Raw genomic sequence first — 57,671 nt, 5'->3', positions numbered from 1 at the left:
CCCGCCACCCCGGCCGCCGCCTGGGCGTGCCCGATGTTGGACTTCACCGACCCCAGCCACAACGGCCGTTCCGCAGGCCGGTCCTGGCCGTAGGTGGCGAGCAGCGCCTGCGCCTCGATCGGATCCCCCAGCCTGGTCCCCGTCCCGTGCGCCTCCACCGCGTCCACGTCCGCCGCACCCAGCCCGGCCGCCGCCAGCGCCGCCCGGATCACCCGCTCCTGCGAGGGCCCGTGCGGGGCGGTCAGGCCGTTCGAGGCCCCGTCCTGGTTGACGGCGGTGCCGCGCACCACCGCGAGCACCGGGTGGCCGTTCGCCCGGGCGTCGGAGAGCCGTTCGACCAGCAGCAGGCCGACGCCCTCGGAGAAGCCGGTGCCGTCGGCGGCGGCCGCGAAGGCGCGGCAGCGGCCGTCCGGCGACAGGCCGCGCTGGCGGCTGAACTCGATCAGGGTGTCCGGGGTGGACATCACGGTGGCGCCGCCGACCAGGGCGAGGCTGCACTCGCCGGAGCGCAGCGCCTGGCCCGCGAGGTGCAGGGCGACCAGGGAGGAGGAGCAGGCGGTGTCCACCGTGACCGCCGGCCCCTCGAAGCCGTAGGTGTACGCGATCCGGCCGGAGGCCACGCTGCCCGCGCTGCCGGTGCCGAGGTAGCCCTCCGCCTCGGGGGCGGAGCCGCGCACCCGGCCGCCGTACTCGGTGTAGATCAGGCCGGTGAAGACGCCGACCGGGGTCGCGCGCAGCGCGGCCGGGTCCAGGCCGGCGCTCTCCAGCGCCTCCCAGGAGGTCTCCAGCAGCAGCCGCTGCTGGGGGTCCATCGCGACGGCCTCGCGCGGGTTGATGCCGAAGAACGCGGGGTCGAAGTCGGCGGCGCCGGTCAGGAAGCCGCCGTGCCGGGTGTACGAGGTGCCGGTGCGCTCCGGGTCCGGGTCGTACAGCCCGTCCAGGTCCCACCCCCGGTCGGCCGGGAACTCCGAGATCGTCTCCCGGCCCTCGGCGACCAGCCGCCACAGCTCCTCCGGCGACCCGACCCCGCCCGGGTAGCGGCACGCCATCCCGATGATCGCGAGCGGTTCGTCGGCGGCGGCCCGGGTACGGGCGGGCGCGGTGGCCGGTGCGCTGTCGCTGCGGCGCAGCAGGTCGCCGAGGTGCTCGGCCAGGGCGCGCGGGCTGGGGTGGTTGAACACCAGGGTCGGCGGCAGCTTGAGGCCGGTGGCGGCGGCGATCCGGTCGCGCAGTTGGACGGCGGTGAGGGACTCGAAGCCTAGGTCGCGGAAGGCCCGGTCGGGGTCGAGCTCGGCCGGGGTGGCGTAGCCGAGGACGGCGGCGACCTCTCCGCGCACCAGCTCGCGCAGCTGCCGCTCCAGGTCGGGGCCGGTCAGCCGGCGGAGGCGCTCGACGGCACCGCCCTCCCCCGCCGTGCGCCCGGCGGCCCGGCGGGCCGGGGTCCGGGTGGGGCGGGCCGGGCCCCGGGGGGCGGGGGCGGTCAGCCGGTCGGCGGCCACCGGGCGCAGCACCAGGGTGTCGACGGTGAGGACGGGGGCGCCCTCGGGGTCGACGGCCAGGATCCTGAGGGTGTCCTGGTCCAGGCGGTCCAGCCGCACCCGCAGCGCGGTGGCGCCGACGGCGTGCAGGCCGAGGCCGTTCCAGGCGAACGGCAGCCGCAGTTCGGCGGGGCGGTCCGGGCCGTCGGCCGCCGCTTCGGCCTGGAGGGCGGCGTCCAGCAGGGCGGGGTGGATGCCGTAGCGGGCGGCGTCCGGGTGGGCGGGCTCGGGGAGTTCGACGGTCGCGTAGAGCACGTCGCCGTGCTGCCAGGCGGCGCGCAGGCCCTGGTAGGTCGGGCCGTAGCCGACCTCGGCGGCGGCGAACCTCGCTGCGGCATCAGCAAGTTCGAGGGGGACGGCCTCGGCCGGGGGCCAGTCGGCGGGGAACTCCTCGGTGGGGGTTGCCGGTTCGGCCGACTCGGCGGCCAGGGTGCCGGTCGCGTGGTGGGTCCAGTCGCCCGCGCCGCCGTGCTCGGGGCGGGAGTAGACGTCGAAGGTCCGGCGGCCGTCCTGGTCGGCGGCCGGGACGAGGACCTGGAGGTCGAGCACCGCCTCGCCGAGGGTCAGCGGCGCCAGCAGGACCAGCTCGTCCACGGCGGAGGACCCGGCGGACTCGGCGGCGGCCAGGGCGAGTTCGGCGAATCCCGTACCCGGGAACAGGACCGTCCCGGCGACGGTGTGCTCGGCCGACCAGGGGTGGCTGCGTGGGGAGAGCCGGCCGGTGAGGACCAGCCCTCCGTCGTCGGCGCGTTCGACGGTCGCGCCGAGCAGGGGGTGGGCGGACGCGTCCTGGCCGCCCGCGTGGGTGGGGGCGTCGAGCCAGTGGTGGCGGTGCTGGAAGGGGTAGGTGGGCAGGCCGGGTGGGGCGGTGGGGGTGGCGAGGGGCCAGCTGAGGCGGTGGCCGTGGAGTTCGACGGCGGCTAGGGCCTGGAGCAGGGGTTGGTCGTCCTCACGGTTGCGGCGCAGGGTGCCGGTGACCAGGGTGTCGGTGCCCCGGGTGTCCGGGTGTTCCGTCAGGGTCTCCTGGATGCCGACGGTCAGCACCGGGTGGGCGCTGGCCTCCACGAAGGTCGTGAAACCGTCCTCGGCCAGAACCCGGACGGTGTCCTCGAAACGGACCCGGCTGCGCAGGTTGCGGAACCAGTACCCGGCGTCCAGGGCGCTGGTGTCCAGCGCTCCTGCCGTGACGGTGGAGTAGAACGGGATGCCGGAAGGCTGGGGGTTGATGTGTGCCAGCAGGTCCAGGAGTTCGGCCTCAAGGGGCTCGACCTGGGCGGAGTGCGAGGCGTAGTCCACCGGGACCCGCCGGACCCGCACCTCCTGCCCCTCGCCCCAGACGACCAGTTCGCCGATCGCCGTCGCGGTGCCGGAAACCACCGTCGAGGACGGGCCGTTGACCGCCGCGACCTCCAACGCGCCGCCCCAACGGGCGATCAGCACCTCCACCTCGACCACCGGCAGCGGCACCGACGCCATCCCGCCGTCACCCGCCACCGCCCGAATCGCCCTACTGCGCAGGGCGACCACGGCCGCGGCGTCCTCCAGACTCAACGCCCCCGACACCGCCGCCGCCGCGATCTCGCCCTGCGAATGACCCACCACCGCGTCCACCGGCAACCCGTACGAGCGCCACAACCCCGCGAGTGAAACCATCACCGCCCACAGCACCGGCTGCACCACATCCACCCGCTCCAACAGGACCGGATCCCGCAACGCCTGATCCAACTCCCACTCCACATACGGCTCCAGCGCCCGACCCGCATCCGCCAACAGCGAGGCGAACACCGGAGACGACGCGGCCAGCGCCACCCCCATCCCCACCCACTGCGACCCCTGCCCCGGGAACACCAGCGCCACCCGACCCGGCGAGGACGCCACCCGACCCGACACCACCGCCGGGTGCGCCACCTGCCCGGCCAACGCCCGCAGTCCGCCGATCAGTTCGGACCGGTCCGGGGCGACCACGGCGGCACCGAGCCGGTGCCGGGCGCTGCGGGTGAGCGTCCAGGCCGAAACCTCCGCGAGCCCGACCTGCGCGCCCTCGCCGTTCTCCAGCCAGTCCGCGAGCCGCTCGGCCGCCGCACCCAACGCCGCCTCCGAGCGGGCCGAGAGCAGCACCGGGGCAGCTGCCGGGCCCTCGATCGGAGCCGCCTCCGCAGCGGCGGCCGGGGCCTCCTCCAGGATCACGTGCGCATTGGTGCCACTGATCCCGAAGGCGGAGACCCCCGCACGGCGCGGCCGCTCGCCCGGCGCCCACGCGACCGGTGCGCGCAGCAGCTCCACCCCGCCGGCGGACCAGTCCACCTCCCCGGTCGGCGCGTCGACGTGCAGGGTGGCCGGCAGCACACCGTGCCGCAGCGCCTGCACCATCTTGATCACACCCGCCACCCCGGCCGCCGCCTGGGCGTGCCCGATGTTGGACTTCACCGACCCCAGCCACAACGGCCGCTCGGCCGAACGGCCCTGGCCGTACGTGGCCAGCAGCGCCTGCGCCTCGATCGGATCCCCCAGCCTGGTCCCCGTCCCGTGCGCCTCCACCGCGTCCACGTCCGCCGCACCCAGCCCGGCCGCCGCCAGCGCCGCCCGGATCACCCGCTCCTGCGAGGGCCCGTGCGGGGCGGAGAGCTGGCTGCTGGTGCCGTCCTGGTTGACGGCCGAGCCGCGCACCACCGCGAGCACCGGATGCCCGTTCGCCCGGGCGTCGGAGAGCCGTTCCAGGAGCAGCAAGGCCACCCCCTCGCCCCAGCCGGTGCCGTCCGCGCCCGCCGAGAACGCCTTGCAGCGGCCGTCCGGCGACAGCCCGCGCTGGCGGCTGAACTCGACGAAGGTGTTGGGGGTGGCCATCACGGTCGCCCCGCCTGCGAGCGCCAGCGTGCACTCGCCCGAGCGCAGGGCCTGCGCGGCCAGGTGCAGGGCGACCAGGGAGGAGGAGCAGGCGGTGTCCACCGTGACCGCCGGCCCCTCGAAGCCGTAGGTGTACGCGATCCGCCCCGAGGCGACGCTGGGCGCGCTGCCGATGCCGACCTGCCCCTCGACGGCGGCCGGCAGCGGGTTGAGCCGCGAGCCGTAGTCGTTGTACATGATCCCGGTGAAGACGCCGACCGGGGTCGAGCGCAGCGCGGCCGGGTCCAGGCCGGCGCTCTCCAGCGCCTCCCAGGTGGTCTCCAGCAGCAGCCGCTGCTGGGGGTCGATGGTGCTGCTCTCCCGGGGGCTGATGCCGAAGAACTCCCCGTCGAAGCCGGCCGCCGCGGCCAGGAAGCCGCCGTGCCGGGTGTACGAGGTGCCGGTGCGCTCCGGGTCCGGGTCGTACAGCCCGTCCAGGTCCCACCCCCGGTCGGCCGGGAACTCCGAGATCGCGTCCCGGCCCTCGGCGACCAGCCGCCACAGCTCCTCCGGCGACCCGACCCCGCCCGGGTAGCGGCACGCCATCCCGACGATGGCGATCGGCTCCGTGTACCTGGCCTCGGCCTCCTGCAGCCGCAGGCGGCTGTCCTGGAGGCTGGCGCTGACCCGCTTGAGGTAGTCGCGGAGCTTCTCGTCGTTCGACATGCGTGCTCTGCCCTTCGATGGTTCGGGGTACGGCGGGGCCGGAGAGGTACGGCGGGGCCGGACGGGTGGGACGGGGCCGGCGGCGGTGGGGCGGGGCCCGGAGGCGGTGGGGCGGGGCCCGGAGGGGTCAGACGTGTTCCAGGGCGAACCCGGACTTGATCCACTTGCTGGACTCGACCGCGATCGCGGCGGCCCGGTCGCCCGGGGAGAGCTTCGGCAGAACCTGTTCGAGCTGGAAGAAGACCAGCGCGTTTCCGGTGTTGGCGGTCTCACCGACGCAGCTGATCTCCTCGGCGCCGGACAGCCCGAGGCGCTCGACGATCCGGGCGGTCATCCGGGTGGACAGCTGCGGCGGCAGTAGGTGCGTCACCTCGCCCTCCTGCCAGCCGGCCTCGCCGAGCAGCCGGTGCAGGATCTGCTCGGCGAACAGCGGGACGGTCTCCTCGATCGCCTTGTAGTCCTCCCGGGCCGTCGGCCGGCCGCTGTGCCGGTCGACCGGGCCGAACCACTCCAGCACCTGGCCCGGTTCCCGTCCCCGGCCGGCCAGTTGGACGAAGGAGGCCCGGACGGCGGTCGGGCCGGCGGCCGGGTCGGCGCTCAGCACGGCGGCCCCGGCGGCGTCGCCGAACAGCACGTAGTTGACCAGTTCGGCCGGCGGGACGGCGCGCAGGTCGGCCGTCAGGTCGTAGTGCTTGGCGATGACGTCGCCGCCCAGCACCAGGGCGGTGCGGTGCCGGCCGGTGGAGAGCAGCTGGCGGGCGACGTCGATCGCCTGGACGGCGCCGGAGCAGCCGGACTGCAGCTGGTAGGTGGCCACGCCGTCGATGCCGAGCCGGTCGGCGATCAGGTTGACGGTGGCGGGCATCAGGGTGTCCGGGGTGGCGGTGCCGAGCACCACGAGATCGACGTCGGCGGGGTCGGTGCCGGCCGCGGCGAGCGCGCGGCCGCCGGCGGTGGTGCCGAGGTCGGCGAGGGTGTCGCGCTGCTCACCGGTCTCCAGGTCGAGGGCGAGGTGCCGGGTGCGGGTGCCGATGAAGGCGTCCACCCACTGCTCCCAGAGCGCGTCCATGCCGAACCGGCGGCCCAGGGCGGCGTTGTCGATGGGCGGGCCCGGCAACGCGGTGCCGGCCGCCAGGAGGCGGATCTCTGCGGGGTCCATCTGCGGTCTGCTCCCAGCCGGGTCGGAGTGCGCGTCGGGTCGGAGTGCGCGTCGGGTCGGAGTGCGCATCGGTCGGAGTGCGCGTCGGGCCGAACGGCGGTCCGGCGCGGGGGTGTTCAGCGAGGGTGTTCAGCGGTAGAGGACGATCGCCGAGGCGTACGCCTTGTGGGTCTCGACCGGCCGGAACTGGCGGAACCCGATCGCCCCGCGCAGCGGGCCGGCCACCGCGACGGCCTTGATGGTCTGCTGCTCGCCGAGGGTCAGCCGGGCGTCGTCGACGATGCCGCCGGTCCGGATGACGTTGCCGTCGATCAGCCGGATCTCCTCCGAGAAGTAGCCCAGGAAGTTGCCCTCCGGGCCCTTGCGCAGCATCCGCCCGATCCCCTTGGTCGTCCCGACCAGCGCGCCCTGCTGGTCGCGCAGCTCGTAGCGGACGTGGGCGAGGTCGTCCAGCGTCGGGGTGGCCCCGCTGAAATCGGAGTTGGTGGACTCGTAGCTGATCAGGGTCTCGGCGAGGTCGGTCAGGTGGAGCAGGTTGTCGGGGTCGCCGACCGGCGGGTTCGGCCCGGTCGGGCCGAGCGGGGGCACCGCCAGCCAGGCCAGCAGCCGGCCCCGCAGGGCCGCCGCGACGGGGGCCAGCGGGCCGGGGAGGGGAATCGATGCCATGCCACAACTCCGTTCAGCACAGGGACGGGACGGCGCCGGTGGGACGGCGCACCGATCACGCTAGGCAACGGTGCTAAACCGGCCCGGCGCCTCCACTGAACCGCCCCCCGCCGCCCGGCGAATGCGCCGCTGAATCCGCGACAAACGCCCATTGAATTGCCGTTGATTCCCGACGGAACTGCCGTGGCCCGCGCCCGGGGCGCGGAACTAGCATGCGCCGGAGCAACCAGAATTCCCCCCGGAAAACCATTCCGGGAAATCCGACCGGGAGGCCGCGTTGTCCGCCAGTTCCGTCGAAGCACCGTCGTTCCCGGTGCGCCGCACCTGCCCCTACCAGCCACCGGACGTCTACCGGGAGATCAGCACCCGGGGCCCGATCAACCAGGTCACCCTGTGGGACGACCGCCGGGTGTGGCTGATCACCGGCTACGCGGAGGCCCGCCGGCTGCTCGCCGACGAGCGGCTGTCCTCCGACCGCAGCTACGACGCCTACCCCACCATGGCCCCGCACCTGGGCGCGCCGGCCGCCCGCAAGCTGGTGCTGGTGGGCGAGGACCCGCCGGTCCACCACCACCACCGCCGGCTGCTCAACCCGGAGTTCAGCCTCAAGCACGCCCGGGCGCTGCGCCCCGACATCGAGCGGATCGTCAACGGACTGATCGACCGGATCGAGGAACTCGGCTCCCCCGCCGACCTGGTGGAGCACTTCGCGGCGCCGATCCCGTCGCTCGTCATGTCGGCGCTGCTGGGCATCCCGTACGAGGACCACGCCTTCTTCCAGACCGCCACCGCCGGCGTCATGCAGGGCCGGGACCCGGAGCACACCGAGGCCTCCGCCGCCGAACTGGTCCGCTACCTGGACCGGTTGGTGACGGCCCAGGAGCGCAAGCCGGACGAGAACCTGGTGGGCCGGCTGGTGGCCCACGTGGAGAGCGGCGAGCTGACCCACGACGAGGTGGTGCAGCTGGCCATGGTGCTGCTGATCGCGGGCCTGGAGACCACCTCCTCGATGATCCCGATCAGCGTGCTGGCCCTGCTGGAGCACCCGGAGCAGCTGGCGGCGCTGCGCGACGGCGTGGTGCCCGCCGCCATCGCGATCGAGGAGCTGCTGCGGATCACCGCGGTGACGGACTTCGCCGGGGTGCGCTGGATCACCGACGACATCGAGATCGACGGCCTGGTGTTGAAGGCCGGGGACGGCCTGGTGGTCTCCTCCACCATGACCAACCGGGACGACCGGGTGCACGCCGAGCCGTACGAGGTCGACCTGGCCCGGGCCAGTCGGCAGCACCTGACCTTCGGTTACGGCATCCACCAGTGCCTGGGGCAGAACCTGGCCCGGCTGCAACTGGAGATCGCCTTCGAGACGCTGGTCCGCCGGCTGCCCGGACTGCGGCTGGCGGTGCCGGCCGAGGAGCTGGTGATGCGCCGCACCGGCACCATGCAGAGCGTCGAGCGCCTGCCGGTGGCCTGGTGAGCGGGGCCGGGGTGCGGATCTCCACCGACCGGGACCGCTGCATCGGCGCGGGCCTGTGCGTGCTGACCGCGCCGGACGTCTTCGAGCACGACGACGACGGGCTGGTGACCCTGCTGGAGCCGGAGCCCGCGGCCGAGCGGGAGCAGGACGTCCGGCTCGCCCACCAGCTCTGCCCGGCCCGGGCCCTGACCGTGGAGGCCGCCCGGCCGGACCCGACCTGAGGGGGCGGGCCCCAGGGCGTGTCTGACAATTCGCGTCGGATCAGCGTGCGGCGTTGGGGTGCGTGCATCGCAAGGCGGAGGAGGGAGTCCATGCGGAGCATCGGCGACTGACGACAACGCGGCGAGGTGCGTGCCCCGGCGTCGCGCGCCCGGCGGGAATTGTCAGACACGCCCTAAAGCCGTCGGGAACCCTTCCGGCTCCCGGCCGGCGGGGCGTATCCGCAGGTCACCGATGCCCGACCGGCGGCCGGGCGCCCCGCCGAAGGCCGTCGGCCCGCATTCCGGGTCGACGGCCTTAACGGTGTCTAAGGGCCGATGGCCGCCGACCCTGACTTGTTTATACGCTCTTTCAGCACGCCGGTTCTCAGAACGCCCGTTCTCCGGATACCGGTTCCGGGACACCGGTTCCCCTGATACCGGTTCCCCCGGTACCACGGCGGCCTCCCGGGCCGGGTGATCCCTCGCCGCTCCGCCGGAAATCCGCCCGCCGCATTCCGCGGCCACGGGGCGCCACGCGATGCGCGGCCGCCCTCCTCCGTTTTCTTCTCCCCTGCTATCGCTAAGGACTGAAATGACGCAATCGGCCGAGAATCGGCTGGACGGTCCGCTGGTCAAGCTGATCGTCGTCATGGCGCTCGCATCGGTCACCGCGACGCTGAACGCGACCATCGTCGGCGTCGGGCTGAGCCCGCTGGCCGACAACTTCCACACCACGCTCACCACGGCCGAATGGGTCATCACCGGCTACCTGCTGGCGGTGGCCGCGACCATCCCGGTGACCGGCTGGGCGGTGGACCACTTCGGCGGCAAGAAGGTCTGGCTGTTCGGCCTGGTGCTCTACACCGTGACGGCCGTCGCCTCGGCGCTGTCCTGGAACATCGGCTCCCTGGTCACCTTCCGCATCCTCCAGGGCGTGGCGGCCGGCATCATCGAGCCGGTCATGATGACGCTCACCGCCCGCGCGGCCGGCCCGGCCCGGCTGGGCCGGGTGATGGGCCTGCTGGCGCTGCCGATGACTCTCGGCCCGGTGATCGGCCCGATCCTCGGCGGGGTCATCGCGGACAACCTGCACTGGAGTTGGCTGTTCCTGGTGAACGTGCCGATCGTGCTGGCGGCGCTGGTGTTCTCGTTCAAGGTGGTGCCCGCCGACGTCCCCGCCGAGGGCGAGCGCGCGACCTTCGACGTGCTCGGCACCGTCCTGCTGAGCCCCGGCTTCGCCGTCCTGGTGTACGGGCTGTCGCAGACCGCCCACGAGGGCTTCGGCTCCCCCACCGTGATCGTGTCGCTGCTCGTCGGGGTGGCGCTGGTGGCCGGCTTCGTGGTGCACGCGCTCACCACCCGCCGCACCCCGCTGATCGACGTGCGCCTGCTCGCCAACAAGGGCTTCACGGCCGCGGTGGTCGCGATGGCGCTCACCGGCGCCGCGGTGTTCTCGCTGTACGTGCTGCTGCCGCTCTACCAGCAGCAGGTGCACGGGCAGAGCCTGATGGCCAGCGGGCTGCTGCTGGCGCCCTTCGGGGTCGGCACCTTCCTCGGGATGCCGCTGGCGGGGCGGCTCAGCGACAAGCTCGGCGCCAACCTGCTGGTGCCGGTCGGCGCCGCGCTGGTGGTGCTCGGCACCCTGGGCAACGCGCTCTCCTCCGGCGCCACCAGCCAGCTGGTGCTCGGCCTCTACGCGTTGGTCTCCGGCCTCGGCCTCGGCTGCGTCGGTGCGCCCACGCTCGCCTCGCTGTACCGGACCGTGCCGCTGGAGAAGACCTCGGGGGCGACCAGCACCATGCTGTCGCTGAACCAGGTCGGCGGCTCCTTCGGCGTGGCCCTGGTCGCGCTGCTGGTCCAGCGCGGGGTCGCGAACGGCGACTCGGTCCGGGACGCGTACTCCACCGCCTTCTGGTGGGAGCTGGCGATGACCGCGGTCATCGTGGCCGTCGGCCTGCTCCTGCCGGGCCGGCCCAAGGCCTTCGCGGCCGACCCGGTGCTGGAGGAGGTCAGCCCGCAGGACAGCGGTGAGCCGGTGGCCTCCTGACCGGCGGACAGCAGCGCGCACCGGACGGGCCCGAAGGTCCGTCCGGTGCGCGCGGTGCAGGCCGTACCTGCGGTGCGTGCGGCCGGCCGCCGGTCAGCGGTCGACGAACTGCCGGCTGAACTCGGTGAGCCGGTCACCGGCGACCTGCTCGGCGGGCACCGCGGCCTCGATCGCCGCCAGCTCCTCGGCACCGAGGGCCAGCGTCGCGGCGGCGAGGTTCTCCTCCAGGTGGTCGATCCGTCGGGTGCCCGGGATCGGGACCACGTCCTCGCCCCGGTGGTGCACCCAGGCCAGCGCCAACTGGCCGACGGAGACGCCGAGTTCGATGGAGAGCGGCTCCAGTCGGTCGACCAGCGCGAGATTGCCCGGGAAGTTCTCCGGGGTGAACCTCGGCTGGGCGACGGTCCGGAAGTCGGTCGGCCCGAACACCTCGGCGGCCCGGTAGCGCCCGGTGAGCAGGCCCCGGCCGAGCGGCGCGTTCGGCACGATACCGATGCCCAACTCGCGTGCCAGCGGGACGATTTCGCTCTCCAGCTCGCGGGAGAACAGCGACCACTCGGTCTGCACCGCGGCCAGCGGGTGCACGGCGTGCGCCCGGCGGATGGTCTCCGGGGCGGCCTCGGAGAGCCCGATGTACCGGACCTTCCCGGCCCGGACGAGTTCGGCCAGCGCGCCGACCGTCTCCTCGATCGGCACCGAGGGGTCGACCCGGGCCGGGTAGAGGAGGTCGATGTGGTCCAGCCCGAGCCGCGCCAGCGAGGCGTCGGCGGCCTGCCGCACGTAGGCGGCGTCGCCGCGCACCGCCTGCCCGATCCCGTCGCCGGTGCGCAGCACCCCGAACTTGGTGGCCACCACCGCCTCGTCGCGCCGGCCGGCCACCGCCCGGCCGACCAACTCCTCGCTCAGGCCGTGCCCGTAGACGTCGGCGGTGTCGATCAGGGTGACCCCCAGGTCGAGCGCCCGACGAATGGTGGCGACGGCCTGCTCGGGGTCGGTCGGGCCGTAGAACTCGCTCAGGCCGAGGGCGCCGAGCCCCTGGGCGCCGACTTCCAGACCGCCCAGGCGGCGGGTGGGGACATCGTTCACTCGAATCGCTCCGTCATCGCTCGGGGTTCCGGTACTGCCTCCCCCAGCGTGCCGAAGGGGGCTAAACCGCACCCAAACGGCGGCGCGAGGTCGGTGCCGGGCGCGAGCGGAGTGGCGGGCGCGAGGTCGGTGCCGGGCGCGAGCGGAGTGGCGGGCGCGAGGTCGGCGGCGCAGCGGCGTCAGGCCCGGACGGCCGCGGGCGTCCGCCGGGCGGGGCCCTCGCCGCGCACCTCCAGGATGGTGCGCTGCAGGTTGCGCAGCCAGCAGCCCGGCTCCAGCCCGAGTTCCCGGTTGAGCGTGTCGCGCGCGGAGTGGTAGACGCCCAGGGCCTCGGCCTGCCGGCCGGAGCGCCACAGGGCCAGCATCAGCTGGGCGTAGAAGCTCTCCTGCAACGGGTGCTCGCGGATCAGGCAGCGCAGCTGCGAGACCACCTCGCGGTCCCGGGAGAGCATCAGCTTGGACTCCACCAGCAGCTCGCTGCACTCCAGTTGGAGCTCCTGGAGCCAGGCCGCGAAGGTGTTGACCACCGGGCCGGCCTGCAGTCCGGCCAGCACCGGGCCGCGCCACAGCGCGACGATCTCCTCCAACAGGTCGCAGGCCTCCTCGTACCGCCGCTCGCGCATCATCGCCCGGGCGGTCGGCAGTTGCTCCTGGAGGGCCTGGAAGTCGACGGCCCGCGGCGGCGTCCACAGGACGTAGCCGGGCGCCCGGGTGATGACCGGATCGGGCTCGCCGGGGCGGGTGAGCAGCTTGCGCAGCTGCGAGACGTACACGTAGACGGCGTCCCGGGCGCGCTGCGGCGGATCGGCGGGCCACAGCTCGCGCACCAGGTCGTCCACCGAGACCACCTGGCCCATCCGGGCGAGCAGGACGGCCAGCACCGTCTCGGTCTTCCGGGACGTGATCACGACCTGGCCGTCCGGGTCGCTGACCCTGAGCGGGCCGAGTACCTCGTACCTCACCGGTGCTCCTCCTCCGCGCTCACCCTGCCGCCCTCCCCGCCGCGCACACCTCCGTGCACACATCCGCGCACACCTCCGTGCACACATCCGTGCACACATCCGTGCACACCGGCGCAGCCGCGGTCGGCGGCCGTCCAGCGCCTCAACAGCCCCCGGCGGACGGGTATTCCCGCCGCGCGGCCGTTCCTCGGGCTCGGCCCGGCACGGTTGCGGGCCCGTCCAGGATGCCCGGCCCGGCATCCTGGACGGGCCTCCCGGTCACGACGCCCGGCGGTGCTCCTCGACCACCAGGCGGACCAGCGCCGCACGGGAGCCGATGCCCAACTTCCGGTAGGTGCGGGCGATGTGCACCTCGACCGTACGGGCGCTCAGCCCGAGCCGGTCGGCGATCTCCCGGCTGCGCAGGCCGGTGCCGGCGAGTTCGGCGATCTCCCGTTCCCGCCCGGTGAGCAGGTCCAGGGTCGGACCGGCGTACGGTCCGCCGGACGGACCGGCCCCGGTCGGCCCGCCGGGCGCGGGCGGCGCGGCGACGGCCGGCGCGCGGGTGGTCCGGGCGCGGGCACCGTCACCCCGGCTCCGCGGCCCCGCCCCCGGCGGACGGCCGGACCCGGCCCGCTCGGGGCGGAAGTCCTCGACGCCCAGCCGGACGGTGGCCTCGGTGAGCAGGGCGCGCGATCCGGTGCGGGCCGCCACCTCGTCCGCCGCGGCCAGCAGTTGACGGGCCACCCGGTCGTCCGCCGGGCCGCCCCGGCCGAGCGCGGTGAGGGCGGCGCCGAGCCAGTGCCCGGCCAGCTCGGTGTCGCCGGTGCGCAGCGCCGTCCGGGCGGCCGCGGTGAGCACGGCCGCGTCCTGCGGGTCCAGCCCGGGGGTGGCCCGTTCGATGTGCGGGGCGAGCCGGTCGGCGGGGGCGCCCCGGGCCGCGAGGACCTCGATGGCCCGGCGGTGGGCGTCGGCGCGCCAGCAGCTGTCGGCGCCGTCGTAGACCAGCCACCGCACCAGCGGGTGCCGGAAGCCGCTGTGCGGGCTGCCGGCGAGCGGTCGCAGCAGGTCGAGCCGACGCAGTTCGTCGAGGATCCGGCAGGCCTCGTCCTGGGTCGTGCCGGCGACCGCGGCGACCCCGTGCGGGTCCAGCTCGGTGCCGAGCACCGAGGCGGCCGCGAGGACGAGCCGCTGGCGCGGGCCGAGGACGGCGAGTTCGGTCACCAGGTGGCGGGCCAGCCGGTCGGGCAGGGCGGCGTCCGGCGGCAGGCCCCGCAGGTCCGCGAGCGAGCCCTCGGGACGGCCGGCGAGCCGACCGGGGCAGACCCTGGCGAGGGCCAGCAGGTAGAGCGGGTTCCCGTGGGCGTCCCGGTGCAGGGCGCGCGTCCGGGGGTCGGTGGCGGGCAGGTCGAGCAGTTCGGCGGCCCGGGCCAGGTCGAGCCGGCAGAGCTCGATCCGCCGGGTGGTGCCGAGCTGGCTGCCGCGGGCCAGGGCGGCGAGCAGCCCTTGCGGGGCCTGCCGGGGCCGGTGGGCGACCACCAGCGCCAGCGGGGCGCGCACCGGCCAGCGGAGCAGCCGGTCGAGCAGCGCGAGCGAGCCGGGGTCGGCCGCGTGGACGTCGTCCAGCACGATCAACAGGCCTCGGCAGGTGTGCTGTTCGAGCAGCGCGCAGAGGCGCTCCGGGACCGGGCAGCCGCTCGCCGGATCACCCACGGACCCGGCGATCCGGCGGATCACCGCGAGCAGTTCGTCGCGCAGCCCGGCCCGGTCGGCGAGGCTGATCCAGGCGCGCAGGACCTGCACGAACAGGCTGCCGGCCAGGCCCTGTTCGGCCGGGTCGGCGAGCGCGCGCAGCACGGTGAAGCCGCGTGCGGCGGCCTCCTCGGCGAGCGCGGTGAGCAGGCGGGACTTGCCGCTGCCCGGGTCTCCGGCGAGCTCCACCACCTGCTGGCGGCCGTTGGTCACTTCGTCGAGGACGGACTGGAGTTGGCTCAGTTCGGCGCGTCTGACGGTGTCCGTGCGGGCACGGTCCCGGGTCACGACGCGGGCTTCTCGGGTGTCTCGGACGTCTCGGGTGTCCCTGGCGTCCTGGGCTTCTCGGGTTTCCCTGGCGTCCCTGGCGTCCCTGGCGTCTCGGATGTCTCGGGTCTGCTGGACTGCGATCACGGTTGCTGCCCCTTCCCCCTCCCCCGTGGCGGGCGGAACTGGCGGATCCCCCCAACCTCGGTCGATCGTAGCTTCGAACACCGATCAACTGGCCGGACGAAACAAGGATTTCACGATTCCGGTGACCGCTCCGGAGCTCGCGTTTCAGAACCTGTTTGGCCCCGTGCGCCAGGCTCGGCCCCTCCACCGGTCCGGCCCGTGACCACCGACCGACCGGACCGATCCGACCCAAGGGGCCCGTCATGACCAGTCCGACCGGAGCCGATCCGCGGCTCGCACCGCCGCCGCGCGAACGGCGGCACACCCTGTACTTCCTGGAGGCGATCCGGGACTTCTCCCCGGTCTTCCTGGACACCGAGGTGGACGCCACCCGGCTGCTCGCCGACCGGGCGGCGGCCCGCGCGGCCGGGCAGCGCCGCTCGGTGGTCGGCTACCTGCTGGTGGCGGCGGGCGGGGTGCTGGCCCGCCACCCGGAGGCCAACTCCGCCTACCGGGGCGGCCCGCGCCCCCGGGTGGCCACTTTCCCGACGGTGTCCGGGAAGGTCACCCTGGACCGCACCCTGGGCGGCACCCGGGTGGTGCTGTCCACCGTCGTCCCCGAGCCGCACACCGCCGGCCTCGCCGAGGTGCAGCGCCGACTGGACCGGGTGCTGGACGGCGACCCGGCCGAACTGCCCGAGTTCGCCGGCATCCGCGCCCTGCACCGGCTGCCCTGGCTGCGCGGCCGACTGCGGTTCGCCCGCGCCGCCCGCGACCTGCGGCTGCGCCCGCTGATCACCGGCACCTTCGCGGTCACCTCGCTCGGCCACCGGCCGGTCGACGGCTTCCACTCGGTGGGCGGCACCACCATCACCCTGGGCGTCGGCCGGATCGTCGAGCGGCCGGTGGTCCGGGACGGCGCGATCGTCGCCGCACCGGTGTTCCGGCTCAGTCTGGCTTTCGACCACCGGGTCATCGACGGCGCGGAGGCGGCGGACGTACTGACCGAGATCCGGGCCGCGCTGGAGGAGTGGCCCGGGGACGGCGGACCGGCGACCGGCGAAGCGGCAGCCGGGGCGACGGCCGGCGCGCCCGCCCCCGTCCGTTCGGAGGCGACGGCATGACCGGCCGCGCCCCGGCGAACGACCTCGCCGAGCTCAAGCAGTTCGTGGTCGCCCAGGCCACCTCCCAGGGCATCACCCCCGCCCAGTACGGAGCCGTGCTGGACGGTGTCGTGGACGACGGCGACGGCGGCCCCGGCTCCTGGGTGCGCCGCTGGACCGAGGCGGGCGACCGGCTGGAACGCGAGGGCCGGCTGCTGGAGGCCGGCCGCTACTACACGATGGCCCGTTTCCCCTACCCGTCCGGCTCGGCCCGGCGGGAGGCCGAGGAACGCGCCCGGGACGTGTTCGCCCGCTGGGCCGGCGACTTCCCCGGAATCGAACGGATCGAGGTGCCCACCGCGGCCGGCCCGGTCGCCGCCTGGGCGGGCGGGCTGTCGGCGGAACAGCCGAGGCCGCTGCTCCTGATGTCCGGCGGGATCATCAGCCTCAAGGAGCAGTGGGCGCCGGTCCTGCTCCAGCTCGCCGAGTTCGGCCTGGCCGGGGTGGTCACCGAGATGCCCGGCGTCGGCGAGAACCCGCTGCCGTACGACCTGACGGCGCCCGCACTGCTGCCCGCCGTCCTGGACGCCGTCGCCGACCGCGCCGACACCGCGCGGACGTACGCGCTGGCGCTCAGTTTCAGCGGCAACCTGGCACTGCACGCCGCGCTCGACGACCCGCGCATCCGCGGCGTGGTCGGCGCCGGCCTGCCCGTGCACGACTTCTTCACCGACCGGGCGTGGCACGCCACCGTTCCCCGGGTCACCGTGGACACCCTCGCCCACCTCGCCCGCACCGACGCCGGCTCGGTGTTCGACGCGCTCGCCCCGCTCGCCCTGGACCCGGCCCGGCTGAGCGCCGTCGACGTCCCGGTCGCCCTGGTCGCCAGCGCCCGGGACGAGATCATCCCGCCCTCCGACACCGACCGGCTGCGGCGCTCGCTGCGCAGCCTGCGCCTGCGGGTGCACGACGACGTGCACGGCTCGCCCCGGTTCTTCCCGCAGACCCGGCTGTGGACGCTGCTCACGGTGCTGCGGATGAGCGGCGGCCCGCTGGACCGCCGGCTCGCCCTCGGCGCCGAACTGCGCGCGCTGGACCGGCGGTAGCGGGGGCGAGGCACGGCACCGGGGCCGTCCGTACGTAGTTCCGCTGATGCGCGGACGGCCCCGGTGGGACACCCTGAGCCGGACGACACGCCCTCAGGAGGCCCACTGTGAGATACCAGTTGCTCGGAAGCCTGCACGTCACCACGGAGCACGGCACCTCGGCCGTCAAGGCCCGGAACATGGAGGTGCTGCTGGCGACCCTGCTGGTCCGCGCCAACGAGGTGGTGCCCGTCCCGCAACTCGGCTTCGAGATCTGGGGCGACGCCCCGCCACGGCGCCATCTGGCGGCGATCCACGTCTACATCTCGCGGCTGCGCAAGCTGCTCGCCGACGGCCGGCCGGAGAGCGTCATCGTCACCCAGTCCCCCGGGTACGTGCTGCGCCTCGGCCCGGACGACCGGCTGGACTCCGACGAGTTCCAGCAGCTGATGCAGACCGGACGGGCCGCCGCCCGGGACGGCCGCACCGAGCAGGCCGCCGCCGCCTTCGAGGAGGCCCTCGCCCTGTGGCGCGGCCCCGCGCTCGGCGACCTGCGCTCCGGGCCCGTCCTGGAGGGCTTCACCACCTGGGCCGAGGAGGCCCGGCTGGAGTGCGTCGGCATGCACGTCGAGACCGGCCTGGCCACCGGGCGCCACCGCGAACTCATCGGCAGGCTCTACTCGCTGGTCGCCGAACACCCGCTGCACGAGGCATTCCACCGGCAGCTGATGATCGCCCTCTACCGCTCCGAGCGGCAGGCCGACGCCCTGCGGGTGTACCGCGCGGCGCACCGCACCATCACCGCCGAACTCGGCATCGAGCCCGGACGGGCGCTGCGCGAGGTGCAGCGGGCGATCCTGCTGTCGGACCGGCGGCTCGACCTGCTCCGCCCGCAGTGGGGCGAGCGCTCCGGGCCCGCCGAGCCGGCCGACCGCTCGGAGCGCTCGGAGCGTTCGGACCGGCCCGAGCGTTCGGACCGGCCCGAGCGTTCGGACCGGATCGAGCGGCAGGCGGCGGCATGAGCGGCGCGGGCGCCGCCGCCGTCGACAGCTCGCTGTGGGTACGCCGGTTCGGTGCCCCCGGGACGCCTCGCAACCCCGACCCGGCCCGCTCGGCCGACCCGCCGTTGCGCCTGCTCTGCCTGCCGCACGCCGGCGGCTCGGCCTCCGTCTTCCGGCCCTGGGCCGCCGCGGCCGGACCGGACGTCGACGTGCTGGCCCTGCAGTACCCGGGCCGTCAGGACCGCTACCGGGAGCCCGCCGTCGCTGACCTCACCCGGCTCGCCGAGCTGGCCGCGCCCGCCGTCCGGGCCGCCGTGGGCGACGGCCGCTACGCCCTGTTCGGCCACAGCATGGGCGCCCTGCTCGCCTTCGAACTCACCCGCCGGCTGGAACGCGACGGCCGCGCACCGGAGTTGCTCACCGTCTCCGGCCGGCGCGCCCCCTCCACCCGGCGCGACGGCGAGTACGCCCACCTCACCGACGACCGTTCCCTCACCGCCCACCTGCGGGACCTCAGCGGCACCGACCCGCGACTGCTCGCGGACGAGGAGGCCCTCCGGATGATCCTGCCGGCCGTCCGCGCCGATCTGGCCGCCGTGGGCGGCTACTTCGCCGGGCCCGAGGTCACCGTGGGAACGCCGGTCCTCGCCCTGATCGGTGACGCCGACCCGTGGGTCACCCCCGCCGAGGCCGCCGCCTGGCAGCGCCACACCACAGCCGGCTTCGAGCTCGGCATCCACCGGGGCGGCCACTTCTACCTCGACGGACGCCAGCAGGAGTTGCTCGCCCTGCTCGACGCCCGCCTCACCGCAGCCCGCCACTGACCACTCCGCGACACCCGCCCAGGACGCACCGCCGGAGCGGGAAGTCGACCCTGCCGACTTCCCGCTCCGGCTCCCGTCGTGCCCCCAGGGGTGTGCCGGCGCAGCCGGAACGCGGCGGACTCGTGGTCGCGCGATCGTTCCTCTGATCCCGCCCCCCACCCTCTGCCCCCACCCTCTGCCCCTACCGTCTGCCCTACCGTCTGCGCGGCACGAGTCCGGTTTCGAAGGCGATGATCGCCAGGTGGACGCGGTCCCGAGCTTCGAGCTTGGCGAACAGCCGCGCGACATGGGTCTTCGCGGTCGCCGCGCTGATCACCAGCCGCTCGGCTATCGCCGTGTTCGACAGTCCCTGTCCGACCAGTGCCAGCACCTCGCGCTCCCGGTCGGTGATCCCCGCGATGGGACTCGGGTCCACGGCCGGCCCGGGGTCCGGTTCGGGGACCGCGGGGCCGGACGTCCCGACGAAGTCCGCGATCAGCCGTCGGGTCACGCTCGGCGCGATCAGCGCGTCGCCCGCGGCCACCACGCGGATCGCCTCCAGGATCGCGTCCAGGGCCATGCTCTTGAGCAGGAATCCGCTGGCCCCGGCGCGCAGTGCGCCGTAGACGTACTCGTCGTCGTCGAAGGTCGTCAGCACCAGGACCTTGGGCGGGTCCGGCTCGGCGGTCGCCTGCCGGGTCGCCTCGATCCCGTCCACGCCCGGCATCCGGATGTCCATCACCACGACGTCCGGCCGCAGTTCACGCACCAGGCGCACCGCCTCGCGGCCGTCGCCGGCCTGGCCGACCACCTCCAGGTCGTCGGTGTCGCCGATCAGGATCCCGAGCCCGACCAGCATCAACGGCTGGTCGTCGACCAGCAGCACCCGCACGCTCATGCCGGGAGCCTCGCCGTCACCCGGAATCCGCCCTCCGGACGCCGGCCGGCGCTGAACTGGCCGGACAGCAAGGTCACCCGCTCGCGCATGCCGAGCAGGCCGAAGCCGCTCGCGCCGGCCGCGGCGAGCCTCGGCCGGCCGGGCCCGCCGCGACCGTCGTCCCCGTCGTCCACCACCTCGATCGTCACTCCTTCCGGCTCGTAGCCGACCGCGACCCGGCACGTCCGTGCCCTGGAATGCCGCACCACGTTCGTCACCGACTCCTGGATGATCCGGAACGCCGACAGTTCGATCTCCGGCGGCAGTGGACGCCGCTCGCCCCGCCAGGTCACCTGAACCCGCACCCCGGCGCCCGCCGTGCGTTCCGCGAGCTGCGGGACGTCGGCCAGACTGCCGGCCGGCGCCAGTGGCGCGGTCTGCGGCATGGCGTCGTCCGGGTTGGCGCGGCGGAGCGCCCCGAGCATGCGCTGCAGCTCCAGCAGCGTCTCCCGGCCGGTGGTCTCGATGCCGGCCAGCGCCTGCCGCGTCTGCTCGGGCTTGGTGTCCACGACCCGGGCCGCCGCTCCCGACAGCACCGTGATGATCCCGATGCTGTGCGCGACGCTGTCGTGCAGCTCGCGGGCGATCCGCAGCCGCTCGGCCATGACGACACGGGCCGCGGTCTGCTCCTGCAGGGCTCCAAGGTATTCACGGCGTTTGCGGTACACCCCCCCGAAGACCCACGCGACCGCGAACCACAACGCGAACTGCCCGGCCCACTGGGACGCGTCGCCGACGGTCTGCTCGCGGCCGTGGAGACAGTTGAGGAACGCGGCCGCGACGGCCGCGACGGAGCCGACGGCGGCAACCTTCGGCCGCCGGACGGCGAGGTACCCGCCCAAGCCGACGAGCAGGACGAACACGATCACGGGCCGCGCGCCGAAGGCGTCGCCGAGGACCGCTTCGCCCAGGACCGCCGCGAAGACCGCCGCCGGCAGACGGCGCACCAGCAGAACCGGCAGGGCGAGCAGGACGCAGAGACCGAGCATCTGGAAGGGCGCGATGGCGGGGAACCGGAACAGGCCGTCGTAGTGCGCCCAATCGGTGGGCAGCATCGTCAAGGCGAGGATCAGCGCGTACAAGCAGGCGGTGGCCAGCACCGCTGCCTGTGACATCAGCCAGGTCACGCGCTTCGATGTCGAGAGACGCTGGAGAAGCTGTTCCATACGGAGATCGTATGCAGTGGCGTCGGCGCTGCGCGTCGCCCCGGGGATGTACGCCGGATACGCCCCCGGGCCGACCGCCTGGGAAGAGGTGAGGCGGGAGTCGGGGAAGGGCCCGGGGGTGCCGGGCCCTTCCCCTCGTGGTCACAGGCCGAGTTGGCGGTCGATCAGGTCGAACAGGTCGTCACCGTCGGCCTCCTCCAGCTGGTCGGCGAAGCCGGCGTCCGGCTCCGCGGCGCGCGCGGTGCGGACCTGGTCCAGGGCTGCCTGGAGGCGGGCCGCCAGTCGGTCCAGCTCGGCCGGACCGGCTGCCCCGGCCGTCAGTCCGGCCAGTGCTGCCTCGACCTGGGCGAGGTCGGCCGGGCCGGGGTGGTCCTCCGCCGGGGTCACCAGGCCGGTGAGGTGTCGGGCCAGGGCCGCGGCGGTGGGGTGGTCGAACAGCAGTGTGCTGGGCAGCCGCAGCCCGAGCAGGGTGCCGAGGCGGCCGCGCAGTTCGACCGCCGTCAGCGAGTCCAGGCCCAGGTCCAGCAGCCCTCGTTCCACCGGCACGGCGGCCGGGTCGGCGTGGCCGAGGACCTCGCCGACCGAACGGCATACCAGGTCCAGGACGGCCCGGCCGCGTTCCTGCGGGTCGAGCCCGGCGAGCGCGTCCCGCTGCTCCGGCACGGCGGGGGCCGCCGGGGCGGTGCCCGCGGGCCGGGAGCCGAGCAGTTCGCGCAGGGCGGCCGCCGGTCCGGTGCCGGGCCCGCCGGTCCCGGGTGCCGCCAGCCGGGCCGCGACCGCCACCGGCCGACCGGCCGCCAGGGCCTCGTCGAGCAGTGCGAGGGCGCTCCCGGCGGGCAGCGGGGCGATCCCGGTCCGGGCGATCCGGGCCCGGTCGGCCGCGCCCAGGTCCTCTCCCATGCCCTCGCCCTCCCAGAGTCCCCACGGGAGGGACAGCGCGGGCAGACCGAGGGCGTGGCGGTGCCCGGCGAGGGCGTCGAGGAAGGAGTTCGCGGCCGCGTACGAGCCCTGGCCCGCCGTCCCGAGCACCCCGGCGACCGAGGAGAAGAGTACGAAGGCGCGCAGCGGCAGTTCCGCGGTCGCCTCGTGCAGGGCCCAGGCGCCGTCGACCTTCGGCCGCAGCACGGCGGCGACCCGCTCGGGCGTCAGGCCCTCGACCAGGCCGTCGTCCAGGACGCCGGCGGCGTGCACCACCCCGGTGACCGGCAGGCCGTCCGGCGCCTGTGCCAACGCGGCCCGTACGGCGCGCGGATCGGCCACGTCGCCCGCGACCGGCACCGTCACGGCCCCCAGGGCCGCGAGTTCCTCCGCCAGTCCGGGCGCCACCCGCCCGCTCCGGCTCATCAGCACCAGCCCGCGCACCCCGTGCGCCTCCACCAGGTGCCGCACCAGGACCGCCGCCAGTGCCCCGGACGCGCCGGTCACCAGGACGCTCCCGGGGCCGAACGCCCCGGTCGCACCGCCGCCTGCGGCGACGGCCGCCGTCAGGCGCGGGGCGAGCACCCGCCCGGCCCGCACCAGGAGGTGCGGTTCGTCGTCCGGCCAGGCCACGGCGGGAAGCTCCGGCAGGCGGTCGGCCGTGAGGTCGGTGTCCAACAGCAGGACGCGGCCGGGGTGTTCGGCCGCGGCGGAGCGGACCAGCCCGCCGGCCGCCGCCGCGGCGAGCGCGGCCGGGCCGCCCTCGGCCGCGGCGGGCAGGGCGACGACGAGACGGGAGGCCTCGTACCGGCGCCCGGTCAGCCAGGTCCGCAGGACGGTCAGGGCCCAGCCGGTGGCGTGGGCCACCTGCTCGGGCACGGGACGGTCCGCCGGGATCGGCGGCAGGGGCAGCAGGACGGCCGGCGGCACCGGAGCCGTCAGCTCGGCCAGGCTCGCCACCAGGGCCGCCGGGCGGGGGGCGGCCGGAAGGGCCAGCGGGCGGGTGCCGGGGACGAGCAGCGGGTCGGCGGGGCGGGCCGCGCTGAACCGCCCGGCCGGCACCTCGGCGAGTTCGAGGGCGGCCGCGTGCAGCAGCGGGGCGCCGTCGGCGCCGTAGAGGGTCACGGCGGCGCGGTGCTCCCCGTCCGGCGCGATCCGGGCCCGCAGCGGTCCGGCGGGGACCGCCCCGTACGCACGGACCTCGCGCCAGGCGGCGGGCAGTCGCAGGGTGGTGCGGCCGTCGGACGGCAGTCCTGCGTGGGCCCAGGGGTGGAGGGCGGCGTCCAGGGCGGCGGGCGGCACGGCGAAGCGCCGGTCGCCGTCCCGGGCCCCTTCGGCGGGGCCGGCGAGTTCGGCCCACAGGGTGCCGTCGGGCTGCTGCCAGGCGGCGGTGACGGTGCGGAAGGCGCCGCCGTACCCGAGGCCGTGGGCGTCGAGGGCGGCGTACAGCTCCTCGGCGCCGACCGGCCGGGCGCCGGACGGCGGCCAGGTGCCCGGCAGCGGCGCGGTGTCCGGCAGCGGTGCCGTGCCCGACGGCTGCCGGTCGCCTGCCGGCGGGGCCGCCACCGTCGAGGTGGGCGCGAGCACGCCGGTGGCGTACCTGGTCCAGGGCTCCTCGGCGGCGCCGTCGGGCCGGGCATGGATCCGCACGGTCCGTTCGCCGGCGGTGTCGGCCCGGTCCAGCGCGACCTGGAGCCGCAGCGCTCCGTCGGCCGGGATCAGCAGCGGGGCCTCCAGGTCGAGGGCGGCGACCACGGGCAGCCCGGCGGTGCGGCCCGCGTGCAGGGCGAGGTCGAGCAGGGCGGTCGCGGGCAGCACGGTCGCGCCGGCCACGGTGTGCCCGGCGAGCCAGGGGTGCTCGCGCCGGTCCAGGCGGCCGGTGAGGACCGTCCCGGCGCCGTCGGCGAGGTCGACGGCGGCACCGAGGAAGGGGTGGCCGGCGGTGCTGAGCCCGGCGGCCCGCACGTCGCCCGCGGGGGCCGGGGCGTCGAGCCAGTGCCGGGTGCGCTGGAAGGGGTAGGTCGGCAGGCCGGGGTGCGGGGCCCCGGCCGCGCCCAGCACGGCGGGCCAGTCGACGCTGCCGCCCGCGGTGTGCACGGCGGCGACGGCCCGCAGCAGGGTGGCCGCCTCACCGCGTTCGCGCCGCAGCACCGCCGCCGTGACGGCGGGCGGGTCCTGCGGGCCCTGGCCCTGGGCGACCCGCGGGTCCTGACCCTGGGCGACCTGCGGGTCCTGCGGCCCTTCGGCCAGCACGTCCTCGACCAGGGCGGTCAGCAGGGTGTCCGGCCCGATCTCCAGGTAGCGCACGGTGCCGAGCTCGCGCAGGGCCCGGACGCCGTCGGCGAAGCGGACGGTCCCGCGCACGTGGCGGGCCCAGTAGTCGGGCGAGGCGGTCTCCTCCGGTCCGGCCGGGCGGCCGGTCAGGTCGGAGACGAACGGGAGGGTCGGACGGCCGAAGGCGAGACCGCCGAGGGCGGCGCGGAAGTCGTCCAGCATCGGGTCCATCAGCGGCGAGTGGAAGGCGTGGCTGACGGTCAGCCGGCGCGCCTTGGCGCCCGTGGCGGCGAGCCGGGCGGCGACGGCGAGCACGGCGTCCTCCTCGCCGGAGACCACGGTGGCCCGCGGACCGTTGACGGCGGCCACCGAGGCCCGGTCGGTGTGCCCCTCCAGGGCGGCGAGGACCTCCGGCTCGGACGCCCGGAAGGAGAGCATGACGCCCTCGGCGGGCAGCGCGTCCATCAGTCGGCTGCGCGCGGCGACCAGGGCGACGGCGTCCGCCAGGGTGAGCACCCCCGCGGTGTGGGCCGCGGCGACGGCGCCGATCGAGTGCCCGAGCACGGCGTCCGGCCGCACGCCCCAGTGGGCGAGCAGTCGCACCAGGGCGAACTCCACCGCGAACAGGGCGGGTTGGGTGTAGGCGGTGCGGTCCAGCAGGCCGGTGTCCTCGAACAGGACCTCCCGCAGCGGCCGTTCCAGGTGCGGGGCGAAGGCCGCGCACACCTCGTCGAGGGCGGCCGCGAACTCCGGGTGGGTCTCGGACAGTTCCCTGGCCATGCCGACGCGCTGACTGCCCTGGCCGGTGAAGACGAAGGCCGTCCGGCCGGCCCGGGCGGCGCCGCGCAGCAGGTGCGGGGAGTCCGTTCCGGCGGCCAGCGCCCGCAGCCCGTCGAGCAGTTCGGCGCGGGAGCCGCCGAGGGCCGCCGCGCGCTGCTCGAAGGCCGTCCGGGTGGTGGCCAGGGCGGCGCCCGCAGCGGCGAGTCGCTCCTCGGGCAGGTCGGCGGCGAAGGCGAGCAGCCGCTGCGCCTGCTCCCGCAGCGCCGCTTCGGTGCGCGCCGACACCGGCCAGACCACCGGCGCGGCGGGCCCGGTCGCGGCGGGCGCCGGGGCGGCGGGCGCGGCGGGCTCGGACACGGTGGCGTCCGGCGCCTGCTCCAGGATCACGTGCGCATTGGTGCCGCTGATCCCGAAGGAGGACACACCCGCCCGGCGCGGCCGGTCCAGCTCCGGCCACTCCCGGGCCTCGGCGAGCAGTTCCACCGCGCCGGCCGTCCAGTCCACGTGCGGCGAGGGCGCGTCCAGGTGCAGGGTCGCGGGCAGCCGGCCGCGCCGGAGGGCCTCGACCATCTTGATCACGCCCGCCACGCCCGCCGCCGCCTGGCTGTGGCCGATGTTCGACTTGATCGAGCCCAGCCACAGCGGACGTCCGGCCGGGCGGTCCTGCCCGTACGTCGCCAGCAGGGCCTGGGCCTCGATCGGGTCGCCGAGGCGGGTGCCCGTCCCGTGCGCCTCGACCGCGTCCACGCCGTCCGCCGTCAGCCGGGCGGCGGCCAGCGCGGCCCGGATCACCCGCTGTTGGGCGGGCCCGTTCGGCGCCGTCAGGCCGTTCGACGCGCCATCCTGGTTGACGGCCGTGCCGCGCACCAGGGCCAGCACCGGATGCCCGTTGCGCCGGGCGTCGGAGAGCCGCTCCAGGACCAGCACGCCCGCGCCCTCGGCCCAGCCGGTGCCGTCGGCGCCGGCCGCAAAGGGCTTGCAGCGCCCGTCCGGGGCCAGCCCGCGCTGCCGGCTGAACTCGACGAAGGTGGCGGGGGTGGCCATCACGGTGACGCCACCGGCCAGGGCAAGGGTGGCCTCGCCGCTGCGCAGCGCCTGGGCGGCCAGGTGCAGCGCGACCAGCGAGGAGGAGCAGGCGGTGTCCACGGTGACGGCCGGCCCCTCCAGTCCGAGCGCGTAGGAGACCCGGCCGGAGGCGACGCTGCCGGCGCTGCCGCTGACCAGGTAGCCCTCGTAGCCCTCCGGTGCCTCGGGCGCCTGGCTGAGCCGGGAGCCGTAGTCGTCGTACATCACGCCGACGAAGACGCCGGTGCGGCTGCCGCGCAGCGCCCCCGGGTCGATGCCGGCCCGCTCGACGGCCTCCCAGACCGTCTCCAGCAGGATCCGCTGCTGCGGGTCGGTGGCCAGCGCCTCGCGCGGGCTCATGCCGAAGAAGGCGGGGTCGAAGTCGGCGGCGTCGTAGAGGAACCCGCCCTCGCGGGCGGCGGACGTGCCGGGCCGCTCCGGGTCCGGGTGGAAGAGCCGGTCCAGGCGCCAGCCCCGGTCCTCGGGGAACGGGCCGACCGCGTCGACCCGGTCGGCGACCAGCTGCCACAGCTCCTCGGCGGAGCGCACCCCGCCGGGGTAGCGGCAGCCGATGCCGACGATGGCGATCGGATCGTCGGCGGCCTCGACCGGCGGCTCCGCCGGCCGGTCCGCCCGCTGGTCCTCCGGCCGGGCCCCGCCGCCGCCCGGGGCCGACGGCAGCAGCGCGTCGCCCAGGTGGGCGGCCAGCGCCGCCGGACTCGGGTGGTCGAAGACCAGGGTGCTGGAGAGCGCCAGGCCGGTGGTCGCGTTCAGTCGGTTGCGCAGGTCGACGGCGGCCAGCGAGTCGAAGCCCTGCTCGGTGAAGGAGCGGTCCTGCTCGACGGCCTGCGGTCCGCCGTGCCCGAGTACGGCAGCGGTGGCGGTGCGGACCAACTCGACCAGCAGCAGGGCGCGTTCGGACTCGGGCAGGGCCGCGAGCCGGTCCGCGAGCGGGGTCGTGCCGGGCCCCGCCGCCGCTGGGGTGTGCGCCGCGCGGCGCGGGGCCGGGCGGGCCAGGCCGCGCAGCGGCGCGGGCAGGGCGGTGCCGCTCGCCGTGGCCGTGGCGAGGTCCAGCCGGACCGGCGCGAGCAGCGGGTGCGGCGAGCCGAGCGAGTCGTCCAGCAGGGCGAGCGCCTCGGCCGGGGGCAGCGGGGCGATCCCGGTACGGGCCAGCCGTGCCAGGTCGGCGGCGGACAGCCTGCTCCCCATGCCGTCGCCGTCCCACAGCCCCCAGGCCAACGAGAGCCCGGGCAGGCCGAGTTCGCGCCGGTGGGCGGCGAGCGCGTCGAGGAAGGAGTTGGCGGCCGCGTACGGGCCCTGGCCTGCGGTGCCGAGCAGTCCGGCGACCGAGGAGAAGAGCACGAAGGCGTGCAGCGGCAGCTCCCTGGTCGCCTCGTGCAGGGCCCAGGCACCGTCGGCCTTGGGCCGCAGCACGGCGGCGACCCGCTCGGCCGTGAGGCCCTCGGTCACTCCGTCGTCGACCACGCCGGCCGCGTGCAGCACGGCGGTGACCGGAAGCCCGGCGGGCGCCCGGTCCAGCGCGGCCCGTACGGCCCGGGGGTCGGCGACGTCGGCGGCGACGGTCGCCACGGCGGCCCCGGCCGCCGCCAACTCCTCGACCAGGCCCGGCTCCACGCTGCCGCGGCGGCTGAGCAGGAGCAGGCCCCGGACGCCGTGGACGCGCACCAGATGGCGGGCCACCGACGCGCCGAGCGCCCCGGAGGCCCCGGTGAGCAGGACGGTCCCCGCCCCGAGGTCCGGCCGCCGATCGGCGTCCTCGGCCCGGTCGGCCCGGTCGGCCTGCTCGGCCCGGGTCAGCCTGGGGCGGAGCAGTCGTCCTTGACGGATCGTCAGCTCTGGTTCCTGGTCGAACCGGAGCAGGTCCGGCGTCACCGGCTCGCCCTCCCCGGCGTCCCACAGGGCCACCCGGCCCGGGTGTTCGGCGGCCGCCGAGCGGAACAGGCCCCGCACGGCGGCGGCGGCGAGGTCGCGCACCGGGTCGTCGGCGCCGGTCGTGACGGCGCCCCGAGTGAGCAGGACCAGCCGGGAGCCGGCGGTGCGCGGCTCGGCCAGCCACTCCTGGAGCACCGGCAGCAGGAGCCGGACGGCGGCCTGGGCGGCCTCCGCCGGGTCCCCGGCGTCGGCCGGGGTGGCGTACGGGAGCAGGACGGTCGACGGCACCGGCTCCGGGAGTTCGGCGAGCACGGCCACCGGGGTCCCGGCGGGCAGCAGGTCGAGGTCCGGCCGCTGCCCGGCCGGGAGGAGGACGGCGACCGCAGCGGCGGCGGGGTCCGTGGCCGGCGCGGACGGTACGGACGGTGACGCGGGCACGGACGCGGGCACGGGCACGGACACGGACACGGGCTCCCAGGAGAGCGCGTACAGCGAGCGGTCGGCGACGGTCCGCAGACTGCGGGCCAGTGCCTCCCGGGTGACCGGGCGCAGGTCGAGCCGGGCGACCTCGGCCAGCGGACCGCCCTGGGCGTCGGCGAGGACCAGCCGGTAGCCGCCGTCGGTCGGCCGCAGCGCGACCCGGGCCGCGGTGGCGCCCGTGGCGTGCAGGGAGACACCGTGCCAGGCGAAGGGCAGCAGCAGTGCGGACTCCGCGCCCGCGGCGCGGCCGTACCGGGCGAGCAGGTGGAGGGCGGCGTCCAGCAGCGCCGGGTGCAGCCCGTACGCGCCGGCCTCGGCCGCCGGGCCCTCGGGCAGCTCGACCTCCGCGTAGAGCGTGCCGTCCGGGGCCCGCCAGGCGGAGCGCAGGCCCTGGAAGGCGGGGCCGTAGCGGTAGCCGTCGGCTGCGAGTTCCGGGTACAGCGCGTCGGTCTCCAGCGGCGCGGCACCGACCGGGGGCCACACCCGCACTGCGGCGAAGTCGGCGGAGTCCACAGCCTCGACGGCATCCTGGGCTTTCGGGGCGAGGGCGCCGGTGGCGTGCCGGGTCCAGGGGGCGTCCCCGTCCCCGGCCGGCCGGGTGTGCACGGCCAGGGTACGCAGGCCGTTCGGGTCGGACGGGTCGGGCGGACCGACCGCGAGCTGGAGTTGCAGGGCGCCCTCGGCGGGCAGCGGCAGCGGGGACTCCAGGGTCAGCTCGACCAGGTGCGGGGCGCCGACGCGCTGCCCCGCCCGGAGCGCGAGCTCGACCAGGGCGGCTCCGGGCAGCAGCGGAGTGCCGAGGATCTCGTGGTCCGCGAGCCAGGGCAGTGCGGCCGGGGACAACCGGCCGGTCAGCACCAGGCCGCCGCTGTCGGGGAGTTGCAGTTCCGCGCCGAGCAACGGGTGGTCGGCCTGGTCGAGGCCCACCTCACGCGGGTCCGCCGGGGTGGCGTCGGCGTCGAGCCAGTAGCGCCGGTGCTCGAACGGATAGCCGGGCAGTTCCGGCGCGTCGGCGATGCGGCCGGTCACTCCGGTCAGGGTCGGCCAGTCGACGGCGGTCCCGGTGACGGCCAGCCGGGCCAGGGCGGTCGCCACGGCCTGCGCTTCGGGGCGGCCCCGGCGCAGGGTGGCCGCAGCGGCCACGGGCGCGTCCGCGCCGAGCGCCGCCTCGACCAGCGGGGTGAGGACGGCGTCGGGGCCGAGCTCCAGGTAGCGGGTGACACCCTGCTCGTGCAGGGTGCGCACGACGTCGTGGAAGCGCACCGCCGAACGGATGTGCCGCGCCCAGTACCCCGGTTCGGCGAGCTCCTCCGCCGTGGCGAGGCCACCGGTCAGGTCGGAGACCACCGGCAGCAACGGCTCCGCGAACTCCACCCCGCCCGCCACCCGCGTGAACTCCTCCAGCACACCGTCCATGTGCGGCGAATGGAACGCATGACTGACCGTCAACCGCTTGACCCTGCGCCCGCGTTCACGCCAACGCCCGGCCAGCTCCAGCACCGCGTCCTCGTCCCCGGAGAGCACCACCGAACGCGGCCCGTTCACCGCCGCCAACGATACCGCCCCTTCCAGGCCCACCAGTTCGGCCAACACCTCCTCCTCGACGGCCTCCACCGCCACCATCGCCCCACCCGAGCGCGCCGACCCCATCAACCGACCCCGGGCCGCCACCAGCACCGCCGCATCCGCCAGCGAGAACGCGCCCGCCACGAACGCCGCCACCACCCCACCGATCGAATGCCCGGCCACCACGTCCGCCGTCACACCCGCCGACACCACCAACCGGTACAGCGCCACCTCCACCGCGAACAACGCCGGCTGAGTGAACTCCGTACGATCCAGCAGCTCCCCGCCCTCGAACACCACCTCACGCAACGACCGACCCACCAACGGATCGAACACCGCGCACACCTCGTCGAACGCCGCCGCGAACACCGGGAACGCCCCGTACAACCCACGCCCCATGCCCAACCACTGACTACCCTGCCCCGTGAACACGAACGCCGTACGACCACCGGGCGCGACCCGGCCGTGCAGCACGGCCGCACTCTCCTCGCCCGAGGCGAACTTCGTCAGTGCGTCGAGGAGTTCGGCGCGGTCCGCGCCGAGCAGGACGGCCCGGCGCTCCAGTGCACCACGCGTCCGGGCGAGCGCGAGGCCGAGGCGGGCCGGGTGCAGTTCCGGGCGGTCCTGGGCGAAGGTCAGCAGGCGTGCGGCCTGGGCGCGCAGCGCCGTGTCGGTGCGCGCGGACAGCGGCCAGGCCACCACCTCCGGCTCCACCACGTCCTCCGACGGCAGCGCGACCTCCGGCGCCTGCTCCAGGATCACGTGCGCGTTCGTGCCGCTGATCCCGAACGAGGACACCCCCGCCCGACGCGGCCGACCCACCTCCGGCCACTCCCGCGCCTCGGCCAGCAACTCCACCCCACCCGAAGCCCAATCCACCAACGGCGACGGCTCCCCCGCGTACAACGACCCCGGCAACACCCCCTCCGCCAGAGCCCGCACCATCTTGATCACACCACCCACACCCGCAGCCGCCTGCGCATGCCCGATGTTCGACTTCAACGACCCCAACCACAAAGGCTGTTCAACAGAACGCCCCCGACCGTAGGTCGCCAGCAACGCCTGCGCCTCGATCGGATCCCCCAACCGCGTCCCCGTCCCGTGCGCCTCCACCACATCCACCTCACCCGCACCCAACCCGGCCGCCGCCAACGCCGCCCGAATCACCCGCTCCTGCGAAGGCCCGTTCGGCGCCGTCAAACCATTCGACGCACCGTCCTGATTCACCGCCGAACCCCGCACCACCGCCAACACCCGATGCCCACGACGAAGCGCGTCCGACAACCGCTCCACCACCAGCACCCCCACCCCCTCACTCCACCCCGTCCCGTCCGCACCCGCCGCGAACGACCGGCACCGACCGTCCACCGACAACCCCCGCTGCCGACTGAACTCCACGAAGGTGTCCGGCCGGGCCATCACGGTGACGCCGCCGGCCAGCGCGAGGTCCGTCTCACCGCTGCGCAGCGCCTGCGCGGCCAGGTGGAGCGCGACCAGGGAGGAGGAGCACGCCGTGTCCACCGTCACCGCCGGCCCTTCCAGCCCGAAGGTGTAGGCGACCCGGCCGGAGATCACGCTGGAGGTGTTGCCGGTCAGCAGGTACCCCTCGTAGCCCTCGGGGGCGCGCTGGAGCCGGGAGCCGTAGTCGTTGTACATCACCCCGGCGAAGACGCCGGTCCGGCTGCCGCGCAGTGCGGCCGGGTCGATCCCGGCCGACTCCAGCGCCTCCCAGGACGACTCCAGCAGCAGCCGCTGCTGCGGATCCATCGCCGCCGCCTCACGCGGCGAGATCCCGAAGAACTCCGCGTCGAAGTCGGCGGCGTGGTGCAGGAACCCGCCCTCGCGGGAGTAGGAGGTGCCGTGATGGTCGGGGTCGGGGTGGTAGAGCGCGTCGAGGTCCCAGCCCCGGTCCGAGGGGAACGGCGAGATCGCGTCCCGACCCTCCACCACCAACCGCCACAACTCCTCCGGCGAACCCACCCCACCCGGATACCGGCACGCCATCCCCACGATCGCCACCGGCTCGTCCACCACCACCGCCCGCACCACCGACGCCTCCCGGCCCACCGCCCGGGTGCCGTCCAGCTCGGCGAGCAGGCGCCGGGCCAGCGCGGCCGGGGACGGCTGGTCGAAGACGACGGTGGCGGGCAGTCGCAGGCCGGTCGCGCTGTTGAGGCGGTTGCGCAGTTCCACGGCGGTCAGCGAGTCCAGGCCGAGGTTCTTGAAGGCGCGGTCCGGGTCGACGGTGTCCGCGTCGCTGTGACCGAGCACGGCGGCCACCGCGCCGCGCACCAACTCCTCGGCCGTCCGCGCGCGTTCGGCCTCGGGCAGGGCGGCGGTGCGCTCGGCCCAGCCGGTGCCGCCGGCTGTTCCGTCGACGCGCGCGGCGGCACTGCGGCGCAGCGGGGTGCGGACCAGGCCGCGCAGCGGGGCCGGCAGCGGCCCCTCGGCGGCGCGGGCGCGCAGCGCGGCCCGGTCGATCCTGGCCGGTACCAGCAATGGGTCGGATCCGGCGAGCCCGGTGGATCCGGCGAGCGGGACGGATCCGGCGAGCGCCGAGTCGAACAGCTCCAGTCCGGCCGTGGTCTCCAGCGGCGGCAGACCGCTGCGGCTCCAGCGGCGGAGGGCCTCGGCGTCCAGGGCGCCGGCCATGCCGTCCTGGTCGGCCCAGAGCGACCAGGCCAGCGAGAGGGCGGGCAGGCCGAGCGCCCGGCGGTGCTGGGCGAGCGCGTCCAGGAAGCTGTTGGCGGCCGCGTAACCGCCCTGGCCGGCGGTGCCGGTGATGCCGGAGACGGAGGAGAACAGGACGAAGGCGGACAGGTCGAGGTCGGCGGTGAGCTCGTGCAGGTGCCAGGCGGCGTCCGCCTTGGGCCGCAGCACCCGGGCGATCCGGTCGGCGTCGAGCCCGGTGAGGGTGGCGTCGTCCACGATTCCGGCGAGGTGGAGGACCGCGCGCAGCGGGCGGTCGGCCGGCACGTCGGCGAGGAGGGCGGCCAGCGCGGACCGGTCTCCGGTGTCGGCGGCGGCGAGGACCACCTCGGCGCCCCGGGCGGTCAGTTCGGCGGCGGTCTCGGCCGCTCCGGGAGCCGCCGCGCCACGGCGGCTGACCAGCAGCAGCCGTCGGACGCCGTGCCGCTCCACCAGGTGGCGGGCGAGCAGGCCGCCCAGGCCGCCGGTGCCGCCGGTGATCAGGACGGTGCCCCCGGTCAGGTCCGGCGCGGGGCCGTCGGCCGGGTCGGACGCGGGGCCGTCGGTCCGGTCCGGCGCGGGGCCGTCGGCCGGTCGGGCCGGGGCCGTCGGCGGCACGGGCTGGAGTACGGGCTGGAACACCGTTCCCGCGCGCAGGGCGAGTTGGGGCAGGCCGGTGGCCAGGGCCGCCGGGAGCGCCGCAGCCGAGGCCGGGTCCTCGTCCAGATCGACGAGCCGGAAGCGGTCCGGCTGCTCGCTCTGGGCGCTGCGCAGCAGCCCCCAGACGGCGGCCGTGGCCGGGTCGGGCGCGGGGCCGTCGGGTGTGACGGCGACCGCATGCCGGGTGAGGACGGCGAGGACGGTGTCCGCCAGCCGCTCGTCGGCCAGCCACTCCTGGGCGAGCCGCAGCGCCTCGCGGGTGAGCTCGCGCGCCGCGGCGGGCCGGTCGGCGCCGGCCTCCGGCAGGACGGCGAGGACGGTCCCGGGGGCGGGCTGCCCCGCGTCGAGCGCGGCGCGCAGCGCGGCCCGGTCCGGGAGGGCGGGCAGCGCGGACAGGCCCTGCGGTGCGGGCCCGAGCAGCAGGGTCCGTCCGGGGGTGGGCCGGGTGTCGACCGGCACCGGGCGCCAGGCGAGGCGGTGCAGGGCCCCGCGCTCGGCGGCCCGGTCGGCGGCGTCGGCGGGTGTCGCGGTGCGCAGGGCGAGCGAGCCGACGGAGAGCACGGGCCGGCCCTCGACGTCGTAGGCCGCAAGGGCGGCTCCTGCGGCGCCCGGTGTCCAGCGGACCCGCAGCAGGGCCGCTCCCTGGGCGTGCAGCCGGACGGCGCCGAAGGAGAACGGCAGTGGCAGGCCGCCCCCGGCGTCCCGGTCGGCGGTCTCGGCGTCCACCAGCGGGTGCAGGGCGGCGTCCAGCAGGGCCGGATGGATGCCGAACGCCTCGGCGGAGGGCGCCTGTTCCTCCCCCAGCGCGAGTTCGGCGAACAGCTCCGGGCCGAGCCGCCAGGCCGCGCGCACGCCCTGGAAGGCGGGGCCGTACGCGTACCCCCGGGCGAGCAGCCGGGCGTACAGGGCGTCCGGGTCCAGCGGTTCGGCTCCGACCGGGGGCCAGGCGGCGAGCTGCGGCGGGGCCGCCCGGCCGGCTACCGGTAGGTCCTCGGTGAGCAGGCCCTCGGCGTGCCTGGTCCAGTCCTCGGTGTCCTCCTGGCCGGGGCGCTGGGGGCGGGCGTGGACGGCCAGGGTCCGGCGCCCGTTCCCGTCCGACGGGCCGACCGCGAGCTGGAGTTGGACGGCGCCGCCGGCGGGCAGCGGCAGCGGTGCGTGCAGGGTCAGCTCCTCGACGCCGTCGGCACCGATCCGGGCGGCGGCGGCCAACGCCAGTTCCAGGAAGGCGGTGCCGGGCAGCAGCGGGGTGCCGAGGATCTCGTGGTCCGCGAGCCAGGACTGTCCGGCCGACGAGATCCGGCCGGTGAGCAGCAGCCCGCCGTCCTCGGCGGTTCCGACGGCGGCGGCCAGCAGGGGGTGGCCGGCCTCGGCCAGCCCGAGGGCGGCGGCATCGGTGGCCGGGCGGGGCGCCGACCAGTAGTGGGTGTGCTGGAACGGGTAGGTGGGCAGGTCCAGCGGGACCGCCGGGCCGGGCAGCAGCGGCCGCAGCACCTCGGCCGGGGCGCCGGCGGTGTGCAGCCGGGCGAGCGCGTCCGCCAGGACGCGGACCTCCGGGCGGCCGCGGCGGGCGAGCGGGAGGACGACGGGGTCGGCGTCCTGGTCCAGTGCCTCCCGGACGAGCGGGGTGAGGACGGCGTCGGGGCCGAGCTCCAGGTAGCGGGTGACACCCTGGTCGTGCAGGGTGCGCACGACGTCGTGGAAGCGCACCGCCGAGCGGATGTGCCGCGCCCAGTACCCCGGTTCGGCGAGCTCCTCCGCCGTGGCGAGGCCACCGGTCAGGTCGGAGACCACCGGCAGCAACGGCTCCGCGAACTCCACCCCGCCCGCCACCCGCGTGAACTCCTCCAACACACCGTCCATGTGCGGCGAGTGGAAGGCATGACTGACCGTCAATCGCTTGACCCTGCGCCCGCGTTCACGCCAAAGCCCGGCCAGCTCCAGCACCGCGTCCTCGTCCCCGGAGAGCACCACCGAACGCGGCCCGTTCACCGCCGCCAACGACACCGACCCCTCCAGGCCCACCAGTTCGGCCAACACCTCCTCCTCGACGGCCTCCACCGCCACCATCGCCCCACCCGAGCGCGCCGACCCCATCAACCGACCCCGGGCCGCCACCAGTACCGCCGCATCCGCCAGCGAGAACGCGCCCGCCACGAACGCCGCCACCACCCCACCGATCGAATGCCCGGCCACCACGTCCGCCGTCACACCCGCCGACACCACCAACCGGTACAGCGCCACCTCCACCGCGAACAACGCCGGCTGAGTGAACTCCGTACGATCCAGCAGCTCCCCGCCCTCGAACACCACCTCACGCAACGACCGACCCACCAACGGATCGAACGCCGCGCACACCTCGTCGAACGCCGCCGCGAACACCGGGAACGCCCCGTACAACCCCCGCCCCATGCCCAACCACTGACTACCCTGGCCCGTGAACACGAACGCCGTACGACCACCGTCGCGGGCGGAGCCGGTGACCGGCCCGGCGGAACCGGCGGCATCCGGGCCGGACGCCAACGCCCTGAGGCCGTCCAACAGTTCGGAGCGCTCCGAGCCCAGCACCACCGCCCGCCGCTCGAAGGCGGACCGGGTGGCGACCAGGGCCCGGCCCAGCGCGCCCGGGTCCACCTCCGGGTGCTGCTCGGTGTAGGCCAGCAGGCGTGCGGCCTGGGCGCGCAGCGCCGTGTCGGTGCGCGCGGACAGCGGCCAGGCCACCACCTCGGGCTCCACCACGTCCTCCGACGGCAGCGCGACCTCCGGCGCCTGCTCCAGGATCACGTGCGCGTTCGTGCCGCTGATCCCGAACGAGGACACCCCCGCCCGACGCGGCCGACCCACCTCCGGCCACTCCCGCGCCTCGGCCAGCAACTCCACCCCACCCGAAGCCCAATCCACCAACGGCGACGGCTCCCCCGCGTACAACGACCCCGGCAACACCCCCTCCGCCAGGGCCCGCACCATCTTGATCACACCACCCACACCCGCAGCCGCCTGCGCATGCCCGATGTTCGACTTCAACGACCCCAACCACAAAGGCTGTTCAACAGAACGCCCCCGACCGTAGGTCGCCAGCAACGCCTGCGCCTCGATCGGATCCCCCAACCGCGTCCCCGTCCCGTGCGCCTCCACCACATCCACCTCACCCGCACCCAACCCGGCCGCCGCCAACGCCGCCCGAATCACCCGCTCCTGCGAAGGCCCGTTCGGCGCCGTCAAACCGTTCGACGCACCGTCCTGATTGACCGCCGAACCCCGCACCACCGCCAACACCCGGTGCCCACGACGAAGCGCGTCCGACAGACGCTCCACCACCAGCACCCCCACCCCCTCACTCCACCCCGTCCCGTCCGCACCCGCCGCGAACGACCGGCACCGACCGTCCACCGACAACCCCCGCTGCCGACTGAACTCCACGAACATGCCGGGGCTCGACATCACCGTCACCCCGCCGGCCAGGGCCAGGTCGCAGTCCCCGGTGCGCAGCGCGGCGACGGCCTGGTGCAGCGCGACCAGGGAGGAGGAGCAGGCCGTGTCCACCGTCACCGCCGGGCCCTCCAGCCCGAGGGTGTAGGCGACCCGGCCGGAGATCACGCTGGTCGTGCTGCCGGTGAGCACGAAGCCGTCCGCGCCGTCGGAGCCCTCGGAGAGCCGTGGCCCGTACTCCATCGCGGTCGCGCCGACGTAGACGCCGGTCCGGCTGCCGCGCAGTGCGGCCGGGTCGATCCCGGCCGACTCCAGCGCCTCCCAGGACGACTCCAGGACCAGCCGCTGCTGCGGATCCATCGCCGCCGCCTCACGCGGCGAGATCCCGAAGAACTCCGCGTCGAACCCGCCCGCACCGGACAGGAATCCGCCGTGCCGGGCGTAGCTGGTGCCCGGGCGGTCGGGGTCGGGGTGGTAGAGCGCGTCCAGGTCCCAGCCCCGGTCCGAGGGGAACGGCGAGATCGCGTCCCGACCCTCCACCACCAACCGCCACAACTCCTCAGGTGACCCCACCCCACCCGGATACCGGCACGCCATCCCCACGATCGCCACCGGCTCGTCCACCACCACCGCCCGCACCACCGACGCCTCCCGGTCGTCACCTCGCAGGTGCCGGGCCAGGGCCTCCGGGGTCGGGTGGTCGTAGACGACGGACGCGGACAGGCCGAGCCCGGTGGCGGCGGCCAGGCGGTCGGCCAGTTCGGCGGCGCCCAGCGAGTCCAGGCCGAGGTCCTTGAAGGTCCGCCGGCCGTCCAGGGTGTGCGGGGTGGGGTGGCCCAGCACCACGGCGGCCTGGGCGCGGACGAGGTCCAGCAGCGCGCCGTCCGGCCGCCGCACCGGCGCCGCCGGAACGGGCTCGGGCTTGGCGGCGGGTACGGGTTCGCGCTCGGCGGCCGGGGCCGGTCCGCCCGGGAGGGCGTCCGCCCCCGCCAGCCAGTACCGCTCCCGCTGGAACGCGTACGTCGGCAGCGCGACCGTCCGGGCCGCCGCCGGCGCGCCCGCGCCCGGCCCGAAGTACCGGGCCCAGTCGACCTCGCCGCCCCGGGCGTGCAGCAGCCCGACCGCGCCGAGCACGCTCGCCGGCTCCGGCCGCCCCCGCCGCAGCAGCGCGGCCCCCGCGACCTCGGCGCCCAGCCCGTCGGCCGCCGCCGTGTCCCGGGCGAGGGCGGTGAGCACCGCGTCCGGACCGAGTTCGAGGTGGGTGCGGACGCCGAGGCCGTGCAGGGCGCGCACGCCGTCGGCGAAGCGGACGGCCGCACGGGCGTGCCGGACCCAGTGCTCGGGGTCGGCCAGGGTGTCCGCCGCGACCGGCCGCCCGGTGAGGGTGGAGACCAACGGCAACCGGGGCGGCGCGTACGACAACCCGGCGGCGACCGCGCGGAAGCGCTCCAGGGCCGGGTCCATCAGCGGGGAGTGGAAGGCGTGGCCGACCCGCAGTCGGCGGGTGCGCCGCCCGAGCGCGGCGAGTTCGGCGGCCACCGCGAGGACGGCCGGTTCGGCTCCGGACAGCACGACGGCGCGCGGACCGTTGACGGCCGCGATGCCCACCTCGCCCTCCCGCCCGGCCAGCCGGCCCCGCACCTCCTCCTCGGCGGCCTCCACCGCCACCATCGCCCCGCCCGCGGGCAGTTCGGCCATCAGCCGGCCCCGGGCGGTGATCAGGACGGCGGCGTCGGCCAGGGTGAGCACCCCGGCGGCGTGGGCGGCGGCGATCTCGCCGATGGAGTGCCCGGCCACGGCGTCCGGGGTCACGCCCCAGGAGCGCAGCAGGGCGTGCAGCGCGCTGCCGAGCGCGAACAGGGCGGGCTGGGTGTACTCGGTGCGGTCCAGCAACTCGCCCTCGGGGCTTCCGGGTTCGGCGAACAGCAGGCTGCCGAGCGGCCGGTCCAGGTGCGGGTCGAGGGCGGCCAGGGCCTCGTCCAGGGCGGCGGCGAACGCCGGGAAGCGCTCGTACAGTCCGCGGCCGGCGCCGGGGCGCTGGCTGCCCTGGCCGGGGAACAGGAAGGCGGTGCCGCCGACGGTGCCGGCCGTGCCGGTGACCGTCCCAGCGGCCTCCTGGCCGGCGGCCAGCGCGTCGAGCGCGGTGAGCAGCCCGGCCCGGTCCCCGGCCACCAGGACGGCGCGGTCCTCGAAGGCGGTCCGGGCGACGGCGAGCGGGCCGGCGAGTTCGGCCGGGCCGAGCGCGGGGTGCGCGGCCAGGTGCGCGCGCAGGGCGGCGGCCTGTCCGCGCAGCGCCGGGCGGCCGCGGCCGGAGAGCAGCACGGGCGCGGGCAGGGCTGCCGGGGCGGGGGCGGGCGCGGGCACCGGCGGGGCGCCGGTCAGCACGACGTGGACGTCCGTACCGCCCATGCCGAAGGAGCTGACCCCGGCCAGCCGGGCCGCCGTCGCGGCGCCGGGCCAGGGGGTGCGCTCGGTGGCGACCCGCAGCCGCAGCGCCGTCAGGTCGACGGCCGGGTTGGGGGTGCGGTGGTGCAGGGTCGGCGGCAGCTCGCCGTGGTGCAGCGCGAGCACCGTCTTCACCAGGCCGACCAGGCCGGCCGCCCCTTCCAGGTGGCCGACGTTGCTCTTGGCCGAACCGACCAGCAGCGGGGCGTCCTCGGCCCGGCCGGCCCCCAGCACCCGGCCGAGCGCGGTGGCCTCCACCGGGTCGCCGACGGCCGTACCGGTGCCGTGCAGCTCGACGTACTGGACGGTGGCCGGGTCCACCCCGGCCCGGCGGTAGGCGGCCGCCAGCACCTCGGCCTGGCCGTCGGCGCCGGGCACGGTCAGGCCGTCGGTGGCGCCGTCGTTGCCGATGGCGCTGCCCAGCAGCACGCCGTACACCGGGTCGCCGTCCGCCAGTGCCGCGGCCAGCGGCCTGAGCAGCACCGCGACGCCGCCCTCGCCGCGCGCGTAGCCGTCGGCGGCCGCGTCGAGCGGACGGCTGCGCCCGTGCGGGGACAGGCCGCCGAAGCGGGCCGCGCCGAGCGTGCTGTCCGGCGCGGCGATCAGGTTCACCCCGAGGGCCAGCGCGAGGTCGGACTCGCCGCGGCGCAGGCTCTCGGCGGCCAGGTGGACGGCGGCCAGGGAGGAGGACTGGGCGGTGTCCACGGTCAGGCTCGGACCGCGCAGGCCCAGCTGGTAGGAGAGCCGGTTGGCGATCATGCCCCGGTTGAGGCCGGTCAGCACGTGCCGGTCCACCGCGTCCGGGCCCTGCCGGTGCACCAGTGCCGCGTAGTCGTCCAGGAAGGCGCCGACGAACACCCCGGTACGGCTGTCGCGCAGCCGGGCGGGCAGCCGGCCGCCGTCCTCCAGCACCTCCCAGCCGAGTTCCAGCACCAGCCGCTGCTGCGGGTCCATGGTGGTGGCCTCGCGCGGCGAGATCCCGAAGAAGGCGGCGTCGAAGGTGTCGATCCGCTCCAGGAAGGCGCCCGCGCGCGGCACACCGGGGGTGTCCGCCGGCCAGCGGTCGACGGGGGGCTCGCCGACGGCGTCCCGGCCCTCGCGCAGCAGCTCCCAGAACGCCGCCGGGTCGGGCGCACCGGGGAGCCGGCAGGCCAGGCCGACCACAGCGACGGCGCCGGGCGGCACCTCGACGGCGGGGACCGCGGGGACGGCGGGGACGGCGGTGCGGGCGGCAACGGCGGCAGGGGTCTCGGGCTTGGCGGTCATCGCGGGGTGTGTGCTCCTCGTCGAGGCGGTGCGGGGCGTCAGGGCGTCAGGCGTCGGGCGTCGGGCGTCGGGCGTCAGGCGTCGGGCGTCGGGCCGGTGTGGCGTGGTGACGGAGTGCTGGCGGGGCGGCGGCCCGGGGCCGGGCGGGGGCGCCGGCCGGGTGTCGCGGCGGCAGCGCCATGGCTGCCGGGGTGCGCCGGCACCGGCCGGCCCCGGCGGTCATGCTCGGCGGGGCGGCTGAACCACCCCTGAACGTCGCCCGCTCAGCCCGGCCGGGTCAGGCCCGCCCACAGCTCCCGCTCGACGGGCGTGGGCGGCACCCCGACCAGCAGCCGCTCGGGGTGCCCGGCCGGCGGGCCGACCGGCGACGACGGAAACAACGGCGACGACGGCGACGACGACGAAGAAGAACGGGGCCGCGGCGGCGGGCCGGCCCACTCCGAGCCGTCGCAGCCCGGCAGCGGCGCCCAGCCGACGGCGAACCACCTCATCGGCAGCAGGATCCGGCGCAGGGCCCAGGCGGCAGCCCGGTGCCGGCGCGCCGACCGGGGATGCAGGACGTCCAACCCGGTACCTCCCGGGGTCTCGGGGTCGAGGGAGCCACCCACTCTCCGGGGTGCCGCGAAAACGGCCCTGAACCGGCCCTGAACCGCCCTCGCCCGGCCGGGATTCAGGCCCGGTTCAGTCCGCCCGGCCACGATGGCCCGGCACCGCTCCCCGGCCCCACGCCCCGGAGCAGACCGATCGGAGAGCCCCGATGGAAACGACCGCCGACCCGGCCCACGCCCTGCTCGCGCTCCGCCGTCAGGGCCGCCTCGCCGCCGAGTACCCCGGCGTCCGCGCCCTGCTCGCGGAGGCCGACCCGGCCCGGACGGCGCACGCGGGCCGGATCCTGGCCGGGCTGGACCCGACGGAGGTGCTGGCCGCCCACCCGGGCACCCCCGCGCTCACCGTCGCCGTCCTCGGGCACGGCACCGTCGGCCCGCTGATCGCTCCGCTGACCGGCGAACTCGCCCGGCACGGACTGCTGTTGCGCCCGTACCGGGGCGACTTCGACAGCTGGGTGTTCGAGCTGTCCGACCCCGACAGCGCGCTCTACGCCGCCGATCCGGACCTGACGCTCTGCCTGCTCGACCCGGCCGTGGTCTTCGACGAGGTCCCGCTGCCCTGGCGGCCGGAGGACGCGGCCCGGGTGCTGGACGGCAAGGTCGAGCTGATCACCGCACTGGCGGCCCGCTTCGCGGCCTCGGCCCGCGGCGTCCTGGTCCTCAACACCGTTCCACTGCCGAGGCGTTGGACCCACCAGCTGGTCGACCACCAGTCCCGGGCCCGGCTCGGCGCGCTCTGGCGGGAGGCCAACGCCCGGCTGCTGCGGCTGGGCGAGGAGAACCCCTCGGTGGTGGTCCTCGACCTCGACCCGCTGCTCGCCGAGGGCGTCCCGGTCACCGACGCCCGGCTCGACGTCTACGCGAAGGCCCACCTCTCCGAGCCGCTGCTCGCCGCCTACGCCCGCGAGGCCGGGCACCTGGCCCGCCACCTGGCCGGGCTGACCCGCAAGGTGCTCGTCCTGGACCTGGACCAGACGGTGTGGGGCGGCATCCTCGGCGACGACGGCCCGGAGGGCGTCGAGGCGGGCGGGACGCCGCGCGGCGAGGCGTTCCGCGGGTTCCAGCGGGTGGTCAAACAGCTCGGCTCCCAGGGCGTGCTGCTCGCCGCTGTCAGCAAGAACGACCGCGAGCCGGTCCTGACGGTCCTGCGGGAGCACCCCGAGATGACGCTGCGCGAGGCGGACTTCGTCCGGGTGACGGCCGACTGGCGCCCCAAGCCGGCCGGGATCACGGACCTCGCCGAGGCGCTCAACCTGGGCACCTCCGGCTTCGTCTTCGTCGACGACTCGCCCTACGAACGCGGCCTGGTCGGAAGGGAGTTGCCGGAGGTCGCGGTGGTGGCGGTGGACGAGGAACCGGCGCTGCACGTCGAACGGCTGCTGTCCGACGGCTGGTTCGACGTCCGCCGGCTGACCGGCGAGGACCGCCGGCGCGCCGAGCTCTACCGGGGCGAGGTCGCCCGCAGCGACTTCCTCCAGGGCTTCGACTCGCTCACCGACTACCTGAACGAGCTGGGCGTCGAGGTCCGACTGCGCCCGCTGGCCGCCGAGGAACTCCCCCGGATCTCCCAACTCACCCTGCGGACCAACCAGTTCAACCTGACCACCCGCCGCCTCCAGCCCGCCGAGGTGGCCGCCTTCGCGGCCGCCGAGGGCTCCGGGGTGCTCACCGTGCGCTCCGCCGACCGCTTCGGCGACAACGGCCTGGTCGGCGCGGTCTTCCTGGCCCGGGAGGGCGAGGCGCTGCGGATCGACAACTTCCTGCTGAGCTGCCGGGTGTTCTCCCGCGGCATCGAGCAGGCGGTGCTGTCCGCCGTCCTCGGCCTGGCCGCCGACACCGGCCTGCGCGCGGTCACCGGCCACTTCCGGCCCGGCCCCCGCAACGGCACGGTCAAGGACCTGCTCCCCCGGTACGGCTTCGTCCCCGCCGACGGCTCGCCGGCGGCGGACGGCGGACTCGCCTTCCGCCACGACCTCGACACCGAACTGCCCCCGCCCGGCCACCTGCGGCTCGACGCCGAGCTGGCCGGCCTCCTGGAAGGACACCCCGCATGACCGCCCCCGACGGCCTCGCCGAACTGATCACCGTGGCCGCCACCGAACTGGGCCTGCCGCTCGGCCCCGAGGACGCCGAGGTCGACTTCGACGACCTCCCCGGCTGGGACTCGCTCCACCTGCTGAGCCTGCTCACCGCCCTGGAACGCCTCAGCGGCCGCCGGCTGTCGCTGCCCGACCTGCTGGACGCCCGCACCCTCGCCGAGATCCACCGGATCGCCACCGTCTGACACCGGCCCGCAGGCCGTACGACGCCCCACCCGCACGCCGCCTCGCGACGGCCCACCCGCGCACCGTACGGCGACCCACCCGCCCACCGCACCACCCGATCGAGGTTCCCATGGCCCGCATCCTGACCCTCTCCGGCAGCCCGTCCCCCGTCTCCCGCACCACCCGCCTGCTCGGGGCGGCCGCCCAGCGCCTCGAAGCCCGCGGCCACCACGTCACCCCGCTGGAGGTGCGCCGCCTGCCGGCGGAGGTGCTCACCGGCGCGGACGTCTCCCACCCCGCCGTCGTCGAGGTCGCCGAGCTGCTGCGGCAGTCCGACGGCGTCGTGGTGGGCACGCCCGTCTACAAGGCCGCCTACTCGGGCCTGCTCAAGTGCCTGCTGGACCTGCTGCCGCAGTACGCCCTCGCCGGCCGGACCGTGCTGCCGCTGGCCACCGGCGGCTCGCCGGCCCACGTCCTGGCGGTGGACTACGCCCTGCGGCCGGTGCTCACCAGCATGGGGGCCGCGCACGTCACCCAGGGCTGGTTCGTCCTCGACCGCGACATCCTGACCGCGCCGGACGGCAGCACCGAACTCTCCCCCGCCGCCGCCACCGCCCTGGACGAGGTGGTCGGCCGGTTCGCCGACGCCCTGCCGACCCCCGTGGGCTGAGCCGCCACCGCCCCGCACCGCCTCTCCGGTGAGCAGCACCGGTCAGCGGCACCGGTCAGCGGCATCAGCCATCAGCAGCGGTCAGCAGGCCGCCTCCCGGGGCGCCGGACCACCCTCAGAACGCGTCGTCCGGGATCTCGACGGCAGTCCGGTCCAGACTCTCCAGCAGCCGGAACTGGGCCTCCGTCCTGGGCAGTTCATGTCGGAAGAAGTACCGGCAGGCGTGCCGCTTCCCCTCGTGCACGGGCTCGCCGCCCCCGTCGGCGGCGAGCAGCTGCTCCAGCCACAGCCAGGCCACGACGGTGTGGCCGACCGCCTCCAGGTAGACGGTGGCATTGGCGAGCGCCGTCTCCGGCTCCCCGGTCGCCCACAGCCGCCGGGTGACCGCGACGATGCGCCGGACGGCTTCGTCGAGCTGCCCCGCGTACTCGGCCGCCTCGCCCCCGGCGTTCACGGCGCGGGCGGTGGTCGCCGAGACCGTCTCGGCGAGCAGGCGCAGGCCCGCGCCGCCGTCCATGACGACCTTGCGGCCGAGCAGGTCGAGGCCGTGGATCCCGTGGGTGCCCTCGTGGATGGGGTTGAGCCGGTTGTCCCGGTAGAACTGCTCGACGTCGTACTCGCGGGTGTAGCCGTAGCCGCCGTGCACCTGGATGGCGAGGCTGTTGGCCTCCAGGCACCACTGGGAGGGCCAGCTCTTGGCGATCGGGGTGAGGACGTCCAGCAGCAGGTGGGCACGGGCGCGGTCCTCGGGGGAGGCGCCGGTGCGCTCCTCGTCGAGCAGCCGGCCGCAGTACAGCACCAGGGCCAACGCGCCCTCCGCGTAGGACTTCTGGGCCAGCAGCATCCGGCGCACGTCGGCGTGGGCGATGATCGGCACCTGGGGCGCGTCCGGGTCCTTGGCGCCGACCGGACGGCCCTGGGGGCGGGTGCGGGCGTAGTCCAGGGCGTGCAGGTAGCCGGTGTAGCCGAGGGCGGTGGCGCCGAGGCCGACGCCGATCCGGGCTTCGTTCATCATGTGGAACATGTACGCGAGGCCGCGGTGCGGCGCGCCGACCAGGTGTCCGACGGCGCCGGGCTCGCCGCCCGGCCGGTGCGCGCCCTCGCCGAAGTTGAGCAGGGTGTTGGTCGTGCCCCGGAAGCCCATCTTGTGGTTCAGCCCGGCCAGGACGACGTCGTTGCGCTCGCCGAGCGCGCCGTCGGCGCCGACCAGCACCTTGGGCACGATGAACAGCGAGAGGCCCTTCACCCCGGGCGGCCCGCCGGGGATCCTGGCCAGCACCAGGTGGACGATGTTCTCGGACAGCTCGTGGTCGCCGCCGGAGATCCACATCTTGTTGCCGAACAGCCGGTAGCTGCCGTCCGCGCGCGGCTCCGCCCGGGTGCGCAGGTCGGCGAGCGAGGAGCCGGCCTGCGGCTCCGACAGGCACATGGTGCCGAAGAACCGCCCCTCGACCATGGGCCGGACGTAGGTGTCGATCTGGTCCCGGCTGCCGTGCGCCAGCAGCAGGTTGGCGTTGCCCACGGTGAGGAACGGGTAGCCCGAGGTCCCCGGGTTGGCGGCCTGGAACCAGGCGAAGCAGGCGCTGGCCACCACGGAGGGCAGTTGGGCGCCGCCGACCTCCTGGTCCATGGCGCTGCCGAGCAGGCCGGTGTCCGCGAAGACGGCCAGCGCCTCCCGGACCTCCGGGATGATGTGCACCCGCTCGCCGTCGAAGCGCGGTTCCTCGGCGTCGTTCCGCTTGTTGTGCGGCGCGAAGTGCCGGGTGGCGACCTGCTCGCTGAGGTCCAGGGCGGCGTCGAAGGTGTCCCGCGAGTGGTCGGCGTACCGGGGCCGCGCCGTGAGCGCGGGGACGTCCAGCCACTCGTACAGCAGGAAGTCGAGGTCGCGGCGGGAGAGCAGCAGGGACGGCACGGGGTGGCGCCTTTCGCGAGTGACTAAGCGCTTGCTTGGCTTCGTCAGCAGCATGCTCCACCGGACCGGAGCCGTCAACCGTCGCCGGACACCGGCACCCGGTCCAGGCCCAGGCCCAGGCCCAGGCTCGGACCCAGGCTCGGGCTCGGGAAGGGCCGGGCCCGGTGGGCGCGGGGTCCGTCAGGTGCGGCGCCCCGCGGCGATGACCGCGGCGCCGAGCAGGCAGGCCGCGGCGGCGGTGACGTAGGCGAGGTGGTAGCCGTCGAGCTGGTCCGCGCTGGTCCCGGCGACCAGGACCATCAGCGCCACCCCGACGCTCGCCCCGATCTGCTGGGTCACCACGTTGACCGCCCCGGCGACGCCCTGCCGTTCGGCCGGGACGCCGGCCAGCCCGGCGGTGGTCATCGAGGGGAAGTTCAGCCCCTGGCCGATGCCGCTGAGCACCAGGCCGGGCAGCACGTGCACCAGGTAGGAGCCGTCGTGCGGGGTGCCCAGCCAGAGCCCGGCGCCGACGCCGATCAGGACCAGGCCGACGGACATCAGGGTGCGCGGGGCGAAGCGGGCCAGCAGCCGGCCGGTGGCGAAGTTGGCGGTGAGGAACACCGCGGCGGACATCGGCACCAGTGCCAGGCCGGACTCGAACGGGGAGTAGTCCAGCATCCCCTGGAGGTACAGCGGCGCGAAGAACAGCATCCCGACCGAGCCCGTGTACTGGAGGAACGCCGCCAGGCCGGCCGCCCGGACGGAGCCGAGCCGGAACAGGCCGAGCGGGAGGACGGGGTCGGCGGTGCGGTGTTCCCGGACCACGAACAGCACCAGGCAGAGCGCGGCGACGGCCAGCACCGTCCAGGCCGTGGCGCCGGAGCTGCTCACCCCGACCACCAGCAGGGTGAGGCCGAGGGTGCCGGCGACCGCGCCGGGCAGGTCCAGCCGGCCGCTGTGCCCCGGGCCGTCGGGCAGGCCGATCCTGGTCACGGCCAGCACGCCGGTCCCCAGCAGCACCGAGAACCACAGCACCGAACGCCAGCCGAGGAACTGGGTCAGCACGCCGCCGAGCATCACCCCGCCGCTGAAACTCGCGGCGCCGACCGCCGCGTAGACACTGAACGCCCGGTTGCGGGCCGGACCGGCCGGGAACGCCTCGGAGAGCAGGGCCAGCGCGGCCGGTCCCGACAGCGCGGCGCCGACGCCCTGGACGGCGCGCGCCCCCAGCAGCACCCCGATGTTCGGCGCCACCGCCCCGGCCAGCGCGGAGGCGGTGAACACGGCGACGCCGACCTCGAACACCCGCCGCCGGCCGAGCACATCGGCCAGTCGGCCGCCGACCAGCAGGAAGCCGGCGAAGGTGACGGCGTAGGCGGTCATCACCCACTGGAGGGTGGTGTCGGCGAGGTCGAAGCGGGTGCCGACGGAGGGCAGGGCGGCGTTGAGCACCCCGAGGCCGCTCACGTCCAGGGCGAGCGCCCCGGCCAGCACTCCGAGGGCCAGTCCCGGTCGGGCCAGCGGCTGCACCGCGACGTCGGTCATGCCCGGCCGCCGACGGGGCCGACATGCCCGGCGCGGTCGGTGTGGGCGGCGCGGCGCACTGCACCGGGCGGTGCAAGCACCTGGCGCCGAGGGGCTAAGGAGCGGTCGACACTGGCTGACGCTGTCTCAGGACTCGCAACTGGCATGGGGGTCAGCTTGCCCGGGCCGATCGTCCGCTGTCCACCCCGCGCGATCCGCACGGCAACGGGGAGGCCGCCCAACTCCCTTGCTTTAAAGGCTTGTTGGCTGTATCGCGCGCGAACGAAACCCCACCGTAGAGCGGTTCATCCGCCATCGGTCGTTCGACCGGGGACAGTCGATCGGGCAGGTCGAATCGGACACTTTGGCGATCGGATCCCGCCACTGCCCGGACCGGCTCGCAGACGACGCTTGTCTCACCAATCGCCAAGTGGCACTCTCATACCCGCTGGTCGGTAAACACCCGGTGATCCGCAGCTCATCGATTCGCACAGATCGCACACTCGTTGCGCAAGACCCGATCGACCTTCCGATCGACCTCCGCATCCAGGGCGGACCGGGACACCAGCGCCGCGGAACCCCCGGCGACGAAAGCGCCGGCGGACCGGTCGGCGGGCGCCGCACGCGTCGGCGAGAACTTCACAGTGGGCCGCTGTTGCGTGATCACCCGAGCCGATCCGAGCGGTTCGAGCCGCTGATCCGCACCTCCGCACGCGGCTGAATCAGGCTGTCGCGAGCCGTCCGGCCGGACAGACGGACGGACGGTCGCCCGTCCGCGCCCTCCCACCGGCCGACCGGGCAGTTCCGACCCACCCACCCCTTCCCCCACCCCTTCCTTCCGCCCTGCCCAGGGAGTCGCCATGCCCCACGAACGCACGGTGCCGGACCTGTCCGCCGTCACGGACTTCCTGCTCTCCCGCGTATCCGAACTGTTGGACGTGTCCGCGAACACCCTGGACCCCCAGGCCCCGCTGCACCGGTACGGGCTGGACTCGGCGCGGTCGGTGGCGCTCGCCGCCGAGCTGTCCGAGTTCCTCGGGCGGGCCGTCCCCGCCACCTGGCTCTGGCAGTACCCGACCGTCGGCGAGCTGGCCCGGGCCCTGGTCGAGGGTCCGCGCGAGGCGCGGCCCGCCCGGGGCGCCGAGCGCGGCACCCGCACGCACGAGCCGGTCGCGGTCGTCGGCATCGGCTGCCGCTTCCCCGGCGGTCCGGACCCGTCCGCGTTCTGGCGGCTGCTGGTGGAGGGCGGTGACGCCGTCGGACCGGTGCCGGCCGCGCGCCGCGCGCTGATGAACGACGCGGTCCGCTGGGGCGGGTTCGTCGACGGCATCGACCGCTTCGACCCGCTGTTCTTCGGCATCTCGCCGCGCGAGGCCGTCCAGATGGACCCGCAGCAGCGGCTGGTCCTGGAGCTGTGCTGGGAGGCGCTGGAGGACGCGGGCATCGCCCCGCACACCCTGCTCGGCAGCGACACCGGGGTGTTCATGGCCTCCTGTTGGGGCGACTACGCCGCCCTGGCGCACTACCGGGGGCCCGACGCCCAGATCACCCCGCACACGGCGACCGGCATGCACGACGGCATCATCGCCAACCGGGTCTCCTACGTCCTGGGGTTGCAGGGCCCGAGCATGGCCATCGACGCCGCCTGCGCGGGCTCCCTGGTCTCGGTGCACGTCGGCTGCCAGTCGATCCAGCTCGGCGAGAGCGACCTGGTGCTGGCCGGCGGCGTCAACCTGAGCTTCGTCTCCGACTACTACACCGCGATGGCGGCGATGGGCGCGCTCGCCCCGGACGGCCGGTGCAAGTCCTTCGACGCCCGGGCCGACGGCTACGTCCGCGGCGAGGGCGCCGGTGTCGTCGTGCTCGCCCCGCTCAGCGTGGCCCTGGAGCGCGACCTGCCGGTGTACTGCCTGATCAAGGGCAGCTCCTCCAACAACGACGGCCTGAGCAACGGGATGACGGCGCCGAACCCGCAGGCGCAGGAGAAGATGCTGCGCACCGCGTACCGGCGGGCCGGTATCGATCCGCACCTGGTGGACTACATCGAGTGCCACGGCTCGGCGACGCCGCTCGGCGACCCGATCGAGGCCAATGCGATCGGCGCGGTCCTGGGCGGCGACCGCCGCGAGCCGCTGCGACTGGGCTCCGTCAAGTCCAACGTCGGCCACCTGGAGGCGGCCGCGGGCATCGTCGGGCTGGTCAAGCTGGCGCTGTCGATGCGCAACGGCGTGCTGCCGCCGAGCCTGCACTACAGCACGCCGAACCCGCAGATCCTCTTCGACGAGTACCGGCTGACCGTCCAGGACCGGCTGACGCCCTGGCCGCGGCACTCCGACGCGCGCCGGGGCGGGGTCAGCTCCTTCGGCTTCGGCGGCGCGATCTGCCACGTCGCCGTGGAGGAACTGCCGCGCCCCGAGGGCTCCCTGCTGCTGCTGGCCGCCGACTCCCGGGAGGCGCTGGCCGAACGGGCCCGGGCCCTGCGCGACGCCACCGACCTGCGCGAACTGTGCCGCCGCGCACCCGGCGAGGGGGCGTTCCGGCTCGCGGCCGCCGCCTGTGACCTGGCCGAACTCCGCACCCAGCTGGACGCCTTCGGCGCCGGTGCGCCGGCCCGCGGGCTGAGTGCGGGCGAGGCGGCCGGGCGCCGCCCGCGGGTGGCGTTCCTGTTCTCCGGCAACGGCTCCCAGTGGGTCGGCATGGGCCGCCGGCTGCTGGCCGGTATGCCGGTGTTCCGCCGCTCGATGATGCGCTCCGACCGGCGGATGCGGGAGCTGCTGGGCTTCTCGGTGGTCGAGCAGCTGCTCTCCCCGGACGGCCGCCTCGACGACATGGACGTGTTCCAGCCGCTGCTGTTCTCCCTCCAGGTCGCGCTGGCCGAGACCTGGCGCGCGCTGGGTGTGGAGCCGGACGTCGTGGTCGGGCAGAGCGTCGGCGAGTTCGCGGCCGCCCACGTGGCGGGCGCGCTCGACTTCGACGACGCCTCCCGGCTGGCCGCCCACCACGGGCGGCTGCTCCAGCAGTTGGCCGTCGGGCGGGGCGAGGGCATCGTGGTGATGACCGCCCCGGAGGAGGTCGAGCCGTACCTGACCGGCGGGCTCACCCTGTCCGGCCGCAACGGCCTGCGCTCCACCCTGGTCACCGGCACCCCGCAGGAGATCGACGGCCTGGTCCGGCGGCTCACCGACGCGGGCGTCACCAACCACCGGGTGCGGATGGGCCACGCCCCGCACTCCCCGCTGGTCGACCACGTACTCGCCCCGTTGAAGGTGGAACTCGACGGCATCCGCCCCCGGAGCACCCGGATCCCGATGATCTCCACCGTCACCGGCGAGGCCGTCGACGGCGCCGAACTCGGCCCGGACTACTGGGCGGAGAACCTGCGCCGGGAGATCCGGGTGGTCGACGCCCTGACCGGACTGCGCGAGCACGACGTCGACGCGGTGATCGAGCTCAGCCCGCACCCGCTGCTGCTCAAGTCGGTGTCGGAGCTGCTCCCCGCCGCCACCCTGCCCTCACTGCGGCGCGGCGAGGACGAGGCCGTCACCCTGCTCGGCTCGCTCGGCGCGCTGTACGCCGCCGGACTGCCCGTCCCGGCGCACCCGTTCCTGGCCGGTGACCGGGGCCGGCACACCGCCCCCGGCCAGGCCGACCCCGCGCCGGAGGGCCGGCTGCACCTGGTGCCCGTCACGGCCCGGACGGCGGGCGCGCTGGCCGACACCTGCCGCGAACTGTCCAACCACGTCGAACGCGACCCGGGCCTGCGGGTCGCCGACCTCGCGTACACCCTCGCGGCCCGGCGCACCCACCACAACCACCGGATCGCGCTGTTCGCCCGCAGCCGGCAGGACGTCCTGGACGGCCTCGCCCGGGTCGCGTCCGGCCGGCCGCACCCCGAGGTGGTCACCGGAACCGTCTCCGGGAACGTCGACCGCCGGGTGGCACTGGTGTTCTCCGGCGGCGGCACCCAGTGGGTCGGCATGGGCCGTGAACTGCTGCGCTCCCACGCCGGGTTCCGCGCCTCGATGACCGCCTGCGACGCCGCCGTGCGCGCGGCCGGCGGCTGCTCGGTGCTGGAGCAGCTGGCCGCCCCGGCCGAGCGGGCCCGGTACGAGGAGATGGACGTCCAGCAGCCGGTGCTGTTCGCCCTCCAGGTGTCGCTGGCGAAGGTCTGGCTCGGGCTCGGCGTCGAGCCGGCCGCCGTGGTCGGGCACAGCCTGGGCGAGGTCGCGGCCGCCTGCGTGGCCGGGGCGCTGTCGTTGGAGGACGCCGCCCGGGTCGTGGTCACCCGCTCGCACCTGCTGGAACGCAAGGCGGCCGAGGGCGCGATGATCTCGGTCGACCTGCCGGAGGCGGAGCTGCTGCCCCGGCTCGCCCCGTACGCCGCGCACGCGGCCGTCGCGGTGGTCAACAGCCCCACCAGCGCGGCGGTCTCCGGCTCGCCCGAGGCCGTCGACGCCCTGGAGGCCGACCTGCGGCGGGAGGGGGTGTCGGTCCGCCGGATCCGGGTCGAACGGCCGGTGCACAGTCCGGGGATGGATCCGCTGCTCCAGCCGCTGCGCGAGGGCATCGAGGGCATCAGCGCGCTGCCGCCCGTCATCGACTTCCACTCCACCGCGTTGGCCGGGGCGGTCAACCCGCCCACCGACGTGGACTACTGGGTGCACAACCTGCGCAACCAGGTCCGCTTCGCCGAGACCATCGGGGCGCTGGTCGACCGGGGCGTCGCCACCTTCGTCGAGATCGGCCCGCACGAGACGCTGCGCGGCGCGGTCGAGGAGATCGCCCTCACCCGCGGGGCGCGGGTGCACGCGGTCAACTCGCTGCGGCGCGAGGAGAGCGACCTGCGCTGCCTGCTGGGCGCGGCCGCCTCGCTGTACGTCCGGGGCCTGCCGCTGACCTTCGACCCGCTGTTCGACGACGACGTCGAGCCGGTGGAGACCCCGTTGGTGCAGTGGCAGAAGGAGCGCTACTGGATCGACACCGAGCCGCAGCCCGCCCGCGCGTCCGCCCCGGCTGCTCCGCCGGCCGCCACCTCCACCTCCACCGCCACCGCGCCCGCGGCCGCGGCCGCGGTACGGGCCACACCCGAGCCCGCGGCCCGGCCGGTGGCGGAGACCGTCCTCGCCGAACTCGCCGACGCGCTGGGCGTGCCGGTGAACGGCTTCGACACCGGTGCCTGTCTGCGCGACTTCGGCCTCGACTCGATGGTGGGGATCCGGCTGGTCAACCGGATGCAGGCGCTGTTCGGGCACCGGGTGTCGCCGGTGGTGTTCCTGGACGGCCGCCCGATCTCCGAGGTGGTCGGCCACTTCGTCGAGCTCACCGACGGCGGTGCGCCCGCGCCCGCTCCGACTCCCGCCACGGCGCCGCCACCCGCTCCCCGGCCGCACGCCGGCCCGGACCACGCCTTCCTCGACGAGCTCTCCGACCTGGACGCCGAGGAACTGCTGGACGAACTCGACGCCCGCGGCCTGCTGGACGCCACCGACGCGCCGGCCCTGGAGCAGCTGCGCGCCGACGGCCTCGGCCTCACCCTGGCCCCCGCCTCGCACGGTCAGGCCTCGCTCTGGTTCATGCAGATGGTCTCGCCGGACGCCGTCCCCTACAACTTCATGGTGACCGCCCGGGTCCGCCGCGCGGTCGACGAGAAGGCCCTGGAGCGCGCCGTCCGGGCCGTGCTGACCCGCCACCCGGCGCTGCGCACCCTCTTCGTCGAGGCGGGCGGGCGGCCGTACCAGGTCGTGCTGGACGAACCGGTGTACGAGTTCCTGGTGCTGGACGGCTCCGCGCTGGACCACGAGCAGGCCCGCGAGGAGCTGGCCCGGCAGGGGCACCGGCCGCTCGACCTGGACAACGGGCCGCTGGTGCGGGTCGTCCTGCTGAGCCGGGGCCCGGCCGACCACTACCTGCTGGTGCTGGTCCACCACATCGCCTCGGACGCGGCCTCCGCCGACGTGATGATCCGCGAACTCCAGGCCTTCTACGAGGGCGCCGACCCGGCGGCCGACGCACCGGCCGCCCCGTACACCGAGTTCGTCGAGTGGGAGCGGCAGTGGCTGGCCGGGCCGGCCGCCGGGGCGGCGCTGGACTGGTGGTCGGCGAAGCTCGCCGACCCGCCCGCCCACCTCGACCTGTCCGACCGGGAGCGGCCGCCGGGCGTCACCTACGAGGGCCGCGACCTGGCGTTCCGCTGGAGCGCCGAGGAGAGCCGGCTGCTACGGGAGTTCGCGCTGCGCGAGGGAGTGTCGATCAGCACCGTGGTGCTGGCCGGGTTCTTCGCCACGCTCAACCGCGCGGTCGGCACCGAGGACGCGGTGCTGGCCACCGCGATCGCCCAACGGGCCGAGCCCGGCTGGGAGTCCGCCGTCGGCTACTACCTCAACACCGTGCTGGTGCGGGCCAACCCGGCCGCCGACCGCAGCTTCCGCGACCTGCTGCGCGAGGTGCACGACTTCTCGCTCGGCCTGCTGGAGCACATGAACTACCCCCTCGACCTGCTGGCCTCCCGGCTCCGGCCGCCGCGCGCCGAGGGCCGCTCCCCGTGGTTCGACGTGGTGGTCAACTGGCTGTCCTCGGACGCCTTCCCCCGCTCCGTCAAGCTCTTCCACGGCGTCGGCTCCACCCTCACCCCGGACGGCGCGCTGCCGCTCGAACCGCTCCAGGTCCGCCGGCACCTCGCCAAGTTCGACCTGGAGATCTCGATGGCCGACATCGACGGCGAGGTGGCCGGCCACGTCCAGTTCAAACCGAGCTACCTGGAAAGGCACACCGTGACCGCACTGCTCGCGCTGTACCGCACCGTGCTCTTCGACTCGATCGCCCGGCCCGACCTCGCCCTCGGCGCGGTCGCCCCGGCCGGCCTGCCCGAGGAGACGGACCGGTGACCGAAACCCTGCACTCCGCCTTCGTCGAACTGGCCGCCAAGAACCCCGACGCGACCGCCGTCTACGCCGAGGCCGGCGTCCTCAGCTACGGCGAACTCGACCGCCGCTCGGCCGAGTTGGCCGAACGGCTGACCGCCGCCGGGGCCGGCCCGGGCGTCCCGGTCGGGATCTGCGTGGAACGCACCCCCGAGCTGCTGGTCGGCATCCTGGCCGCGCTGCGCAGCGGCGCCTGCTACCTGCCGCTGGACCCGAACTACCCCGCCGACCGGCTGGGCCTCATGGTGCAGGACAGCGGCACCCGGCTGCTGCTCACCACCCCCGCCTCCCGGGCGAGTTGCCCGCCCGGCCCGACCGTCCTGGTGCTGGACGGCGCCGCGGTGAGCACCGAGCCGGGCGCGAAGCCCGTCCCGGTCGTGCCCGGGGACACCGCGTACGTCATCTACACCTCGGGCTCCACCGGCCGGCCCAAGGGCGTGGCGGTGCGGCACGGCGGCGCGGTGGCGATGCTCGCCGCGATGGACCGCGTCCTGGAGGGCTGCGACCTGAGCGGGGTCGCGGCGGCCAGCTCGGTCTGCTTCGACATGTCCGTGATGGAGATCTTCAACGCACTGTGCCGGGGCGGCGCCGTGGTGCTGGTCGAGAGCGCCGTGCACCTGCCGGAGAGCCGGTACGCCGACCGGATCACCCACCTCAACGCCGTGCCGTCGGTGATGAACGGCCTGCTCGACGCCGGGGCGCTGCCGCCCAACCTGCGCACCGTGGTGTTCGGCGGCGAGGCGCTGCGCCGCAAGCTGGTCGACCGGACGTACCGGGAGACCGCCGCCACCCGGGTGTTCAACGCCTACGGCCCCACCGAGGGCACCGTGTTCTGCTCCTTCGGCCTCGTCCCCGAGGAGTCGGCCGAGGAGCCGACGATCGGCCCGCCGACCGAAGGCGCCCTGGTGTACGTGCTGGACGAGCAGCGGCGGCCGGTCCCGGCCGGCACCCCCGGCGAGCTGTACCTCGGCGGCGCCGGGGTCGCGCACGGCTACGTCAACCGGCCGGAGACCACCGCCGAGCGCTTCCTGCCCGACCCGTTCCACCCGGGCGGGCGGATGTACCGCACCGGCGACCTGGTCGAGTTCACCGAGGGCGGCGAGCTGCGCTTCCACGGCCGCACCGACCACCAGGTCAAGCTGCGCGGCTACCGGATCGAGCTGGAGGAGGTCGAGGCCCGGCTGACCGGCTGCCCCGAGGTCCGGGAGGCGGCCGCCGCCGTCCGCGGCAACCGGCTGGTCGGCTACGTGGTGCCCGCGGGCGACGACGGCCCCGCCCCGGACGGACCCCGGCTGGACCCGGCGCTCCAGGGCGCCGTCACCGCCCGGCTGGCCGCCGAGCTGCCCGACTACCTGGTGCCCGCCACCCTGGTGGTGCTGCCCGCCCTGCCGCTCGGGCCGGGCGGCAAGCTGGACCGCACCGCGCTCCCCGAGCCGCCGGCCGCCGGCACCGGCGGGCCGACGACCGCGCCGGGCACGCCCACCGAGATCGCCCTGTCCGAGATCTGGGGGCAGCTGCTCGACCTCGAACCGTCCGGCATCGACGTCCAGGCCGCCTTCTACGACCTCGGCGGCGACTCGCTGCTGCTGATCCGGCTGGCCCGGCTGATGACCCGTCGCTTCGACCGGCGGGTCCGGGTGCCCGACCTGTTCAGCTTCCGCGACATCGCCTCGCTCGCCCGCTGGCTCGACGAGGAGGAGGGCGCCACCCCCGAGGTGGTCCAGTCGGCCCGCCGCCGGGCCGGTGCCCGCCGCGCGGCCCTGCGCGGCCGCCCGGCCACCGACCGCCCCGGCACCGACGGCTGAGCGACCGAGAACTGAGCCCCGACCACCGAGCCGCCCCCACCCGCAACGGAGCAGGAGCCTTCCATGACCGACCGCCCCGAGCAGGACTACGACCCGGGCGACGTGGCCGTCATCGGCATGTCGCTACGGGCCCCCGGCGCCCGCACCAAGGAGCAGTTCTGGGACAACCTCGTCCACGGCCGGGAGTCGATCTCCTTCCTGGCCAAGGACGACATCCACGTCGACGAGACCCTGATCCACAGCCCGTTCTACGTGCGCGCCTGCGGCGTGCTGGACACCTACGACAGGTTCGACCCGTCGGTGTTCGGCATCAGCGACCGGATGGCCGCCGCGATGACCCCGGAGAACCGGCTGTTCCTGGAGAGCGCCTGGGAGTCGCTGGAGGACGGCGGCTACGACCCGGACCGGTTGGACGCCGAGATCGGGATGTACGGCGCCAACAACCCGCAGACCGCCGCGCTCTACAGCTCCCCGCCGGACCGGGTGTCGGTCGGCCCGGAGGCGATCGAGGCCAGCCTGGCCTGGTCGCCGGACACCATGACCTCCAACGCCCTGTACTACCTGGGGCTCACCGGTGAGGCCGTCACCGTCGCCGCGGTCTGCGCGGGCTTCCACTACGCGGTGCACCTGGCCTGTCAGTCGCTGCTGCTCGGCCAGACCGACCTGGCGGTCGCGGGCGGGGCGATGGTGCGGCTGCCGCACCCGCGCGGCCACCTGTGGGAGGAGAACCGGATCCTCTCCCGGGACGGCCACTGCCGCCCCTTCGACGCCAACGGCACCGGCACCGCGCTGTCCAGCGGCGTGGTCACCGTGCTGCTCAAGCCGCTGGGGCACGCCGTCGCCGACCGCGACCACGTCTACGCCGTGGTCAAGGGCACGGCCGTGAACAACAACGGGGTCAGCGCGATGGCCTACGGCCTGGCCCAGCCCGAGCGGCTGAGCGCCTGCATCGCGAGCGCCATGGAGGTCGGCGGCGTCGCCCCCGAGACGGTGGGCATGTACGAGGCCAACGGGCTCGGCCTGCCGATGACCGACGAGCTCGAGGTGCACGCGGCGACCATGGCCTTCGGCAAGCAGACCGCGACCACCTCGATCGGCGGGGTGAAGGGCAACGTGGGCCACGGCGGCGTGGTCTCCGGCGGCTTCGGGGCGGTCAAGGCCGCGCTGGCGCTCTATCACCAGCAGCTCCCGGCGACGATCAACCTGACCGAGGTCAACCCGGACCTCGACCTGCCCGGCACACCGTTCGTGCCGCAGCTCGAAGGGGCGGACTGGGAGCCGGAGTCCGGCATCCGCCGGGCGGGCATCACCTCGATCGGCGGCGGCGGCTACAACGCCCACCTGCTGCTGGAGGAGCCGCCGGCCCCCGCCCGGCGCGAGCCCGAGGAGGCGGGCCGGCCCCGGCTGGCCACCCTGTCCGCCCTGGACGACGAGGCGCTGGCCCGCCAGCGCGGCCGGCTCCGGGAGCGGCTGGCGGCCGACCCGGGGCTGCGGCTGGACGACGTCTGCTACAGCCTCAACCTCGGCCGCAAGGTGCTGCCCCGCCGGTGGGCGGCCGTGGTGCGCAGCCGGGAGGAGCTGATCGCGGCGCTCGCCGGTGAGCCCACGGGCGGCGTCGTCAC

General features: G+C 75.5%; 25 protein-coding genes (2 of these 25 running past the window's edge). 13 read left to right on the top strand and 12 right to left on the bottom strand.

Annotated elements, in window-relative coordinates; genetic code table 11:
- The 3 genes from ACZ58X_RS09605 to ACZ58X_RS09595 form a co-directional block, all read right to left on the bottom strand.
- A protein-coding gene (locus tag ACZ58X_RS09605; RefSeq protein WP_470333086.1) for an SDR family NAD(P)-dependent oxidoreductase crosses the window boundary here: on the bottom strand, positions 1–5,087 show its 5' portion. It extends 5,353 nt beyond the left edge of the window; the window shows 5,087 of its 10,440 coding nt (coding positions 1–5,087); its start codon is at positions 5,085–5,087; the stop codon falls past the left edge of the window.
- Positions 5,088–5,214: 127 nt separating this feature from the next.
- Positions 5,215–6,246 (bottom strand): 3-oxoacyl-ACP synthase III family protein, encoded by a 1,032-nt coding sequence (locus ACZ58X_RS09600; protein ID WP_470333085.1) that lies wholly within the window; start codon positions 6,244–6,246, stop codon positions 5,215–5,217.
- A gap of 129 nt (positions 6,247–6,375) precedes the next feature.
- A complete protein-coding gene (locus ACZ58X_RS09595) occupies positions 6,376–6,912 on the bottom strand; it encodes an allene oxide cyclase barrel-like domain-containing protein (protein ID WP_470333084.1) in 537 nt (178 codons plus the stop codon).
- 277 nt (positions 6,913–7,189) lie between these two features.
- Here ACZ58X_RS09595 and ACZ58X_RS09590 point away from each other — a divergent pair, with 277 nt between their 5' ends.
- The 3 genes from ACZ58X_RS09590 (at position 7,190) to ACZ58X_RS09580 (ending at position 10,636) form a co-directional block, all read left to right on the top strand.
- Positions 7,190–8,389, top strand: a complete 1,200-nt coding sequence (locus ACZ58X_RS09590) for a cytochrome P450 (RefSeq protein WP_375893164.1) — start codon at positions 7,190–7,192, stop codon at positions 8,387–8,389.
- A complete protein-coding gene (locus ACZ58X_RS09585) occupies positions 8,386–8,610 on the top strand; it encodes a ferredoxin (RefSeq protein ID WP_470333083.1) in 225 nt (74 codons plus the stop codon). Before ACZ58X_RS09590 ends, ACZ58X_RS09585 begins: the two co-directional genes overlap by 4 nt.
- Before the next feature lie 571 nt (positions 8,611–9,181).
- Positions 9,182–10,636, top strand: coding sequence for a DHA2 family efflux MFS transporter permease subunit (locus tag ACZ58X_RS09580; protein ID WP_470333082.1), 1,455 nt, complete (start codon positions 9,182–9,184; stop codon positions 10,634–10,636).
- Between the two features lie 93 nt (positions 10,637–10,729).
- On the opposite strand, the gene ACZ58X_RS09575 is transcribed toward ACZ58X_RS09580, so the two are convergent.
- From ACZ58X_RS09575 to ACZ58X_RS09565, 3 genes are all read right to left on the bottom strand, one after another.
- Complete coding sequence (locus ACZ58X_RS09575; protein ID WP_470333081.1) at positions 10,730–11,722, bottom strand: aldo/keto reductase; 993 nt, start codon at positions 11,720–11,722, stop codon at positions 10,730–10,732.
- A gap of 179 nt (positions 11,723–11,901) precedes the next feature.
- Positions 11,902–12,684, bottom strand: coding sequence for an AfsR/SARP family transcriptional regulator (locus tag ACZ58X_RS09570; RefSeq protein ID WP_470333080.1), 783 nt, complete (start codon positions 12,682–12,684; stop codon positions 11,902–11,904).
- 258 nt (positions 12,685–12,942) lie between these two features.
- Positions 12,943–14,703, bottom strand: coding sequence for an AAA family ATPase (locus tag ACZ58X_RS09565; protein WP_470333079.1), 1,761 nt, complete (start codon positions 14,701–14,703; stop codon positions 12,943–12,945).
- Between the two features lie 368 nt (positions 14,704–15,071).
- Here ACZ58X_RS09565 and ACZ58X_RS09560 point away from each other — a divergent pair, with 368 nt between their 5' ends.
- The 4 genes from ACZ58X_RS09560 to ACZ58X_RS09545 all read left to right on the top strand — a co-directional run bounded on the left by ACZ58X_RS09560 (position 15,072) and on the right by ACZ58X_RS09545 (position 18,821).
- The gene (locus tag ACZ58X_RS09560; protein WP_470333078.1) at positions 15,072–15,932 is read left to right on the top strand and encodes a 2-oxo acid dehydrogenase subunit E2; all 861 of its coding nucleotides are present in this window, start codon (positions 15,072–15,074) and stop codon (positions 15,930–15,932) included.
- Positions 15,929–17,017: an alpha/beta hydrolase gene (locus ACZ58X_RS09555; protein WP_470333077.1), complete on the top strand. Its 1,089-nt coding sequence runs from the start codon at positions 15,929–15,931 to the stop codon at positions 17,015–17,017. Before ACZ58X_RS09560 ends, ACZ58X_RS09555 begins: the two co-directional genes overlap by 4 nt.
- Positions 17,018–17,124: 107 nt before the next feature.
- Positions 17,125–18,018, top strand: a complete 894-nt coding sequence (locus ACZ58X_RS09550) for an AfsR/SARP family transcriptional regulator (protein WP_470333076.1) — start codon at positions 17,125–17,127, stop codon at positions 18,016–18,018.
- Complete coding sequence (locus tag ACZ58X_RS09545; protein ID WP_470333075.1) at positions 18,015–18,821, top strand: thioesterase II family protein; 807 nt, start codon at positions 18,015–18,017, stop codon at positions 18,819–18,821. Before ACZ58X_RS09550 ends, ACZ58X_RS09545 begins: the two co-directional genes overlap by 4 nt.
- Positions 18,822–19,014: 193 nt before the next feature.
- On the opposite strand, the gene ACZ58X_RS09540 is transcribed toward ACZ58X_RS09545, so the two are convergent.
- From ACZ58X_RS09540 to ACZ58X_RS09525, 4 genes are all read right to left on the bottom strand, one after another.
- The gene (locus ACZ58X_RS09540) at positions 19,015–19,698 is read right to left on the bottom strand and encodes a response regulator (protein ID WP_470333074.1); all 684 of its coding nucleotides are present in this window, start codon (positions 19,696–19,698) and stop codon (positions 19,015–19,017) included.
- Positions 19,695–20,903, bottom strand: coding sequence for a sensor histidine kinase (locus ACZ58X_RS09535; protein WP_470333073.1), 1,209 nt, complete (start codon positions 20,901–20,903; stop codon positions 19,695–19,697). Before ACZ58X_RS09535 ends, ACZ58X_RS09540 begins: the two co-directional genes overlap by 4 nt.
- Before the next feature lie 141 nt (positions 20,904–21,044).
- Positions 21,045–40,364 (bottom strand): SDR family NAD(P)-dependent oxidoreductase, encoded by a 19,320-nt coding sequence (locus ACZ58X_RS09530; protein ID WP_470333072.1) that lies wholly within the window; start codon positions 40,362–40,364, stop codon positions 21,045–21,047.
- A gap of 263 nt (positions 40,365–40,627) precedes the next feature.
- The gene (locus ACZ58X_RS09525; RefSeq protein WP_470333071.1) at positions 40,628–40,930 is read right to left on the bottom strand and encodes a DUF6059 family protein; all 303 of its coding nucleotides are present in this window, start codon (positions 40,928–40,930) and stop codon (positions 40,628–40,630) included.
- A gap of 191 nt (positions 40,931–41,121) precedes the next feature.
- Between ACZ58X_RS09525 and ACZ58X_RS09520 the strand changes: the two genes are divergently transcribed.
- From ACZ58X_RS09520 to ssuE, 3 genes are all read left to right on the top strand, one after another.
- Entirely contained in the window at positions 41,122–43,026 is a 1,905-nt protein-coding gene (locus ACZ58X_RS09520) for an HAD-IIIC family phosphatase (RefSeq protein ID WP_470333070.1), read from the top strand.
- A complete protein-coding gene (locus tag ACZ58X_RS09515; protein ID WP_380402165.1) occupies positions 43,023–43,256 on the top strand; it encodes a phosphopantetheine-binding protein in 234 nt (77 codons plus the stop codon). Before ACZ58X_RS09520 ends, ACZ58X_RS09515 begins: the two co-directional genes overlap by 4 nt.
- Positions 43,257–43,366: 110 nt before the next feature.
- On the top strand, positions 43,367–43,906 hold the full coding sequence (gene ssuE, locus ACZ58X_RS09510) for an NADPH-dependent FMN reductase (protein WP_465653811.1): 540 nt from the start codon (positions 43,367–43,369) through the stop codon (positions 43,904–43,906).
- Positions 43,907–44,021: 115 nt separating this feature from the next.
- On the opposite strand, the gene ACZ58X_RS09505 is transcribed toward ssuE, so the two are convergent.
- Both ACZ58X_RS09505 and ACZ58X_RS09500 read right to left on the bottom strand, forming a co-directional pair.
- On the bottom strand, positions 44,022–45,872 hold the full coding sequence (locus ACZ58X_RS09505) for an acyl-CoA dehydrogenase (protein ID WP_470333069.1): 1,851 nt from the start codon (positions 45,870–45,872) through the stop codon (positions 44,022–44,024).
- 126 nt (positions 45,873–45,998) lie between these two features.
- Positions 45,999–47,345, bottom strand: a complete 1,347-nt coding sequence (locus ACZ58X_RS09500; RefSeq protein WP_470333068.1) for an MFS transporter — start codon at positions 47,343–47,345, stop codon at positions 45,999–46,001.
- Positions 47,346–48,184: 839 nt separating this feature from the next.
- On the opposite strand from ACZ58X_RS09500, the gene ACZ58X_RS09495 reads away from it, so the two are divergent.
- The 3 genes from ACZ58X_RS09495 to ACZ58X_RS09485 all read left to right on the top strand — a co-directional run.
- Positions 48,185–54,208 carry an acyltransferase domain-containing protein gene (locus ACZ58X_RS09495; RefSeq protein ID WP_470333067.1) on the top strand — a complete coding sequence of 2,008 codons (6,024 nt, stop codon included), beginning with the start codon at positions 48,185–48,187 and terminating at the stop codon, positions 54,206–54,208.
- Entirely contained in the window at positions 54,205–56,049 is a 1,845-nt protein-coding gene (locus tag ACZ58X_RS09490) for a non-ribosomal peptide synthetase (protein WP_470333066.1), read from the top strand. Before ACZ58X_RS09495 ends, ACZ58X_RS09490 begins: the two co-directional genes overlap by 4 nt.
- Before the next feature lie 63 nt (positions 56,050–56,112).
- A protein-coding gene (locus ACZ58X_RS09485; protein ID WP_470333065.1) for a beta-ketoacyl synthase N-terminal-like domain-containing protein crosses the window boundary here: on the top strand, positions 56,113–57,671 show its 5' portion. 238 nt of this gene lie beyond the right edge of the window; the window shows 1,559 of its 1,797 coding nt (coding positions 1–1,559); its start codon is at positions 56,113–56,115; its stop codon lies beyond the right edge, outside the window.

Source organism: Kitasatospora sp. NPDC040550 (assembly GCF_055594965.1).
This window is presented reverse-complemented; position numbering and strand designations above follow the sequence as displayed.

Bases quoted from the DNA above. Each gene is read 5' to 3' on its own strand.
- ACZ58X_RS09600 (WP_470333085.1), bottom strand. From the start codon at position 6,246: ATGGACCCCGCAGAGATCCGCCTCCTGGCGGCCGGCACCGCGTTGCCG.
- ACZ58X_RS09595 (WP_470333084.1), bottom strand. From the start codon at position 6,912: ATGGCATCGATTCCCCTCCCCGGCCCGCTGGCCCCCGTCGCGGCGGCC.
- ACZ58X_RS09580 (WP_470333082.1), top strand. From the start codon at position 9,182: ATGACGCAATCGGCCGAGAATCGGCTGGACGGTCCGCTGGTCAAGCTG.
- ACZ58X_RS09560 (WP_470333078.1), top strand. From the start codon at position 15,072: ATGACCAGTCCGACCGGAGCCGATCCGCGGCTCGCACCGCCGCCGCGC.
- ACZ58X_RS09555 (WP_470333077.1), top strand. From the start codon at position 15,929: ATGACCGGCCGCGCCCCGGCGAACGACCTCGCCGAGCTCAAGCAGTTC.
- ACZ58X_RS09545 (WP_470333075.1), top strand. From the start codon at position 18,015: ATGAGCGGCGCGGGCGCCGCCGCCGTCGACAGCTCGCTGTGGGTACGC.
- ACZ58X_RS09540 (WP_470333074.1), bottom strand. From the start codon at position 19,698: ATGAGCGTGCGGGTGCTGCTGGTCGACGACCAGCCGTTGATGCTGGTC.
- ACZ58X_RS09535 (WP_470333073.1), bottom strand. From the start codon at position 20,903: ATGGAACAGCTTCTCCAGCGTCTCTCGACATCGAAGCGCGTGACCTGG.
- ACZ58X_RS09530 (WP_470333072.1), bottom strand. From the start codon at position 40,364: ATGACCGCCAAGCCCGAGACCCCTGCCGCCGTTGCCGCCCGCACCGCC.
- ACZ58X_RS09520 (WP_470333070.1), top strand. From the start codon at position 41,122: ATGGAAACGACCGCCGACCCGGCCCACGCCCTGCTCGCGCTCCGCCGT.
- ACZ58X_RS09515 (WP_380402165.1), top strand. From the start codon at position 43,023: ATGACCGCCCCCGACGGCCTCGCCGAACTGATCACCGTGGCCGCCACC.
- ssuE (WP_465653811.1), top strand. From the start codon at position 43,367: ATGGCCCGCATCCTGACCCTCTCCGGCAGCCCGTCCCCCGTCTCCCGC.
- ACZ58X_RS09505 (WP_470333069.1), bottom strand. From the start codon at position 45,872: ATGCTGCTGACGAAGCCAAGCAAGCGCTTAGTCACTCGCGAAAGGCGC.
- ACZ58X_RS09500 (WP_470333068.1), bottom strand. From the start codon at position 47,345: ATGACCGACGTCGCGGTGCAGCCGCTGGCCCGACCGGGACTGGCCCTC.
- ACZ58X_RS09495 (WP_470333067.1), top strand. From the start codon at position 48,185: ATGCCCCACGAACGCACGGTGCCGGACCTGTCCGCCGTCACGGACTTC.